Raw genomic sequence first — 56,355 nt, 5'->3', positions numbered from 1 at the left:
GCCTCGGCACCTCCTACGACGCCGACTTCGACGCCTGGCTGACCCGCTGCGCGAACGGCGCCTGCTTCGCCACCGGCCCGACCGCGCTGTTCGACCAGGCCGTGAACGGCGCCACCGTCACCCTCACCGACCGCTCCGTGGTCACCAACTCGCCGGCGCAGATCACCGCCTGGCACTGGACCTTCGGCGACGGCTCCTCCTCCGACGAGCGCAACCCCTCGCACACCTACGCCAAGGCGGGCACCTACACCGTCGCCCTGACCGTCACCGACGCCACCGGCCGCACCACCGCCACCCCGGCCTCGGTCACCACCACCGTCGACGGCACCGGCCCCGCCCTGCCGACCTGCACCGACCAGCGCACCGACGCGATGGGCCGGAACTGCCAGCGCACCGGCCGCGCCCGCACCGCGGGCGACGTCGACTACCTGTACGTCTACCTGCCCGCCGGAACCACCACCCTGAAGGTCACCACGAGCGGCGGCACCGGCACCGCGTACCTGTACTACAACGACACCACCTGGGCCTCCCCCGGCGCCTTCACCGCCTCCTCCACCAACCCGGGCACCACCCAGAGCATCACCGTCACCACCCCCACCGCCGGGTACCGCTACCTGAGCCTGTACGCGGTCACCGACTTCTCCGGCGTCACCGTCAGCACCCAGTTCTGACCCGCCCACCGACCCCCACCCGGGGCAGCCGCGGCCACCGGCCGCGGCTGCCCTCCGGCGTTCCTCGGCGCAGCCGCACGTGCAGGTTGCAGTCCGGCCCGGCCGGGACGTGGTCGTGCCGGTGCGGGGAGCGGCGGAAGCCGAGTGCGGCGAGCGGCGCGTCGAAGTCCCGCTCGGCGGCGTCCAGGTCGGCGTCGCCGATCTGCACGTCGTACACCGGCTCGGCGGCCGTCCCGGGGGCGGCGGTGCTGCCGACGTGCTCGACCCGCACCGCGGCCGCCCCGAGCACGGCCCGTAGCCCGGCGGTGAGTTCGGCCGCCCGCAACGGCCGGGCGGGGTCGTACGGGAGGACGAGGACGACGGGCTGCGGCGCGGTGGTCGTCCGGCCGGTTCCAGGGCCCGGCCGGTTCCAGGGTCCGGCCGATCCAGCCGCGGCGCGAGGGGCGGCGGGCGCCTCCCGCGGGTACACCCCACCGTGAACAGTGCGGGCCGGGCCGTCGGGGCGGGCCCGCTGACGGGGGGCGTCATGGGAACGGTCGGCGTGGTGTGCGCGGTGGTCGGACTGCTGGGGGCGTGGCTGCTGCGCCGGCTGCCCGTCCGGGGGCGGACGGAGGGCCTGTCGGCGGCCGGGGCCGCGGCGGTGCGGGGCGGGGCGCGGGCCGCGCTGGCCGCGGTCGCCGTGGAACTGCACCGGGCGGGGACGGTCGAGGCCGGGCGCTCCGGGCGGCTGCGGCGGCTGGTGCACCGCGCGCCGGGCCGCGGCGCGACTCCGCTGCACCGGGCGCTGTGGGCGGCGCTCGGCCGCGAACTGCCGCTGGCCGACGCCGCCGTCGCCCCGGCCGTGCGGCGGGCCCGGGCGGAGCTGCTGGCCGAACTGGCCGGGCGCGGCCTGCGCTGCGGGCGGGCCCGGCTGGCGGCGTCGACGCTGCTCGCCCTGGCCTCCGGCGGGACGGCGGTGGCCCTGGCGGTGCGGGGCGACCTCGCCACGGGCCTGCCGCTGGCGGCACTCGCCCTCGCCGTCCCGTGCACCCCGGCCCGGACCCTGGCCGGGCACCGGCTGCTGCGCGCCCTGCGCCGCCGCCACCCGCTGCCCGGGGCGGAGGCGGCCCAGGCCGCCGACCCGGCGGAGGCCGGGCTGCTGACCGCCCTGCACGGACGCCGGGCGCTGCGCCTGCTGGCCCCGCAGTTCGCCGCGCTGTCCGGCCTGTTGGGCCGCCGGACGGCCCGGGAGACCGTGGCCCGCTCCGAGGGCGACGCGTTCGGTTTCGGCACCGTCTCCGCCTCCGTCCTCAACTCCGGTGACAGTCACGGGATCTGAGCCGCCCGGCTCCACGCGCCCCGGCGGGACGGCCCCCCGGGCCCGGCACCGCAGTGGTCGCGCCCTCCCCGCAGAGGACGGTGGCGGTGCCGGTGGCGACGGGGAGGAGCAGGCCGAGGGCGCCGAGCGCCTCGATCGCCCCGGGCGGCTGCCCGGCGGCCTCCGGCGCCCGGCGTTCCGGCCGTCGTCCGGCGGGATCGCGCCCATCCGGTGCGGCGTACGGACGAGTGGCGTGACCGCCCCCGGGTTCGGTCGTTATCCCCGGACGTGAGTGCCGACCCCCGGGCCCCGATGGGTGTCCGTGACGAAACGATTCAGCAAGCCCCGATCTACGCAAGACTGGTGACGCTCTGGCACCAGTCCGGCCGCACCGTGCCCGGCCGCCGGGACCACGAGTGGTCCCGGCTGGTCGCCCCGCCCCGGTTCTCCCCCCACCCGGCCCCCGCACGGGAGCGGCTCTCCCCGCCGCCCCCGCCCGACCTCCGGCCGGACGGCACGGGGACGGAGACCGCGGACCCCGGACCGGCGGACCCCGCACCGACGAGCCTCGAACCGACGGGCCCCGCACCCGTGGAGACGCCACCCGTCCCGTCCGCCGTTCCGTCCGCCGTCCCGTCCGTCGTCCGCCCGAGGGAGGCGTCGTGAACCACCGCAACACCCCGCACGCGTGGCTGCGGCGCAGCGGCGAGCCGGACTGCGTGCTGCTGCTGGACGTGACGGTCGCGCCGTGCCCGGGGCTGCAGGTCTCGGTACCGGCCCGGCTGCGCTACCACCGGAGCGACCCGTACGCCGTGCACCTGGACTGCCACGTCGACCTGGACGAGCCGATCACCTGGCTGTTCGCCCGCGAGCTGCTGGTGGACGGGCTGGAGGGGTGGGCCGGGATCGGGGACGTGACGATCCGGCGGTCGACCTCGGACGGGGGGCTGCTGGCGATCGCACTGAGCACGCCGGGCCAGACCGCGGTGCTGCGGACCCCGGCCGAGCCGGTGCGCGGCTTCCTGGAGCTGACCCACCGGCTGGTGCCGGTCGGCACCGAGCACCGGCACCTGGACGCCGAGGGGATGATGCGCCGGATGCTGGAGGAGGCGGGTGGTGCGGAGCGGTAGGGGAACGGAAAGCGATCGTATTCCTGTCGGGTCATCGCATTCATCCGCGCCCGGCACCTCCGACCGGTCGGAATTCACTCCTTCGCCGTCGAACGGAAACAGGCGGTGCAGTTTCGCTTTCCGCTCCCGGGCGTTGAACAGGCGACGCTTGGCCGAAATCGGTATTCGGCGTCGGCGCCGCCCGTTATTCTGAGGCCAACCCCTTAGGGGGTCCGCACAAGGAGTTGTCGATGCAGCACACCCGTGGTCCGAATACCGCGCTGCGCGGTTGCATGGCGGAGGCCGGGTGGAACGGCCCGGCGCTGGCGGCCGCGCTGCAGAAGGTGGCCCGGGAGAGCGGCTTCAGCGTGGGCTACGACCGGACGACGGTGGCGCACTGGCTGTCCGGCACCCAGCCGCGGCCGCCCGGGCCGCAGTTGCTCGAGGAGGCGTTCGCCCGGCGGCTTGGCCGCCCGGTCTCGCGGAGCGAGCTCGGCCTCCAGTCCGGCGACCCGGTGCCCGCGGAGGGGTCCGAGCAGGAGTCGGCGGACGCCCTGACCGGGCTGCGCCGGCTGCATTCCTGGCCGAATTCCGGCGAGCCGCAGGACGAAACGTTTCAGCCTCCGCTGTTCCAGATCCGGGTGGTGCCCTCCCCGCGCCCGGCGGCGAGACCCGGCCCCGCCGGGGAGTCGGCCCCCCGCCCGCCGCTGATCCCGTCCGTCCGCCGCTCCGGGCCGGAGCGGATCGGGGCCCGGCAGGTGGAGGCGGTGCGGGAGATGACGGCGTTCGGCGCCCGGCACTACGACGGGTACGGCGGGGCGATCGCCCGCGGCCTGCTGCTGGGGTACCTGCGCGACCAGGTGCTGCCCTGGGCGAAGTCCCCGGCGGGGGGCCGGTGGCACGCCGAACTGCTGGTCGCGGCCTCGCAGTTGGTCCGCCTGGTCGGGCGGACGTACACCGACGACAACCGGCACGGCGAGGCGCAGCGGCACTACCGGCTGGCCTACCAGCTCGCGGCCGAGGCGCAGGACGGCCCGGCCCAGGCGATGGCGCTGCGCGACCAGAGCACCCAGGCCGGGGCGCTCGGGCACCAGGCGTACGCGGCCCGGCTGGCGGACGCGGCGGCCGAGCACCTGCCGCCGGACGCGGCACCGGGGGTGCGGGCCTTCGTGCTGGCCCAGCAGGCGGTGGCGGCGGCCCGGCTGCGGCAGTCCGCGCAGGCGCTCAAGCACCTGGAGGCGGCGCAGCACTGGGCGGCGCGGGCGACCGCGGAGGGCGGCCCGCACCGGTACCCGGAGCCCGCGCTGCTGTACCAGGCCGCCCAGGTGCACCGCTCGCTGCGGGCCACCGAGCTGTCGCTGTCGTACCTGCGGGCCTCGCTGCGGGCCCGGCCCCCGGGCGAGCACCGGACGATCGGGGTGTCGCTGCTGCAACTCGCGCACCTGGAGCTGGACGCGGGCAACATCCACCAGGCCCGGCGGGCGTACGCGAGCTTCCGGGAGCGGCAGGACGCGCTGCGCTCCCCGGCGACGACCCTCCAACTGTCGCGCCTGGAGGGCCGGTTCGCCCGGCTGGGCGGGTAGCCGGGCGGGCGGCGGGCGTGCCGGGGCGCGGCCCGGCGGTGGGGTGAGCCGTGCGGGCGGGGTGCTTGGCGGGCGGGGGCGGCGGTGATCCATTGACGCCATGAACGATCCCTCGTACTACCCGCTGGTGCGGCCCGCCCCTTCGCGGGCGATCGACCCGGCAGCCGCGGACCGCACGGCAGTTGACGCCGTTCCTCCGGGCACCGCTCCCCCTGGCGGCACCCTCCCGGGCGCCGCTCCCCCGGGCGGTGCCCCGTCGCCCCGGGTGCCGGACCGGGCCGGGCCCGGCGCCCGGCGGGTCGGCTGACGGACGCGGGCGGCGGCGCCCGACGAGGACGGGCCGGACGAGGACGGGCCGGTTCGGCAGGGGTTGGGCATGGGGTTCTTTCCGCTCGCGGGCGTGCTGCGCCGCCCGGACGACGTACCGGGGCACGGGTGACCGCCCCGGTGGGCGCGGTGCCGTCGCGCCGCCGGGTTCCCCGGTCTCCCGGCAGCAGTATGGGGGGTGGCGCGGCCCGGCGGGCGGGAGCGGACGGGGCGGTCCGGTTGAAGTCGTCGCGGTGTTGAAATCCCTGCTCCGCGCGGTGCGGTGGACCCCGCGCCGGGGCCGGACGGGCGGCCGCGGGGGGGCGCGGGGACGGGAGCGGCCCCGGGGCCGGGTGGGTGCCCGGGCCGGGGCCGTCCGTGTTCCTCCCCCGGGGCGGGGAGCGCCGTTCCCCGGTCGCGCCCGTACGGGTCAGGAGGCGCGTTCGTTGAGGGCGGGGACCCTGATCCGGCCGGTGGAGCGCACGGGGACGCGGCCGACGGGGGCGACGGGGCCGGTGGGGCGGACCCGGTAGCGGTTGAGGTGGCGGCGTTCGGCCTCGCGCAGCGGGCGGCTGCGCCGGGTCGCGGCGTCGGTCGGCACGGTGACCGTCCGGGCCTGGAACACCATCTGCCCGCGCCGGCGGGCCTCGCAGGTGGTGCTGATCGAGGACCGGCCGAGGCGCTCCACCCAGATCTGCACGGGCAGCGGGGTGGGGCAGTGGTAGAGCGGGGAGCGGTAGTCGATCTCGTGACGGGCGATCATGAACCCGTCCTCGAAGAGGTCCTGCCCCTCGGTGTCGTCGTACAGCAGGCAGTAGACCGCCTCCTGGACGTACTGGAGGACCTTGAGGTTGTTGACGTGGCCGAAGGCGTCCATGTCGCCCCAGCGGGTGCGGCACAAGTAGGTGTACAACGGTCAGCCGTCCGTTCGGTGTTCGGCGCGGAAGCCGAGGCTGCGGCGCAGGTACCCGTAGGCGTACGGGGAGCGGTGCAGGGCGGCGTCGTGACCCTGCTCGTAGACCTCGGCGGCGGTGTCCAGGACGGCGCGGCCGAGGATCCGTTCGGTGCGGTGGCAGAGCTTCTCGAGTGCGGCCAGCCGCTGGGCGGCGGGCAGTCCGGCGAGGGCGGCGCACTCCCTCTCCACGTGGTCGACCCCGTCGCGGTGTTCAGACATCGATTCCTCGTTTCCGGTCGGACTTGTTCGGACGTGTGTCACGTGAGGATCCAGGAAGGGGGTTCAGCAGTGAGTTTCATTCGTCGAGGGGAAGGAGCGGCGGCTCCGTTGACGCCGAATGTCCTTCCGCTGGTCAAACTCGATCAGGAACCAACCGGAAATGGCGAAGTGTGCGGTCTTTGGTTGAAGATGGCTGAACAGGCGTCAACTTTCAACACGGGTGTGGTGATCAGCCGACCAGGGTGAGGGCGAGCACCGAATCGGGCAGGGCGGCGACCACCAGGCCGTCGGGGGTGACCGCGAGGGTCCGGACGGCCGCGCCGAGCCGGAGGTCGGCGCCGTGGTGGCGCTCGCCCCAGCGGCGCAGGCGCAGCAGGCCGTCGGACCAGGCCGCGGCGAGCAGCAGCCCGGCGGGGGTGGTGCCGAGGGCGACGGCGGTGACCGGGTGGGGGCGCTGGTCGACGGGGGCGGGCAGCGGCGGGCGGCCGGGCATCCAGGTCCACACCCGGCCGTCCTCGCCGCCGCTGGCGACCAGGGCGCCGCCGTCGGCCGGGGCCACGTCGAGGGCGGTGACCGGGCCCTCGTGCAGGGGGTGTTCGGGCCGGTGGGCGGTGCCGGTGGAGACCTCGCTGTAGGTGGTGAGGCCGTCGGGGCGGCCGAACACCATGACGTCCTCGTGCGCGGCGACGGCGGTGCAGGCGTCGAGGGCGGCCAGCGCCCCGTCCGGGACGCCCTCGGCGCCGCGGACGGTGAGCGAGCGCAGCGCACCGGAGGCGCCCAGCAGCAGGGCGCCGCCGAACGGGGTCGCGGTCAGGGCGCGCGGGTGGGGTTCGTGCAGCGGTCCGGCCGGTGCGCCGGGCCGCTCGTCGAGGAGGCGGCCGGTGGCGGGGTCGGCCAGGTGCAGGCCGTCGCCGTCGACGAGCAGCAGGTGCCCGGCGGCCGGGCCCAGGCCCGCGGTGGCGGCGCAGGGGCCGTCGGCGGGGACGTGCTGCCAGACGGCGCGCCAGCGGGTGTCGGCCTGCCGGGCGAGTTCGGCGCAGTGCGCGGCGGCGGCGTCGTGGCGGCCGGTGAGGTGGGCGTGCAGGACGGCGGCGCGGTCGGCGGGGCGGGCGGTGGCGGCCCGGTCGGGGGCGGCCCGGCGCCAGGCTTCGGCGATCGGGGTGGGCGGCAGTCCGCCGTCCTCGGCGAGCTGGAACGCGGCGGTGACGGCGGCGGGTTCGGCGTGCAGCAGCAGGTCGATCTCGCCGAGCATCGGGCTGGCGGGGTCACCCGCGGAGGCGTGCCGGAGCAGCAGGGCGAGGCGTTCGGGGTCGCTGGCCGCGAGGTCGGGGCCGCCGTCGGACCGCACGGGTATGCCGCCCGCGACCTGCCACATCATGGCGCCGTGGTCGACCGGCGGGCTGTCGGCGGCGACCAGGTCGGCGAGCTGCTGGGGGCGCAGCCGCCAGCGGTCGGCGATCGGGGGCGGGGGCAGCAGGGCGGCGGCGGCCGCCACGGAGGCGGCGTCGGCGCCCGGCAGGGTCGCCCACAGGGCGGTGCTGATCGGCCCCTCGGCCCCGGCCAGGGCGGTGAGGGCGGCGCGTTCGGCGTCCGGGACGGCCGCCCACCAGGCCCCGGCGAGCGCGGCGGCGCGCCCGGCGGGCGGCAGGGCCGGGTCGGGGGCGGCGCCGGGGGTGCGGGCGGCGAGCTGGGCCAGGCCCGGGCTCGGGTGGGTGGCGGCCGGGTCGACGGGGTGGCCGGGCAGTCCCGCGCACCAGGCGGCGTACTTGGCGGGGTCGGTCCACTGCGGCTGGTCGAGGTCGAGGACGGCGCCGGTGGGGGCGGCGGCGGTGAGCGCCTCGGCGGCGGGGCCGTCGGCGGCCTCGACGACCAGCAGCAGCCAGGGGAGGGACAGCAGCGGGACGAGGAGCTCGCGGGCCAGCCGTTCGGGCTGGTCGGGCAGCCGGGGGCCGCCGGCCCGGTCGAGGTCGGTGACCACGACGGTGCGGGGGGTGCCGTCCTGGAGCGCTTCGAGCAGGTCGGCGGGCTCGCCCGCGGTGAGGCCGAGCAGGTCGGCGAGCCGGGCGGTGGCCGAGCGGACCGTCAGCCCCTCGGCGTCCAGCAGCGCGTGGACGCGGCGGCCGGGGCGCGGGTGGTCGGGCGGGCAGGCGGCGGCGAGCCAGGTCAGCAGGTGGGTGCGGCCGCTGCCGGAGGAGCCGGTGATCCGGCACAGCCGGGGCGCGCGGGCGTCCTCCAGCCAGGAGAGCAGGGCGCGTCCGGCGGGGCGGCGTCCGGCGCCGAGCGGCGGCAGGCCGAGGGCGGGGGCGTCGGCGGGTACGGGGGCGGGCCCGGGCAGCGGGCGGCCGTGGCGCGGGTTGGGGCGGTGGGCGCCGGGGGTGCCGGTGCGGTCGGCGGGCGGGATGCTGCCGCGCACGGCGTGCACGGGGATCCGTCCGGCGGGGTCGAGGCCGTCGTCCAGCAGGTACTGCCAGCACCCGGGCGTTCCGGCCGTCCCGGGCGTCCCCGTCCTCCCGGGCGTTGCGTCGGGGGCCGTCGGCCCGCCCTCCGCCCGGTCCGCGAGTCGAACGCCGGCGCCGTTGTCGCTGTCCACTTGTCGCCTGTCCTTCGTGTCCGTCCCCGTCGGCCGGCCCCCTCGGCGGGCGCCCGGACGGGGCCGGACGCTCCCGGCTCGTCGTGGCACCGTCATTTCCGGCCGCGGTCAGCCTACTTGAGGTGCACGGACGGCCGTTCGGGTCCGGCCCGACGGACCCGGGCCCGGGTGTGAGCCGGGTCACAGCGGGCGGTGTCGCGGCACGTTCCGCGGGCCGGTCCGGTTCCCTGTTCCGGACACGACCGACGGAGCGACGGAGCGACGGGACGAGGGAGCGGGCATGGAGCGGGCGACGGGGGCGGCCGGGACCGCGGGAGCGGCGGGGGCGGGGACGGAGGCGGCGGGGGAACGGGCCACCCGGGAGTACGCGGTCCACCGGGAGCTGCTGTTCTCCCTCGTCTACAACCTGCTGGGCAGCGTCGCCGACACCGAGGACGTCCTGCAGGACACCTGGCTGGCCTGGAACGCCCGCGCCACCGACCCGTCCGCCCCCGGGATCGAGCACCCCAAGGCGTACCTGGTGCGGATCGCGGTGAACCGGGCCCTCGCCCAGCAGGCCGCGGCCGGTCGGCGGCGCGAGACGTACGTCGGCCCGTGGCTGCCGGAGCCGCTGGTGGGACCGCTGCTCGGCGCGGACGGTGCGGACGGCGCGGCGGGCGACGTCGCGCTGGCCGCCGAGCGCGCCGAGTCGGTGTCGCTGGCGCTGCTGGTGGTGCTGGAGACGCTGTCGCCGCTGGAGCGCACCGCGTTCGTGCTGCACGAGGTGTTCGGGTACAGCGGGGCCGAGGTCGCCGCGGTGCTGGGCCGCAGCCCGGCGGCGGTGCGGCAGTTGGTCAAGCGGGCCCGCGCCCACGTCCAGGAGCGCCGTCCCCGCTACGAGGCCGCACCCGCCGTGCGGCGCCGGGTCACCGAGCGCTTCCTCGCCGCGGCCCTCGGCGGCGACCTGAAGGCCCTGCTGGAACTGCTCGCCCCGGACGTCACCCTGATCGGCGACGGCGGCGGCAAGGCCCCCGGCGGACGGCGCCCGCTCACCGGCCGCGCCCAGGTCGCCCGCCTGCTCGCCGCCCTGGCCGGGAAGTCCGGCGGCCGCGGCCTGGAGGTGACCTGGCGCAGCGTCAACGGCGCCCCCGCCGCCGCCCTCTCCGCCTTCGGACGCCCGTTCGCGGTCCTCGTCCTGGACCTGGCGCCGGAGGGCGACCTGGTCCGCGGCATCCACGCGGTCTCCAACCCCGACAAACTGCGCGGACTGGCCTGACCCGTCGGGCCCGAACGGGAGCGCCCCGCGGGGACCGGCCGGCGCTGGACCCTCCCACCGTGGGAGGGTCCAGCATGGTGGCGTGCACGACGAACTCCTCACCATCGGGCGCTTCGCCCGCCTGTGCCGCCTCAGCGTGAAGCAGCTGCGGCACTACGACGACCTGGGACTGCTGGCCCCCGTCCGCGTGGACGCCCGCTCCGGCTACCGCTACTACGCACCCGGGCAGGCGCGCGACGCCCTGACCATCGCCCTGCTGCGCGTGATGGACCTCCCGCTGGCCGTGATCGGCCGGGCGCTGGCCGCCGGACCCGAGCACCGGGCGGGCATCCTGCGCGCCGAACGGGACCGGCTGGCCGAGCGGATCAGCCGGGACCGGGCCCGGATGGAGATGCTGGAGCGGCTGGCCGCGGGCGGCCTGCCCGGCTACGAGGTGACGCTGGGCAGGGAGCCGGAGCGACGGCTGGCGGTGGTGCGCACGGTCTGCGCCCCGGCGGGGATCGGCGCCGGGGTCGCGCAGTGCGCGGGCCGGCTGCTGCCCGCGCTCGGCCGGGCGGGCACCGCGTGGCAGCCGCCGCTGTGGGGGCTGTACCCGCTGGACCTGGAGGAGCGGACGGAGATCGCCGTCGGGGCGCAACTCCCGCAGGGGGACGGCGTGCCCGGCCTGGAGCTCGAGGTGCTGCCCGGCGGGCTCGTCGCCGAGACCGTGCACACCGGGCCCTACGAGCAGCTCCCGCTGGCCTACAACGCGCTCTTCGCCGCCGTCCACGAGCGCGGACTGCACCCGCGGGCACCGGTGCGCGAGGCGTACCTCGTCGGCCCGGCCGAAGCACCGCCGGAGGAACTGGCCACCCGGCTGGTCGTCCTCGTCCGGGAACAGGAGGATGCGGCATGACCACGGTGACGGGCGTGGACACCCGCGGAGGCCGGCACTGCGAGACGACGACCCTGGGGGTGCTGCTGCGGCACCAGGGGCTCGACCTGTCCGAGCCCATGCTGTTCGGGCTCGGCTCCGGCCTGTCCTTCGTCTACTGGGACGGCAGGAACCTGGACTTCCCCTTCCTCGGAGGACGGGTGAAGCCCTTCGAGCTGACCAGGAACCTGGCCGCCACGCTCGGGCTGGACCTCCTGGTCCGGGAGACCACCTCCCCGCGCAAGGCGTGGGACGACGTGGCGGGCGCCGTCGACGCGGGCCGTCCCGTCGGGCTCCAGCTCGACAGCTACCACCTGGACTACTTCGGCACGAAGGTCCACTTCGGCGGGCACGTCGTCGCCCTGTACGGCTACGACGACCACCGGGCCCACCTGGTGGACACCGACCAGCAGGGCGGGGCCGTCTCCACCAGCCTGACCGGCCTCGCCCGGGCCCGGGCCGCCCGCGGCCCGATGACCGCCAGGCACCGGTCCTTCACCCTCACCGTCCCGGACGACCCGCCCGCCCTGCACGAACGCGTCGTCCCCGCCGTCACCGCCTGCGCCGAGGCCTTCCTCCACCCGCCGATCTCCAACCTGGGCCACCGCGGCGTCGCGAAGGCCGGCACGCTGGTGCGCGGCTGGCTCCGGCGCACCGACGACCCCCGGCGGGACCTGCCCCGGGTCGCCCTGCTGATGGAGAAGGGCGGCACCGGCGGTGCCCTGTTCCGCAACCTCTACCGCGACTTCCTCGCCGAGTGCACCGACCTGGTCGACAGCCGCCACCTGCGCACCGGCCACGCGCTGTACGCCGAGGCCGCGCCCCTGTGGACGGAGGCCGCGGCACTGATCAGGCAGGCCGGCGAATCGGGCGACGCGCAGTTCCTCGCCAGGGCCGGCGCGGTCCTCGACGAGCTCGCGCGCATCGAGCGCGAGGCCATGCAGGCGCTGTACCGCCTCGGGGACGGGGCCCCGGACCGCCGCGCTCCCCGGTGATCCCGTTCCCGGGAGGCCCCGGTCCGGAACGCGGGGTCAGGGGGTCAGGGGGTCAGGGGGTCAGGGGGTCAGGACGAGCTTGCCCGTCGCCCGGTTCGCCTCGCCCAGGGCGTGCGCCCCGGCCGCGTCCGCCAGCGGCAGGACCCGGTCGACGGCGGCCCGCAGGCTGCCGCGCTCCACCAGGGCCGCGATCCGCGCCAGGTCGGCGCCGGACGGGGTGAACCCGAACTCGGCGTAGCGCAGACCGCGTTGCCGCGCCAGGGCGCGGACTGCGGTGCGGTCGGGGCCGGTGCCGCGCACGTCGACCAGGATGCCGCCGGGGGCGAGGACCTCCAGCGAGCGGGGGCCGTAGTCGCCCGCGACCGGGTCGAGGACGACGTCGACGCCGCGGGCGAGCGCCGTGAAGTCGTCCGCGGTGTAGTCGATCGGCTCGTCGACGCCCAACCCGCGCAGGAAGGCGTGCTTGGCGGCCCGGGCGGTGCCCAGCACGTGGGCGCCGCGGGCCTTGGCGACCTGCACCGCGAGGTGGCCGACGCCGCCCGCCGCCGCGTGCACCAGCACCCGCTGCCCGGCCCGGACCTCCGCCACCCGCACCAGCGCCTGCCAGGCGGTGAGCGCCGAGACCGGCAGCGCCGCCGCGCCCGCCGCATCCGTCCCGGCCGGGGCGGCGGCCAGCGCCGACTGGGCGACCACCGCGTACTCGGCGTAAGCGCCGCGCGGCGGGAACGCGCAGCCGTACACCCGCTCGCCGGGCCGGAACCGGTCGGCGCCGGGGCCGAGCGCCACCACCGTGCCGCACAGGTCGATGCCGACGGTGAACCGCTCCGCGAACGGCGGGGTGCCGAACCGGGCCACCTCCCCCGAGCGGATCTTCCGGTCCGCCGGGTTCACCCCCGCCGCCAGGACCCGCACCAGCACCTCCCCGGGCCCGGGCTCCGGCCGCTCGACCTCCACCACCTCCAGGACCTCCGGACCGCCGTACCCCCGCTGGCTCACCGCACGCATCCGGGCGCCCATGCCGCTCCTCCCCCTCGTCCTCCCGGCGGCCGACCGGCCGCGTCCCCATCCTGGGCCGCAGCGGTACCCCCTGTGAAGTAGGCACCTGACCGACACCTAGGTACCTGGGAGAAACCACCCTCCGTCGGGGCGCTACTTGCCGAGGCGGGCGGCGTTGGCGGCGCGGCGGGTGAGGACCTCCTGCTGGCGGTCGGCCATCTCGCGCAGGGCGGACCTGCGGGCGCGGGCGGCGAGGCGGTCCAGGTAGAGGCGGCCGTCCAGGTGGTCGCTCTCGTGCTGGAGGCAGCGGGCGAAGTAGCCGCGGCCCTCGATGACGAGGGGGTTGCCGTGCTGGTCCCGGCCGCGGACGACGGCGTGGTCGGGACGGGCGAGCGGGCGGTAGGGGCCGGGGACGGAGAGGCAGCCCTCCGGTTCCTCCAGCAGGCGGCGCCCGGCGGCGGGGGTCTCGTCCAGGACGGGGTTGGCGATGTGGCCGACGTGGCGCACGCCCCAGTCGTCGGTGATGTCCCAGATGAACAGCCGCAGGTCGACGCCGACCTGGTTGGCGGCCAGGCCCGCGCCCTCGGCGACGTGGTTGGTGGCGAACATGTCGTCGATCAGCCGGGCGAGTTCGGGGGTGCCGAAGGCGGTGACGGGGCGGCAGGGGCGGTGCAGGACCTCCTCCCCGACGACGGTGATCCGGCGCACCGCGCCGCGCTCGGTCGCGGGGGCCAGCAGCGGGAACGCGTCGACGGGCTCGCCCTGGACGCGGACCCGGCGGTCGGACGGGGTGTCGGCCATGGCGCGGGCCGCCTTTCGATGGTGGGAGGGGTGACTGACGGCTTGTCATCGGCTTTGCAAAGTAGCATGCTCGGTGAGGTGACCGAAGAGACCGAGATCGAGATCGAGAGCGGGACCGGGACCGAGAGCAGGACCGGGAGCGGGGCGGGGACTGGGGACGGGGAGGCCGCCCGCACCCTGCCGGAGCACCCCGTCCGTCTCGCCCTGCTGGACCTGCTGGCCGAGACCGGCACCCTCACCGCGACCGAGGCCGCCGCCCGGCTCGGGCTCAGTTCCGGGCTGTGCTCCTTCCACCTGCGCCGCCTCGCCGAGCACGGCCTGGTGGAGGAGGCCCCCCGGGGCGGCCGGGGCGGCGGCCGGGCCAGGCCGTGGCGGCTGCGCTGGGGGCCCGTCCCCCCGGCGGGGGGCGCGCCCGAGGAGCAGCCGCAGGCCGTGGACTGGCCCGCCACCTACCGCCGGGACTGCCCCTCGCGGACCGTCGTCGAGCTGCTGGCCGACAAGTGGGTGCTGTACGCCCTGGCGGCGCTGCGCCGCTCCGAACGGCCGCTGCGCTTCAACGAGTTGCGGCGCCTGCTGGACGGCATCACCCAGAAGATGCTGGCCCGGACGCTGCGCGCCCTGGAGCGCGACGGCCTGGTCCGCCGCACCGTCTACCCGACCGTGCCGCCGAGCGTCGAGTACGCGCTGACCGAACTGGGCCTGGAGGCAGGCCGGTTGACAGCCGCGATCGGCGCCTGGTCGGTGCGGCACGCCCCGTCGGTGCACGCCGCCCGCGCCGCGTACGACGCCCGCGCGGCCGCCCCGCCGAAGCCGCTGGGCTGAAGGGCCTGTCAGTGGGCTGTCGGTGGGCGGGGCTACCGTGCCCGGCATGGGCTACGACACCACTTTCACCGGACGGGTCGCCGTCGCACCGCCCCTCAACGCGCACGAGGTCGCGTACCTGCGGAAGTTCGCCCGCACCCGGCGGATGGACCGTGACCGCGGCCCCTACTTCGTCGACGGCACCGGGTTCATGGGGCAGGGCCACGACCCGGACGTCCGGGGCCACAACACGCCCCCGGCGGGCCAGCCCGGCCTGTGGTGCAAGTGGGAGCCCACCGCGGACGGGACCGCGATCGCCTGGAACGGCGCCGAGAAGTTCTACGACGCGGCCGAGTGGATGGCGTACCTGGTGGAGCACTTCCTGCGGCCCGGCGCCCGGGCCGCGGGCGGGCCGGGGTTCGAGGGCTTCACCTTCGACCACGTGCTGGACGGCGTGATCGACGCCCAGGGCGAGGAGCCGGACGACACCTGGCAGTTGGTGGTGCGGGCCAACGAGGTGTCGGTGGCCGTGCCCGGGTAGCCCGCCCCGGCCCAGGACCGACCGGTCGGCCGGCCGACGGGCCGACGGGCCTACCAGGCGCGGCGCAGCGGGGCGGGGTCGCGGAGGTGGGCGACCAGGGCGCGGCGCAGGGCGCGGTCGTGGTCGGTCTCGACCGGGAGGTCGAGTTGGACGATGTCGACGCCCGCGGAGCGCAGCAGGTTGATCCGGGCGGCGACGGTGGCGGGCGAGCCGGTGTAGGCGCCCGCCAGGGAGCGGCGGATGTAGGCGGCGACCTGGGCGGCGGTGGCGCCGGTGTCAGTGGCGCCGGTGTCGGCGGTGCCGCGTTCGCGGTCGCGGTCGAGGGCGACGGCGTCGTGGTAGCGGGCGGCGTCGGGGCCGGTGGCCAGGCGCAGGGCGTCGCGGCGCAGGCGGCGCAGGTGCTGCTGGGCCGCGGTGTCGGTGTCGGCGAGGACGACGGTGACGTGCCGCCAGATCCGCAGGGTGCGGCCGTGCCGGGCGGCGGCGGCGCGGACCTCGGCGATCCGCAGCCGGGTGTCGGGCAGCGGGCGGGGCGGGACGGCGTAGACCTGGGCGTAGCGGGCGGCGAGGTCGACGCCGGCCGGGGAGGAGCCGCCGAAGGAGAGCAGTTCGCTGCCGGGGTGGGGGCGCAGGCCGCTGCGGGCGGCGCGGACGGTGTAGTACTCGCCGTGGTGGTCGAGGTCCTCCTCGGCGGCGAGGTAGCGGGTGAGCAGCGAGAGGTACTCGTCGGCGCGGCGGTAGCGTTCGGCCTTGGGGAGGGTGTCGCCGTCGCGGGCGACGTCGGCGTCGCTGGAGCCGATGATCAGGTGGGCGCTGATCCGTCCGCCGGAGAGCCGGTCGAGGGTGGCGAGGGTGCGGGCGGTGGTGGTGGGCGAGGTGGTGCCGATCCGGTGGGCGGCGGCGATCCGCAGCCGGGTGGTGGCGGCCAGCGCCCAGCCCGCGACGGCCCACGGGTCGGGCCAGGAGGAGGACTGGACGACGAGCGCGGAGTCGAGCCCGTCCTCTTCCAGCTCCCGTGCGGTGCGGGCGATGTGGGCGGGGTCGGCGGTGCGCTCGCGCGGGTCGGGGGCCCAGCGCAGGGCCTGGCGTTCGGCGGGGGTGCGGCCGGCCACGGGGGCGGCGCGGACGCCGCCGCGCAGTTCGAGCTCCATCGGGTCAACTCCGTCGGGGGCATGGGGTGGTGGGCGGGCCGCCGGGCAACGGCGGCCCGCCGCGGGACAGTCGGCCGGGCAGTTCATCGGGCGGCGGGCCCGAGCCGGGCGAGGGTGTCGAGCAGCCGGGTGCGGCTGGTGAACACCTCGGGCGGCAGCGAGACGTACAGCTGGATGGCGGTGACGCCGGGCTGCTGGTAGCGCAGGATCTGTTCGCGGCACTCCTCCGGGGAGCCGTGCAGGAACAGGGTGTCGACCACCTCGTCGGGCAGGGCGCGCTGGGCGCCCTCGTGGTCGCCGTCGGCCCAGCGCTTGTGCGTCTCGGCGAGCAACTCGCCGTTGCCGAGCCACTGGTGGAACTTGCGGTAGGGCTCGCGGTTGAGGATCCAGGCGAGGAAGGGGCGGCTGGCGCGGTGCGCGTACGCGGTGTCCTCGGTCGGGCAGACGAACACCTTGACGACGAGTTCCTTGCCGGGCGGCTGCGGGCCGACCGCGTCCAGCACCTTGGGCAGGTCCTGGGCGCGCAGCAGGTTGGTGATGGCGCCGTCGCCCTCGGTGAAGCCGAGCCGCAGCATGCCGGGGCGCAGCGCGCCGAGGATGACCTTGACCGGGTCGACGGGCGGGTGGGGCAGCCGGTAGCCGGTGATGGAGAAGGTGTCGAAGTCCCCGGCGACGTGTTCGCCGCGCAGCGCGGCGGTGAGGAAGCGCAGCACGTCGCGGGTGCGCTTGAAGGGCTCGTCGAACGGGATGCCGTTGATGTCGGTGACGTGCGCGGGCACGGAGGCGCCGATGCCCAGCAGCACGCCGCCGGAGGAGAGTTGGGCGAGGGTCGCGGCGGTCTGGGCGAGCACGGCGGGCCCGCGGGTGTGCACCGGGACGATGCCGGTGGCGATCCGCAGGTGCGGCGCCCAGGCGGCGGTGGCGGCCAGCGGGGTGAAGGCGTCGGTGCCGCCGCCCTCGGCGCTCCACACGTCGCCGTAGCCGAGGTCGGGGAGCCGTTCGACCAGGAAGCGGTGCCGGTCGATGGTCAGTCCGGGCAGCGGCAGGGTGATGCCCCAGGCGGGCGGCGCGGCGGGCTGGTGGGCGGCGGTCGGGCGGGCGGTGCTCATCGGGGGCCTTTCGGGTCGGCCTGCGGGCGGGGGGTCACTTGGCGACCGACACGGTGGTGAGGTCGAGGAACCAGGACTGCGGCTGGACGAGTCCGTGGACGCTGGGCGCGAGGGCGCGCGGGTTGCGGTCGTTGACCACGAACAGCCAGGGCGCGTCCTCGGTGACCTGCCGCAGCGCGGTGCGGTAGGCCGCCTGCCGGGCGGACCGGTCCGGGTTGGCGGCGGCGGTGGCGATCAGCTCGTCGACCTTGGGGTTGGCGTAGTGGCCGGTCCAGAACGGGCTCTTGGAGCCGACGAACAGCGGCAGCAGCGCCTCGGACTGGAACAGCGTGGTGGACTGGGCGATCGCGTCGGAGCCGAGCGCGACCTCGCCCTTGGCCTCGGCGCCGATCAGGGTGGTCCAGTCGGTGGTGCGGATGTCCACCTTGATGCCGACGGCCGCCAGGTCGCGCTGCAGGGCCTCGGTGATCGGCACCGGCAGCAGGTTGCCGGAGCCGCCGGTGGGCACCGTCACCGAGGTGGAGAACCCGTTCGGGTAACCGGCCTCGGCGAGCAGCTGCCTGGCCTTCGCCGGGTCGTGGCCGTACCGGTCCGCGCCCTGGTCGTACGCGGCGGTGGCGCGCGGCGCGGCCTGGTACGCGGGGTCGGCGGTGCCGTGCAGCAGGTTGCCCGCGATGGCCTGCCGGTCGATGGCGTAGTTGGCGGCCTGCCGGACCCGGACGTCCGCCCACGGGCCCTTGGTGGTGTCCAGGATCCAGTACCAGAGGTGGTCGTAGCTGTTGGAGACGATCTGCGCGCCGTCGGCCTTCAGGCTCTCCAGGTCGTCCGGGTTCGGGTACTCGATCCAGTTGACGCCGCCGGAGCGCAGCGCGGCGGTGCGGGCCGCCGGGTCGGGCAGCGCCTTGACCACGAGGCGCTCCAGCTTGGGGGCGCCGCGCCAGTAGTCCTTGTTGGCGACCAGGTCGACCTGCTGGCCCTCGGTCTGCGAGGCGAAGGCGAACGGGCCGGTGCCGACCGGGTGCTGGGAGAAGTTGGCGCTGCCGGAGGCGCGGACGGCGGTGGGGCTGGCGATCAGCACGTGCGCGAGGTCCTCCGGGAAGTGCCCGTTCGGGCTGGAGGTGACCAGTTCGACGTGGGTGTCGTCGGTCTTGCGGTACGAGGCGATGTCGCCCGCGTACTCCTTGGCGGCGGCGCCGAGCGCGTCGGTGTACTCGGGGCTGGACTTGTCGAGGTAGCGGTGCAGGTTGAACAGCACCGCGTCGGCGTCGAACGCCGTGCCGTCCTGGAACTTGACGCCCTTGCGCAGGGTGAACGTCCAGGTGACCTTGTCCGGGGCGACCTGCCAGGACTCGGCGAGCGCGCCCGTCACCTGCGGCGGCTTGTCGGTGTCCTTGAGCAGCTCGTAGCGGGTCAGACCCTCGTAGATCTGGAAGCTCAGCAGGCGCTTGCCCTCGAAGCCCGCGCCGCCGATCACGGTGTCCAGGTTCGGCAGCTTGCCGGTCGCGCCGATCACCAGCGTCCCGCCGTTGCCGCCACCGCCCGCGGCGTCGCCGCCCGTGGAGGTGGAGGCGCAGGCGGTGGCCGCCAGCAGGACGGCGGCGGTGGCGAGGGCCGCGGCGGGCCCGGCGGTTCTGGAACGGCGGGGGGCGTGCTCGGTCATGTCGGTTCCTCGGTCTTGTCGTTCGGTTCGGTGCTGCGTTCGGTGCTGCGTTCAGGAAGGCGGAGCGCGACGTGCGGGCCGGAGGCGTCCAGCAGGGCGCGGGTGTACGGGTGCGCCGGGGCGGTCCACAGGTGCTCGGTGCGGCCCTGCTCGACCACGCGGCCGGTGCGCAGCACCAGCGTGCGGTGGGCGAAGCGGGCGACCGCGGCGAGGTCGTGGGAGACGAACAGGTAGGCGGTGCCGGTGCGTTCGCGCAGTTCGACCAGCAGGTCGAGCAGCCGCTCCTGGGTGTCGCGGTCCAGCGCGGAGGTCGGCTCGTCGCACACCACCAGGGCCGGTCCGGTCGCCAACGCCCGTGCCACCGCGACGCGTTGCAGCTGTCCGCCGGAGAGCTCCCGGGGGAAGCGGCGGGCCAGCTCCGGGGCGAGGCCGACCTGGCGGAACAACTCGGCGATGCGGTCGGCGTGTTCGCGCCGCGGCACCCGGTGGGCGCGCAGTGCGAAGGCGACGGCCTCGCCCGAGCGCAGCGCCGGGTTCAGCGAGCCGCGGGGGTGCTGCGGCACGAACTGCAGCCGGGCCCGGACGGCCCGGTCGGCGCGGGCCCGCAGCCGGGAGGGGTCGCGGCCCTCGAACGTGACGCTCCCCGCGTCGGGGCGCACCAGGCCGAGCGCGAGCCGCGCCAGCGTCGACTTCCCGGAGCCGGACTCGCCGACCAGCGCGACGCTCTCGCCCGGGTGCACCTCCAGGGTGACGTCGGTGACGGCGGGGCGGTGGGCGTAGCTCTTGGAGACGGCGTCGAGCCGCAGCAGGGCGGTCACTTGGCCGCCTCCCTCTCGGAAGGAACCAGGGGCCCGGGGAACGGCGGGCTCGGGGTTGCGAGGGGTTCACTGCCGGTGCGTGCGGTGGCTTCGGGTTCTGTTCCCGGGCCCGGAGCAGCACGGACTTTCCGCTGGGCTCCGGCCGTCAGCAGCTCGGCCCCGCCGTTCCCCGGGCCCCTGAAGGGGCCACTGCGCAGCTCGGCCCCGCCGTTCCCCGGGCCCCTGACGGGGCTCAGCAGCTCCTCCGCCGGGCCGGTGGCCGTCAGGCGGCCGCCGTCGAGGACGGCGACGGTGTCGCCGATGCGGGCGGCGGCGGAGAGGTCGTGGGTGACCAGGAGGAGGGCGAGGTTGCAGCGGGTGCGGAGGGTGGTGAAGAGGTCGAGGATGCGGGCGCGGACGAGGGTGTCGAGGGCGGTGGTGGGTTCGTCGGCGATGAGGAGTTCGGGGTCGGCGGCGATGGCGAGGGCGATCGCGGCGCGCTGGCGCAGGCCGCCGGAGAGCTCGTGCGGGTAGGCGCCCGCGGCGCGTTCGGGGTCGGGCAGGTCGGCGGCGGCGAGCAGCGGCAGGGCGGCGGCGCGGGCGGCCCGCCGGGTGTCGGCGAGGCCGTGGACGCGGAGGACCTCGGCGAGCTGGGTGCCGATCCGGCGCAGCGGGTCGAGGGTGGCGGAGGGGTCCTGGGGGACGTAGCCGATGCGGCGGCCGCGGACGCGGGTGAGGGCGCGTTCGGGCAGGCCGAGCAGTTCGGTGTCGCCGAGGCGGACGGAGCCGCGGACGGTGGTGCCGCGTCCGGGCAGGTCGAGGACGGTGCGGGCGAGGGTGGTCTTGCCGCTGCCGGAGGCGCCGAGCAGGACGAGGGCGCGCCCGGCGTCGAGGGTGAGCGAGACGTCGTCGACGGCCCGGACGCCGCCGGGGTGGTGGACGGTGAGGTGGTCGATGGTGAGCAGGCTCATCGCGGTGCCTCCGTTCCTTCGCCGAGCCGTCCGCGCAGGGTCTCGCCGAGGGCGTTGAAGGCGACCGAGACGGCGAGGATGACGAGGGCGGGGAGGGCGGCGAGCCAGGGGTGGGTGAACAGGGCGGGGCGGAGTTCGTCGAGCATGGCGCCCCATTCGGGGGTGGGCGGGGGGACGCCGAGGCCGAGGAAGGAGAGTCCGGCGGCGTAGACGATGGCGAGGCCGACCAGGGAGCTGGCGTAGACCAGGACGACGGGGGCGACGACGGGCAGCACCTGGCGCAGGACCAGGGTGGTGCGGGTGGCGCCGCTGACGGTGGCGGCTTCGAGGTACTCGGCGGTGCGGATGCGCCGGGTCTCGGTGAAGGCGACGCGGGCGACGGCGGGGGTGAGGACGACGGACAGCGCGAGGACGGTGGCGCCGAGGCCGGGGGTGAGCAGGGTGGCGACGGCGATGGCGAGCAGGACGCCGGGGAAGGCGTAGAGGACGTCGAGGGTGCGCAGCAGGGCCTGTTCGGTGGCGCGGCCGGTGAGGGCGGCGGTGATGCCGATGAGGGCGCCGGCCAGGGCGGCGACGGCGACGGGCAGCAGGCCCGCGGTGAGGGAGGGGCGGGCGGCCCAGAGCAGGCGGCTGAGCAGGTCGCGTCCCTGGCCGTCGGTGCCGAGCGGGTGGCCGGGGGCGCCGGGGTCGAGGAGCCGGTCGGCGAGGTGTCCGGCGTCGGGGTCGGCGGGGGCGAGCAGGGGTGCGGCGAGGGCGAGCAGGACGGGCAGCAGGGCCGCGGTGGCGGCGAGCGCGGTGCGGGGGTGGCGGATCGTGACCATGGTTCAGCTCCGCACCCGGGGGTCGATGGCGGCGTGGGCGGCGTCGACGAGCAGGTTGACGCCGACGAAGGCGGTGGCGACGAGCAGCACGCCGCCCTGGACGAGCGGCAGGTCGCGGGCGGTGAGCGCGTCGTAGAGCAGGCGGCCGAGGCCGGGCCAGGCGTACAGGGTCTCGACGAAGACCACGCCTTCGAGCAGGTAGGCGAGTTGCAGTCCGCCGATGGTGAGCAGGGCGGGCGAGGCGTTGTGGGCGCAGTGCCGCAGCACGGCGGCGCGGCCGAGGCCGCGGGCGCGCAGTCCGTCGGCGAGCTCGGAGCCGAGGACGGTGGAGAGCGCGGCGCGGTGGACCTTGGCGGTGAGGCCGAGCGGGACGAGGGCGGCGGCGGTGGCGGGCAGCACGAGGTGGCGCAGCAGGTCGCCGGCGCCGCCGGCGCCGAAGGCGTCGTGGGTGCCGCCGGCGGGCAGCAGGCGCCAGTGGACGGCGAAGACGGCGGTGAGCAGCAGGGCGACGGAGTACTGGGGCGCGGAGACGGCGAGGGTGGCGGCGGCTCCGCTGAGGCGCTTGGTCCAGCCGTGCGGGCGCAGCGCGCCGAGGGTGCCGAGCAGGACGCCGCCGAGCAGGACGAGGGCGAAGGCGGCGGCGGTGAGGGTGAGGGTCTGGCCGAGCGCGGGCAGCAGCAGGGCGGCGACCGGGCGCTGGGTGGAGGTGGAGGTGCCGAGGTCGCCGGTGAGGGCGTGGCCGAGCCAGTCGAGGTAGCGGACGGGCAGCGGGCGGTCCAGGCCGATGCGTTCGGCGAGGGCCTGCCGGGCTTCGGCGGGCGCGCCGGGGCCGAGGAACGCGGTGACGGGGTCGCCGGGGACGAGGGCGACGGTGGCGAACACGACGGCGCTCACGCCGAGCAGCGTGGGGACGGCGAGCAGCAGGCGGCGCAGCAGGAAGCGGGTCACGGGGCGGCCGGGTCGGCGGTGGCGGCGGGCATGGTGCGGTGGGTCCTCCGGTTCGGACGGCAGGGGGCGTGGCCGGTGCCGTCGGGGTCGTCCGGACCGAGGCTCGCGGACGGTGCGCGGCGTCAGCCAGCCAGGCGTTCATGCTGTTACCCGTGGTCATAGGAGTGGACGGGGCGGGTAGGGCGGTGGGGGCAACGGGCGGGCGGGGGACCGTCCTTGACCGCCCCTCATCGGCGCAAATAGGATTTCCGTATGGCATATCGGCGGCGCGACTTCACCCTCTGGGGGATCGGCGGCTCGTGGCACCGCAGGTGCTTCGACGAGACCTGTCGCCCCGGCACGGTGCGCCGCCCCCGGTCCTGACCCGACCGGCCCGCGGCGTCCCCCGCCCGTCCTCCGCGGGTCGGCGCCGTCGACGGCGTCGATCCCCCTTTCCCGCGCCCGGGCCCAGGCCCGGACCGCCGCCACCGAGGGGACCGAGATCCGCCATGCACCCGCACCCCGCCGCGCCCTCCCGCCGGGAGGTCCCGTGCCCGCGCTGACCAGCGGCCCCGCCCGGGTGCTGCGCCACCGCGCGCACCCGCAGGACGCCCTGCACACCGAGATCGACAACCCGCTGGACCTGCTGGCCGGGCACCAGCTGCTGGTCGACGCGGCCCGTCCCGCCCCCGAGGCGGCCTGCACCTGCCACCACCCGCTGTGCCCGACCGGCGCCGCGCACCGGCCGGTCGCCACCCGGGTGTTCCTGGTCGAGCGGCACCCGGTGGTCAGCGCGGGGCTGCGCAGCGTCCTGGCGGGCGCCGCCGACCTCGCGGTGGTCGGCTCCTCCGCCGACCCGGCGCACGCCGTCCGCTCGGTCCACCGCACCAGACCGGACCTGGTGCTGCTGGGCCGCGGCGCGACCCTGGACGGCGACCTGGCCACCGTCGCGGCGCTGCGCCGCCCGGACGGGGCGCCGGACGCCCGGGTGCTGCTGCTGCGCCGGGCCGAGACCACCACCGAGGCCAGCCGGATCCTGATGGCGGGCGGCAGCGGCTGCTTCCCGCTCGACCTGCCGCCGGAGCGGATCGTGGACGCCGTCCGGCTGGTCGCGGCCGGGGGCACGCTGTTCCTGCCCGCCCCCGTCCCGGTCCGCCCGCAGCCCGTCGTCCCGGTCGAACTCCCACTGGACCAGACCGGGTTGACCGACCGCGAACGCGAGGTGCTGGCGCAGCTGGCGCTCGGCCTGAGCAACGCCGAGATCGGCCGCCGGCTCGCCCTGGCCGAGGCCACCGTCAAGAAGCACCTCACCCAGGCGATGCGCAAGACCGGCCAGTCCGACCGGCTGCGGGCCGCCCTGTACGCCGTCCGCCACGGCCTGGCCGGCTGAGCCGCGCCCCCGCCGTCCCCGAGGAGCCCGTCCACCCCCGCGGTGGGCGGGCTCCCGGCGTTCCCGGGTGCTCGCGCCGGTCCCGGGGTCGCCCTCCGGGGGCGACGAAGGTCGCCCTCCGCGTAGCCGTTAGGAGCTTCTGGCGGCGGACGGCCGGTCCCTAGCGTGGCAACGACAAGGAGCTGCGGACCGTTGCGGAGGGAGAACACCTGATGGGCGTCGACGGAACGGGACCGGGCCGACCGGTGGTGGTGCTGCCGGTGGAGGCGGCGGACGGCGGGCCCGAGTGGGGGCGTTCGCCCTACCGGTCGATGTCGGAGGCCGAGCGCTCCGCCCTGTGGCGCCAGCGCCTGCACGAGGCCGAGGCGGGGCTGACCCGCTACCTGGTCTCGCTGGACGACCAGCCGCAGCTGGCCGAGTGGTTCGCGCTGCAGGGCGAGATCTTCGCCGACCTGCCGGAGGAGTCCGCGCCGTCCGCGCAGTGGCAGCGGCTGTTCTTCCGCGGCCAGGCGCTGATGGAGCGCTTCCTGGTGCGCCGCTACGGCGAGCAGGTGCTGGCGGCGTGGGCGGCGTCCAACGCCGAGGTGCACCGCACCGTCGAGCCGGACCACGGCCGGGGCGCCGCCGACCCGATCCACCGGATCGCCCGGCAGGCCGAACTGTACGGCTCCGAGTACGAGTTCGACGACGAGCGGCCGCCCGGCCGGGAGCACGCCGAACTGACGATCACGCACTGCGCGATCTGGGACTACCGGGAGCAGGCCCGGCGCAGCGGCGTGACCATCACGCTGGCCTCGCCGTGCACGTACTGCACCCACGCGCTGTCGGCGAACATCCGCGCCAAGGGCTTCCGTCCGGCGTACCGGCTGCAGTCCGGTCCGACCGGCCACGGCTGCCACTGGGAGGCGAGCGCCGTGACCGAAGGCACCGAGGAAGGGACGGGGACGCGCTGATGTGCGGAGTGACGGGATGGCTGGACTGGGCGGACGACCTGCGGCTGCGCGCCGAAACGGTCCGCCGGATGACCGGGACGCTCACCTGCCGCGGCCCGGACGCCGACGGGGTGTGGCTGTCGCGGCACGCGGCGCTCGGCCACACCCGGCTCGCGGTGATCGACCTGGACGGCGGCCTGCAGCCGTTCGCCGACGCCGATCCCGCCGGGGCGGTGCTGGCCTACAACGGCGAGCTGTACAACCACCGCGAGCTGCGCGCCGAACTGGAGGCGCACGGGCACGTGTTCCGGACCCGCTCCGACACCGAGGTGGTGCTCCGCGCCCACCTGCAGTGGGGGCACCGGGCCCCGGCCCGGTTCAACGGGATCTACGCGTACGCGCTGTGGGACGCCCGGCGGGAGGAACTCCTGCTGGTGCGCGACCACCTGGGCATCAAGCCGCTGTACTGGCACCGGCACGCCAACGGGGTGCTGTTCGGCTCCGAGCCCAAGGCCGTGCTGGCGAACCCGCTGCTGCCCGCCGAGTTGGACGCCGAGGGGGTCGCCGAACTGTTCGCGCTGCCCGCCGCGCCCAGCGCCGGGCACGGCCTGTTCCGCGGCCTGCACGAGGTCCGCCCCGGCCACCTGGTGCTCGCCACCCGGCACGCGGTGCGCGAACTGCGGTACTGGCAGCTGGAGTCGGCCCCGCACACCGACGACGAGGCCACCACCCGGGCCACCGTGCGGGCGCTGCTCGCCGACGCGGTGGAGCGCCAACTGGTCAGCGACGTCCCGCTGTGCACCCTGCTCTCCGGCGGCGTCGACTCCTCCGCGATCACCGCGCTGGCCGCCGCCGCCCGGGAGCGCCAGGGCCAGGGCAAGATCACCAGCTTCTCGGTGGACTTCCCCGGCAGCGCCGACCGCGCCCCCGACGCCTGGCGCACCAGCCAGGACGCCCCGTACGTGCGGGCCGCCGCCGAGCACATCGGCACCCTGCACACCAGCGTGCTGATCCCCGACGACGACCTGCTGGAGGCCCGCGACGCGGTGCTGCGGGCCCGCGACCGGCCCGGCTGGGGCGAGATGGACGCCTCGCTGCACCTGCTCTTCCGCGAGGTGCGCCGCCGCTCCACCGTCGCGCTCTCCGGCGAGGCCGCCGACGAGGTCTTCGGCGGCTACCCCTACTTCCACGACGCCCCGGCGCTCGCCTCCGGCACCTTCCCCTGGCTGCACGGGCGGACCACCCCGGCCGCGCTGCTGCGCCCGGAGGTGCGCGCCGCGGCCCGGCCCGCCGAGTACACCGAGGCCGCGTACCGCTCCTCGCTGGCCTCGGTGCCCCGGCTGGACGGGGAGGGCGCGGCCGACGCGAAGGTCCGCGAGACCTTCCACCTGGCGCTGACCCGCTGGCTGCCGCCGCTGCTGGACCGGGTCGACCGGGTGTCGATGTCGGTCGGCCTGGAGGTGCGCGTGCCGTTCTGCGACCACCGCCTGGTGGAGTACCTGTGGAACGTGCCGTGGGCCCTGAAGTCGCCCGGCGGCCGCGCCAAGGGCCTGCTGCGCGACGCGGTGCGCGACCTGCTGCCGCCGCAGGTCGCCGAGCGCCCGAAGTCCGGCTACCCGTCCACGCCCGCCGTCCGCTACACCGAGGTCCTCACCGCCCGGGCCCACGAGCTGCTCGCCGACCCGGCCGCCCCGGTCTTCGACCTGGTCGACCGGGAGCTGGTCCGCGCCCACCTCGCCGAGGGCCGCCCGCTGCCGAGCCCGCGCACCGCGCCCAACCCGGTCGGCGGCCTGGACCACCTGGTGCAGGTCGACGAGTGGCTGCGCGCCTACCGGGTGGCGCTGCGGTGAGCGCGCCCGTGCGCAGCGCGGTCACCGCGGACGCGCTGCGGGCCGCCGCCCGGCACTGGCCGACCGGGGTGGCGGTGCTGAGCGCCCGGTGGGGCGGGGAGGAGCACGCCAAGACCGTCTCCTCCTTCAGCACCCTCTCCCTCGACCCGCCGCTGATCGGCGTCGCGCTCTCCCCGCGCAGCCCGCTGGCGGCGGCCGTGCACGGCTCCGGCCGGTTCGCCGTCACCGTCCTGACGGACCGTCAGGAAACGCTGGCCCGCCGCTTCGCGACCCCGGGCGCGGGCCGCAGCACCGGGGCGTTCACCGACCTGCCGGTGCACCCGGAGCCGGTCGGCGGGCCCGTCCCGGCCGGTTCGGCGGCCTGGTTCGAAGCCGAGCTGCACGCCGAACTGCCGGTCGGCGACCACGTGTTGCTGGTCGGCCGGGTGACGGCGGTCGGCGCGGACGGCGGCCGCCCGCTGCTGCACCACGCCGCCCGCTACCGGCTGCTCGGCCCGGAGACCCCGTCCGGTACCCCAACGTCCTTCCCTACCAGAGGAGTCGGCGCATGACCCTGCTGTCCCCGGAGCCCCGCGGCCTGCTCACCGGCGACCGCTACCGGGCCGAACTCGACGACGGCCGCGAGCTGTACCTGGACGGGCAGCGCGTCGCCGACCCGGCCTCCCACCCCGCGTTCCGGCCCGCCGCCGACGAGTTGGCCCGGCTGCTGGACCTCCAGCACGATCCCGAGCACCGCGAGCTGCTGACCTGGAAGGACCCGGACACCGGCCTGCGGCTGGCCCGCGCCTACCAACCGCCCACCAACCTGGAGGAGTTGCGCGTCCAGCGGCGCAGCGCCGAGTTCTGGCACGCCCAGGCGCTCGGCCAGCAGGGGCGCTCCCCGGCGTTCATGGCCTCGATCGCGGTGGGCGTGCACGACTTCCGGCACCGGCTGGCCACCGCCGACCCGCGCTTCGGCGCCAATGCCGAGGCCTGGTACCGGTACTGCGCGCAGAACGACCTGGTGCTGTCGCACGCGCTGGGCGATCCGCAGATCGACCGCTCGGCGAGCCCGCTGGACGACCCGGACCTGGCGCTGCGGGTGCTGGAGGAGAACGAGCGCGGCATCGTGGTGCGCGGCGCCAAGCAGTTGACCACGCTGGCGCCGCTGGCCCACGAGGTGCTGGTGTACCTGTCGGCGTCGTTCACCGACAACCGGGCCGAGAAGTTCGTGGTCTGGTTCGCGCTGCCGCTGAACGCCCCCGGCCTGATCACGCTGGCCCGCGAGCCGCTCGGCGCCGCCCCCTGGGGCCACCGGCACCCGGTCGGCGCCCGGTACGACGAGCAGGACGCGATGCTGTTCTTCGACGACGTCCTGGTGCCGTGGGAGCGGGTGTTCCTGCTGCGCGACGCCGCACTGGCCCGCGAGGGCCTGGGCCGGATCAACGCCTGGAGCGCGTACGTCGGCCACATCCGCTACCGGGAGCGGCTGCGCACCCTGCTGGCCACCGCGACGCTGCTGGCCGAGTCGATCGGCGTCGACGGCTTCCGCAACGTCCAGGAGGACCTGGGCCGGCTCGCCGGGTACGCCGAACTGACCGGCTACTTCCTGGACGCGGCCGAGAACCGCGGCGCGCTCACCGACTCCGGCCTGTTCGCGCCCGGCGACACCTTCGCCTCCCGGGTGTGGTCGGCCGAGGTCGCGGGCGACGCGGTGGAGATCGTCCGCCGGATCGGCGCCTCCGGCCTGCTGATGCAGCCCTCCCCCGGCGACCTCGCCCACCCGAAGCTGCGCCCGCACCTGGAGCGCTACATGCGCGGCCGCGGCACCGACGTGGAGCGCAAGTCCCGGCTGTTCCGCCTCGCCTGGGAGCTGACCGGCGACGGCTTCGGCCAGCGCCAGGACCTGTACGAGTACGTCCACCGCGGCGACCTGGCCCGCAACCGGATCACCGTCTACCACCGCCACGACCAGTCCGAGGCCCGGGCCCGGCTGCTCGCCCTGCTCGACACCCCCGACACCCCCGCCAGCACCGATGACCAGGAGGCCCGCGCGTGAGCCCGTCCACCGTCGAGATCCAGGCCCGCACCCTCGCCGGGTACGCCGACGCCAGCCGCCTGCGCCAGGTCCAGGACCGCGACTGGGTGCTGGACCGCGTCAGCGGCGCCCCCGAGGTGCTGATCGACCTCGGCAGCGGCATCGGCCAGCTGCTGGAGAGCGCCCTGGAGCGCTTCCCCTCGCTGCGGCTGGCCGTCGGCCTGGAGCGCTCCGAGCACCGGATCGCCGAGGCGGGCCACCGACTGGCCCCGTACGGGGAGCGCGCCGAGCTGCACCGGGCCGACCTGACCGCGCCCGAACCGCTGCCGCACCGCGCCCAGGTGATCACCCAGACCTCGGTGCTGCACTGGCTGTACCCGGTCGAGGACCGGGTCTTCGCCTGGGTCGCCGCCCACCTCGCCCCCGGCGGGCGCTTCCTGCTCACCACCTACCACCCGGCCCGCGACGCCCACGGCCTGGGCGGCGAGGACGAGTTGGTGCGCGAGGCGCTCGGCGCGCTCGGCGTCCCGGCCGAGCAGGTGCCCGGGCTGCTCGCCGAGCACGGCGTGCTGCCGATCGCCACCCGCACCCGCACCGTCGACGAGCTGCTCGACGTCCTCGCCCCGCACCTGGCCGTCGCCGGGCACGCCGAGCGGGACGCGGTGGTCACCGTCGACTCCGCCGAGCAGTACGAGCACTTCCACGCCGCGACCTTCGGCGACTACTACGCGCAGGTCCTCCCCGAGGAGCGCCGCGCCGACTTCTACCGGGCCGTCGGCGCGGCCGCCTGGCGGCGGCAGGCCGAACGCGGGCACGTGAGCCACATGCCCGTTCGGCTCTGGGAGTTGGCGCAACGTGAGGAGTTTGTTGCAGGATCCGGAACCGGCCCGCTCCCGGCCTAACCTGGAACCGACGTACCCGAGCACCACCGCGACGAGGAGCGAGCACCGTGTCCACCCCCGCCACCGGCCAGGAACTCGGCGCGTTCCTGCGCGCCCACCGCGAACTCCTCCAGCCCGCCGACGTCGGACTCACCGCCACCGCCCGGCGGCGCACCCCCGGGCTGCGCCGCGAGGAGGTCGCCTCGCTGTCCGGCGTCGGCCTCGCCTGGTACACCTGGCTCGAACAGGGCCGCGTCACCGCCTCCCGGCAGGTCCTGGAGGCGGTGGCCCGCGCCCTGCGGCTGGACGCGGCGGGCCTGCGGCACGCGATGCGGCTGGCCGGCTACCACGAGCCGGTGCCCGCCGACGCCGACCGCAGCGCCGCCGGGCGGCTGGCCGCCTCCGTCCGCCCGATCCTCGACTCCTGGCCCGCCAGCCCCGCCGCCCTGCTCGACCGGCACTTCGACCTGCTGGCCTGGAACGCCGCCTGGAGCGCGCTGTGGGGCGCGCCCGAGCAGGTGCCCGCCGACCGCCGCAACCTGATGTGGCTGCTGGCCGTCGACCGCCGCCTGCGCGAGGTCCTGCACGACTGGGAGCCGCTGGCGATGAACGTCTTCCAGCACTTCCGCGCCCAGGCCGGGCCCGCCCTCGCCGACCCGCGCACCGACGAGCTCTACCGCCGCCTGGACACCGACGCGCCCGAGCTGCGGCACTGGTGGGGCTGCCACTCGGTGGCCGAACTCACCGCCCGCAGCGTCCTGGTGGACCCGCCCGGCCTCGGCCCCGTCCGGCTCACCCTCAGCTCCTTCCACCCGGTCGACGACCCCTCGGCGCTGGTGGTCCTGTTCACCCCGGCCTCCCCCGCCGACGCGGCCCGGATGACCGAGCTGACGGCGGCGGGGGCCGCGGGCGGCGCCGAACTGCTGGCGGCCGGGGCCGGGCGCTGAGCCTCAGCCCGCCAGCGCCGCGGCCAGCGTGGACGCCTTCAGCCCGAAGGTCCCGCGCAGGTCGCCGTCGTCCACCACGAACGGCCGCTCCGCCATGTAGCCCAGCTCGGCGAACTCCCGCCACAGCGGGTCGCCGAACGCCAGCAGCGCCAACTCCCGCTCGGTGAGCTGCTCCAGGCGCGGCTCGGGCGCCCCGTGCAGCTCGGCCAGCGCGGTCGCGGCCTCCCGCACCGTGCCGGTGATCACCGGGGCGTGCCAGGCCCGCCCCCAGGCCCGGTCGTCGCCGGCGACCGCGACCAGCGCCGCCGCGACGTCCTCGGTGTACGAGAAGGAGTGCGCCGCGTCGGGATTGCCGTGCACCAGGGCGAGTTCGCCGTCCAGCACCCGGGGCGCCACCACCAGCGTGAACGGCGAGACCGCGCCCGGGCCCAGGAACTGCGCGGCCCGCACCTCGGTGGCCCGCAGCCGCCCCTCGGCGTGCGCCCGCTCGGCCCGCCGCCACAGCTCGGCGCGCACCCGCCCCTTGCGGGTGCGGGCCCGCAGCGGGGTCCGCTCGGTCAGCGGCCCGGCGACCGGCCCGTAGCCGTACAGGTTGCCGAGCATCACGTAGTCGGCCCCGGCCCGCTCGGTCGCCGCCAGGATCGAGTCGAACAGCGGCGGCAGGGTCTGCGGCCAGGTGTGGTACGCGGTCATGGCGGCGTTGAAGACGGTGTCCGCCCCGGCCAGCACCTCGGCCAACTCCTCGGTGCGGCCCGCGTCCAGGGCGATCCGCTCGATGCCCGGGTGCTCGGGCCCGCTGCCGCTGCGGGTCACCAGACGGACCCGTTCGCCGCGCTCGGCCAGCTGCCTGACGGTCGCGGCCCCGGTCGCGCCCGCTCCGACGACGACTGCTCCGGCCATGGTGGTGCCTCCTTGCTCTGCTGGGGAACGTGGTCGCGGGGGCCCTCCGCCCGGCCAACTCTGCCCTGCCGCAAGGAGGTAGGGTCAGTGGCCCGACAGCCACGGAGTCCAAGGATCCAGCCATGCACCGCGTCGCCGTCCTGGCCGTCCCGCCCGTCAAGCCCTTCGACCTGTCCATGCCCTCGGTGCTGTTCGACGCCGCGGTCGCGGACGGACGCCCCTGCTACGCCGTCACGGTCTGCACGCCCGTGCCCGGGGTGCTGCCCGGCCACGGCGGCATCGACGTCGTCGTCCGGCACGGCCTGGAGGCCGTCGCCGCCGCCGACACCGTGGTCGTCCCCTCCACCGCCAGCCGCCACGACGCCGACCCGGCCGCGCTGGAGGCCCTGCGGGAGGCCGCCGCCGCGGGCAAGCGGATCGCCTCGATCTGCACCGGCGCCTTCGTCCTCGCCCAGGCCGGACTGCTCGACGGCCGCACCGCCACCACCCACTGGGCGCTCGCCGACGAACTGCGCCGCGCCTTCCCCGCCGTCCGGGTGGACGCCGACCGGCTGTTCGCCGAGGACGGCCGGATCGTCACCGGCGCGGGCTCGGCCGCCGGCCTCGACCTGTGCCTCCACCTGATCGCCACCGACCACGGCGCGGCCGTCGCCAACCGGGCCGCCCGCGCCGCCGTCGTCACCCCCGTCCGCCAGGGCGGCCAGGCCCAGTTCGTCGACACCCCGCTGCCCGCCCGCACCGACTCCCCGCTCGACGCCGCCCGCGTCTGGGCCCTGCAGCACCTCGACCGGCCGATCTCCCTCGCCGACCTCGCCGCCCGGGCCCGCACCAGCGTGCGGACCCTGACCCGCCGCTTCGCCGCCGAGACCGGCGTGACCCCCTTCCAGTGGCTGCTCCAGCAACGCCTGCTGCGCGCCCGCGAACTCCTGGAGACCACCGACCTCACCGTCGACCAGGTCGCCGACCGCAGCGGCCTCGGCTCCGGCGAGTCCCTCCGCCAGCACCTCAACCGCCACCTCGGCATGACCCCGGCCGCCTACCGCAACGCGTTCACCACCCGCAGGGGCGCGTGATCAGGCGCCCCGTCAGGGGCCCGGGGAACGGCGGGCTCGGGGCTGCTCACGGTTCACTGCCGGTGCGTGCCATGGGCTTCGGGTTCTGTTCCTACGGCCCGAAGCAGCACGGACCTCCGATGGGCTCCGGCCGTCAGCAGCACGGACTCGCCGTTCCCCGAGCCCCTGAAGGGGCCACCGCCGTTCCCCGGCCCCCTGACGGGGCTCACCTTCACGCCTCCTGCCGCAGGCCGCGCGAGACCAGCCAGGCGCCCGCCGCCGCGACCAGGGCCAGGCCGGTGCCGATCAGCAGGGCGCCGCGGGTGACGTCGGAGAACGCGCCGACCGCCCACGCGCCCAGGCCGGTGCCCGCGTACATGGTGGAGGTCAGCCAGGCGCTGGAGGTGGCCCGGTGGGCGGGGGCGACGCTGCCGGCCAGGGTCTGCTGGTCGGTGACGAAGGCCCCGCTGGCGGTGAACCAGACCAGCACGCCCAGCAGGGACAGCGGCAGGCCCGGGGCGCTGGTGGCGAGGGCGATGCCCGCGGCCAGCAGCAGGCCCCAGAGGGCGAGCAGCGGCAGGTCGGTGCGGCCCGCGCCGCGGGCCTTGTCGCCGAGGCGCCCGCCGACCAGCGAACCGGCCACGCTGCCCGCGCCGACCAGCACGCCGACCAGGCCCAGGGCTTGCACCGACAGGTCGAAGCGGCGGTCGAGGACGGCGCCGAGGAAGGTGTACGCGCCCAGGTTGGCCGCGTTGAAGACGGTGTTGACCAGCAGCGCCCGCCGCAGCACCGGGTCGCGCCAGCCGCCCAGGATCGCCCGGACGGCCCCGCCCGCCGCCGCGCCGCCCGGCGCGGGGGCGACCTGCCGGGTGAGCAGCGCGATCGCCGCGAGGGTGCCGATCGCGAGCGCCCAGAACGCGGCCCGCCAGCCCGCCGCCCCGGCCAGCACGCCACCCAGCGGGACGCCGACCACCTGGCCGGTGGAGAACAGCGCCATGCCGAGCCCGAGGGCGCGGCCGCGCACCGCCTCGGGGGCGGTCTCGGCGATGTGCGCCCAGATCGCCGGTCCGGCGGCCGCGGCGGCCAGCCCGGCCAGCGCGCGGGAGAGCACCAGCAGGGTGAGGTCGGTGGAGAGCGCGGCCGCCGCGTTGGACAGCACGAACAGCAGCCCGCCCGCGAGCAGGGTGCGGCGGCGGCCGAACCGGTCGCTGAGCAGGCCGAGGAACGGGGCGAAGACCGCGTACACCAGCACGTACGCGGTGACGGTGGAGGCGGCGGCAGCCTCGGTGGAGCCGATCGACTCGGCGATGGTCGGCAGCAGCGGGGAGACCAGGAAGGTCTCGGTGCCGAACAGGAACAGCAGTGCGAACACCCCGGCGTAGCGCAGGGGCCGCAGGGCTTCGGGGGCGGGCACCACCTCGGTGCGCCCGCGCTCGGTCAGGTCGGAGACGTCGCTCACGGCGACCACCACCTCGTCCGGTCCTCGGATCGCGCGGCGCGTCCTCGGACCGCGGACGCGTTCGGCCGCGCGGGGGGCATGGGCGTCCGATGCCGCCATCCTCGGCAGCGGGCCGGGGGTCAGCCAGACAGGCGTTCATCCTGTGACCGCAGCTCACAGCCTGACGCCACGTCAGCGTGTGCACGGTGTGATCGGGCCCCGGCAGGGATAGAAGGGCAGCATGCGTTTCGTTCCGGAGCCGGTGGCGGTGGTACTGCGTCGCGGGGCCAAGGACCCGTTCGTCGTGCAGACGGTGCGGGCCACGGTCGCCGCGACGCTGTCGTACGTGGTGGCGACCTGGCTGAGCCGGGAGCCGGTGCCGCTGACCGCGCCGCTGACCGCGCTGCTGGTCGTGCAGGTGACGGTGTACTCGACCCTGACCACCAGCATCCGGCGGGTCAACTCGGTGGTCGTCGGGGTGCTGATCGCGATCGGGTTCTCCGCCGTGGTGGGGCTCTCCTGGTGGAGCCTGGGGCTGATCATCCTGGCCTCGCTGGTGATCGGGCGGTTCGTGCGGGTCGACGAGTTCGTCCAGGAGGTCGCGATCAGCGCGATGCTGATCCTGGGCGTCTCGCAGGTCACCACGCAGGCCTGGGACCGGGTGCTGGAGACGGTGATCGGCGCCAGCGTCGGCCTGCTGTTCAACCTGGTGATAGCGCCCCCGGTGTGGGTCGACACGGCGGGCGAGTCCATCGAGGACCTGGCCCGCCGGGCCCGGTCCCTGCTGCTCGGCCTCGCCGAGGAGCTCGGCCGCCCGGTGCCGGTCGAACGGGCCGCCGAACGGCTGCACGAGGCCCGGCGGCTGGACCAGGCGATCGCCGAGGTGGACGGGGCGCTGCGCCAGGCCGAGGACAGCCTGCGGCTGAACCCGCGGATCAGCGAGGGCCTGCTCTCCCGGCTGGTCCTGCGCACCGGCCTGGACACCCTGGAGATCTGCGTGGTCGTCATCCGGGTGATCGCCCGCTCGCTCACCGACCTGGCCAAGCGCCGCGGCCCGGGCGAGCGGCTCTTCCCGGACGACGTGGCGGTGGCCCTGGAGGAGCTGTTCGAGCACGTCGGCGGCGCCCTGGTCAGCTTCGCGGTGCTGGTCACCACCCAGGTCAGCCGCAACGCGGAGGAGGCCGAGCAGCGCATGGCCGCCGAGCTCTCCGCCGCCTGGGCCTGCCGCGAGAACGTCGCCCAGCTCCTGCTGCGCCGCGTCCAGGAGAGCCCCGAGGCCTGGCAGTTGCACGGCTCGCTGCTCGCCGAGGTCGACCGCATCCTCGACGAACTCGACCTGGAGCACCGCGGCCGCCGCCTGATGGAGGAACTCGACCGCGCCGCCGTCGCCAACCGCGACCGCTTCTCCCGCCTCCCCCGCCTCCGCCGCTTCGCCCGCGGCGAACGCCTCCGCCCACCCCGCATCCGCCGCCGCCGCACCCCCGCCTGACACCCCGCCCGCCCCGACCACCACCCCTCGCCCCGCCGCAGGCCGTCCCGCCCCCGGCGCAGGCCGCCCCTCCCCTCCGCCCCTCGCCCGGCCGCAGGCCGTTCCAACTCCGGCGCAGACCATCCCTCCCCTCCACCCCCCGCCCGGCCGCAGGCCGTTCCAACTCCGGCGCAGACCATCCCTCCCCTCCACCCCCCGCCCGGCCGCAGGCCGTTCCAACTCCGGCGCAGGCCCCGGCGGGTGGTCAGGGTGCTGGTGGTGGTGGCCAGGAGGAGGGTGGTGAGGACCGCGGCGGTGACGGTGAGCGGGTCGAGGTGGGGGGTGACGGGGGTGCCGGTGGCCTGGGAGAGGCCGGAGGCGAGGGCGGCGAGGGGCGGGAGGGCGGCGAGGAGGCCGAGGGCGGCCCCGACGGCGGTGGTGAGGACGGTTTCGGTGGCGGCGAGGACGAGGAGCTGGCGGCGGGTGCCGCCGAGGGTGCCGAGGACGGCGTGCTCGCGGCGGCGGGCGTGCGCGGCGGCCGCCGCGCTGTTCGCGGCGGCGAGCGCGCTGTAGCCGACGGCGACGGCGGTGAGCAGGGCGGCGAGGGCGTCGGTGAGCCGGGCGTCGGTGGCGTAGTCGTCGAGCGCGTAGCGCATCGCGTCGTGGACGGCGCTGCCGGGCACGGCGGCGCTCGCGGTGGCTCCGGCGGGGACGAAGAGGTCGTCGCCGAGGGCGGCCGGGTCGTGGGCGCGGACTTCGGCGCGGGCCATGGTGAACGCGCCGCGGGCGGGGTCGTCGGGCAGGACCCGGGCGATCCGGACGGGGACGCTCACCCCGTCGGCGAAGCGGACCTCGTACGCCTGGCCGGGGCCGACGCCGAGGCGGTCGGCGAGGGTGCGGCCGAGGACGGCTTCGCCGGGGCGGGCCAGGGCGGGGTCGCGGGTGCCGAGGAGGTCGACGGCGAGGGTGGTGCCGTGCGCGTCGCGGACGAAGGCGCGGACGGGGAGGGCGGCGCGGCCGTCCGGGTTGGCGGCGGCGGTCTCGTCGGTGGTGCCGGTGAGGCCGGGGGTGCCGTCGTCGGTGACGATCCGCTGTCCGGCCAGCTGCCGGGCCTGGCCGGCGGGGTAGGCGGCGCGCATGGTGTCGACGGTGCCGCTGAGCAGGACGGCGAAGCCGACGGCGGCGATGACGGGTGCGGCGAGGGCGGCGGCGCGGCGCGGGGCGGTGGTGAGTTCGCCGCGCAGCAGGACGGGGGTGGGGCCGGGCAGGTGCCGGAGCGGGCGGGTGAGGGCGCGGGCGGCGGGGCCGACGAGGAGCGGGGCGAGCAGTGCGGCCGCGGTGACCAGGGTGGCGGTGGCGGCGAGCGCGGCGGCGATCCGGTCGTCGGCGGTGGTGGCGGCGGTGGCCAGGACGGCGGCGGCGCCGAGGGCGAGGGCGGCGAGTCCGGCGGCGAGGCGGGCCCGGCCGAGCGGGCGGTCGCCGTGGCGGTCGGGGTGGAGGGCGTCGAGCGGGGCGGGGCGGGTGGTGGTGCGGGCGGCGCTCCAGGCGCCGAGCAGGGCGGTGCCGGTGCCGGTCGCGGCGGCGGCGAGCAGGGGTGCGGCGGCGGTGCGGACGGTGAGGTCGGGCGGGGCGGCCTCCAGGTGGAGCAGGAGGCGGCCGAGCAGCGGGGCGAGGGCGGTGCCGAGGGCGCAGCCCGCGGCGGAGCCGAGCAGGCCGAGGACGGCGGCCTCGCCGAGCAGCAGGCGGCGGAGCTGGCGGGGGGCGGCGCCGAGGAGCCGGAGCAGGCCGAGTTCGCGGCGGCGCAGGGCGGTGTGCAGGGCGAGGGTGGAGGCGACCACCAGGACGGTGGTGAACAGGGCCAGTCCGGCGGTGGCGGCGAGGAGTTGGTCGGCGAGGAAGCGCCGGTGGCCGGTCCAGCCGGGTTGCAGCTCGGCCCGGGCGTCGCCGGTGAGGACGCTGCCGTGTCCGCCGAGCAGGTCGCGGGCGGCCTGCGCGGTGGCGGCCGGGTCGGTGCTGCGGACGGCGACGGCCCGGACGCCGGGGGCGCGGGCGGCGGCGACCGCGTCGGTGAACCAGTAGCCGGGGCCGTCGAGGGTGCCGGTGACGGTGAACTCGGCGCGTCCGGCGGTGAGGTTGACGGTGATCCGGCTGCCGGTGGGGGCGCCGAGCGCGGCGGGGGCGACGACCTCGTCGGGCTGCTGCGGGGGCCGTCCGTCGAGCAGCCGGTAGGGGGCGGTGGCGGTGCTGGACCAGCCGTGTCCGGCTTCGCCCGCGCCCGGGTCGGCGACCGGGTGCCCGTCGCGGACGGCCTGGGCGTAGAAGGCGCGGTCGGCGGCGGCGCCGGTGACGCCGGGCAGGGTGCGCAGGCGGGCGATCAGCGCGTCCGCGTCGTCCTCGCTCCAGGGGACGCGGTCGGCGGGGCTGCCGTCGGGGTCGCGGGCCTGCGCGGGCAGGACCAGCAGTTGGGCCCCGGCGAGCCGGGGTTGGACGGTGGGGGCGGCCGAGGCGCGGACGGTGAGGGCGGCGGCGATCAGGGCCGTCCCGGCGAGGACGGCCAGCCAGGCGGCGAGGAACCCGGCCCAGCGGGTGCGGAGGTTGGCGAGGGCGATCACCGGGTCTCCTGACGGGTGAGGCGGGCGGCGACGGCGGCGGCCCGCTCGGCGGGGGGCGCGGCCGGGTCGGGGGTGAAGCGGTCGGCGACGCGGCCGTCGGTGAGCAGGACGACGGTGTCGGCGATCGCGGCGGCGGCCGGGTCGTGTGTGACCATGACGGTGGTCTGGCCGTGCTCGTCGACGAGGGCGCGCAGCAGGCGCAGCACGTGCTGTCCGGCGGCGCGGTCGAGGGCGCCGGTGGGCTCGTCGGCGAACAGCACCCGGGGGCGGGTGACCAGCGCCCGGGCGAGGGCGACGCGCTGCTGCTGGCCGCCGGAGAGCTGGGCGGGGCGGTGGTGGGCGCGGTCGGCGAGGCCGACGGCGTCGAGCGCGGCGGCGATCCGCTCGGGGGCGGTGCGGCGGCGGGCGAAGCGGGCGGGCAGGGCGACGTTCTGGGCCGCGGTGAGCGATTCGACCAGGTTGGAGGCCTGGAAGACGAAGCCGAGGTGGTCGCGGCGCAGGACGGTGCGACGGCGTTCGTCGAGGGCGGCGAGGTCGTGCCCGGCGAGTTCGACCCGGCCGGAGGTGGGGGGTTCGAGTCCGGCGGCGACGTGCAGCAGGGTGGACTTGCCGGAGCCGGAGGGGCCCATGACCGCGGTGAGGGTGCCGGCCGGAAAGGCGAGGGTGAGGTCGTCGAGGGCGGTGACGGCGCGCTCGCCGCTGCCGTGCACCTTGCGGACGCGCTCCAGCCGGACGGGCGCCGTGGTGTCCTGAGTGGTCGTCATGGGGCCATCCCACCTGCGGACCGGTGGCCCGGGCACTGGCCCGCGCCCTACTTCGAAGGTAGTGCGGGCACTACCGCGCCGGGCCGGGCGGGCGGCTAGAGTCGCCCGCATGCGCACCGAACCCCGTCCGAGCACCGCCTGGCAGGCGATGGCCCGGCGCCCCTGGGCGTTCCTCGCCTCGGGGTGGCCGTGGCGCGCGGCGGCGTACCTGCTCAGCGGGGTGCTGGTGGGCGCGGCGGCGGTGCTGGTGCTGGTGGCGGGCCTGGTCGCGGGGCTGGTGCTGCTGGTGGTGCTGGTGGGGGTGGCGCCGCTGGCGGGCGTGGTGCTGGCGGCGACGGCGGTGGCCGCGGTGGAGCGGTGGCGGCTGCGGCTGGTGGACGACGACCCGGCGCCCGACCCGCACCGGCCCCCGTCCGGCCCGGGTCCGCGGGCCTGGGTGGCGTCCCGGCTGACCGAGCGGGCGACCTGGCGGGAGCTGGGCTTCACCCTGGTCTCGGCGTGCGCGCTGTGGTGGCTGGACGTGCTGGTGCTGGCCTTCGCGTTCGGGCTGCCCGCGCTGTGCTTCGCCGCGACGGACGGCTCGACCTGGCCGTGGACGGTGTTCGGCGCCCTGGTGCTGCTGGCCTCGCCGTGGACGGTGACCTCCTGGGCGGGCGCCCGGGCGGCCCTGGCCCGGACGCTGCTGGCCCCGCGGGACGAGGAGCTGGGCGCGCAGCTGCAGGAGGTGCGGGCCGCGCGCAGCCGCCTGCTGGACGCCTTCGACGCCGAGCGCGTCCGGATCGAGCGGGACCTGCACGACGGCGCGCAGCAGCACCTGGTGGCGCTCGGCCTGACCCTCGGCCTGCTCGACCTCGACCTGCCCGCCGACTCCCCGGCCCGCCCCCAGCTCGCCCGGGCGCAGCGCCAACTGGGCGACGCCCACCGCGAGTTGCGCGACCTGCTGCGCGGCCTGAACCCGCCCGTGCTGGCCGACCACGGCCTGGCCGCGGCGGTCCGCGAACGGGCCGGGCGCCTCCCGCTGCCGGTCGCGGTCGACCTCGACCTGCCGGGCCGGCTGCCCCCGCAGCTGGAGACCCACCTGTACTACCTGGTCAGCGAGGCGCTGACGAACGTCGCCCGGCACAGCGGCGCGAGCCGGGCCGCCGTGCACGGCCGCTACCGCGCCGACCTGCTGGTGCTGGAGATCACCGACGACGGCGCGGGCGGCGCCGACCCGGCCCTCGGCACCGGCCTGACCGGTCTGGCCGACCGGCTCGCCGCCGTCGACGGCCGCCTGCGGGTCTCCAGCCCGCCGGGCGGTCCGACCCTGCTCCACGTGGAGGTCCCGTGCCACTTCGGGTGATCGTCGCGGAGGACGCCGTCCTGCTGCGCGAGGGCCTGGTCGGCCTGCTGCAGCGCTTCGGCCACACCGTCACGGCCGCCGTCGGCGACGCGGACGCCCTGCGCGCCGCCGTCGCCGCCGACCGCCCCGACCTGGTCGTCACCGACGTCCGGATGCCGCCCGCCGACCGTGACGACGGCCTGCGCGCCGCCGTCGACCTGCGCGCCGCGCACCCCGGCCTGCCGGTGGTGGTGCTCAGCCAGTACGTCGAGCAGTCGTACGCGACGCGGCTGCTGGCGTCCGAGCAGGGCCGCGCCGTCGGCTACCTGCTCAAGGAACGGGTCGGCGCGGTCGCCGACTTCATGGCCGCCCTGGACCGCGTCGCCGCCGGGGCCACCGTGGTCGACCCGGAGGTCGTGCAGCAGCTGGTCCGCCAGCGCCACGACCCGCTGGAGCGGCTCAGCGCCCGCGAGCGGGAGGTGCTGGGCCTGATGGCGCAGGGGCGCTCCAACGCCAACCTGGCCGCCGAGCTGTTCATCAGCGACGCCGCCGTCAACAAGCACGTCGGCAACATCTTCGCCAAGCTCGACCTCCCCGCCGACACCGACGGCCACCGCCGCGTCCTGGCCGTCCTGCGCTACCTCGGCGCCTGAGCCCACCGCCCGGGGCCCGCGTCGGCCCGGACACGCCGGGGCCCGGACACGCCGGGGGCTGGGCCGTCGGGGGGAACCGTCGTACCGGTCCGGGTGTGTTGTGACGGGGCGTCAGGGGCGGGCGAGGACCCTCGGGGGATGTCGGCGCCGTGCCGGCAGCCCCCGCCCCTCCCCCGGAGCTCCGATGACCCCGACCCTTCCCCCGCCCCCGACCGGACGACGCCTGCGGCCGCTGCGCGCGGCCGCGCTCGCCGGCGCGGCCGTCCTGCCGCTAACCGTGTTCGCCGCCCCCGCCCACGCCGCGGGCGACAACGGCGACGTGAAGATCCACGACAGCGCCACCGCCGCGGACAGCCAGAACGACGACCCGAAGGTCTGCAAGTTCTACCTCGACGGCCTCAACTTCGACCTCGGACAGAGCGTCACCTGGCACATCGACCAGCAGCCGCCGACCGGCAACGCCCAGGTGCTGGCCGGGAACCTGGTCATGCCCACCGGCAACGCCCGGACCGGTGACCTGACGCTGCCCGACGGGCACTACAAGCTGTTCTGGAACTTCACCGGCGAGAACGGCGACGCCAAGCAGAAGGTGTTCACGGTCGACTGCGCCGGTGTCGGCAGCAGCCCGCCGCCCAGCGGCTCGCCCTCGCCCGTCGGCAACGGCGGCGGCTCCCCGTCGCCCGGCGCCTCGCCCAGCGGCAAGGGCGGCGTGGGCGGCGGCTCGTCGCCCACGCCCGGCGGACCGGGCCAGGGCGGACCGGGCCGGCCGCCGCACGGCGGGGTCGCGGCCGGTGCGGGCGGCTCCTCGCAGGACCTGAACCCGGCGGAGGTCACCGTCGGCGCCGCCCTGATCGCCGGGGCGAGCTACCTGGTCGTGCGCCGGCGCCGCCGCTCCCGCCGTTGACCCCTCCGGCCCACCGACGCTCCCGCGGTGCCGACCGGCTACGGTTCGGCACCGCGGTCGTCGCGCTGCTGTGCGGCGCCTGGCTGGTCGACGACGGGCTGACCACCTCCCAGCCGCCCCCGCCGCCGCCCGCCCCGGCGCCGTCCGCGGCCCCCGCCCGGACGGCACCCGCCCAGGCGGCGCCCTCCCCCGCCCGCACGCCGACCACCGCCCCGGGCGTCCCGGCGCTGGGCCCCTCCGACCCCACCCGGCTGCGCATCCCGTCCATCTCGGTGGACGCCGCGTTCACCCCGCTCGGCCTGGAGGCCGACGGAACCCTGAGCACCCCGCCGCTCGGCCGCCCCAACCTGGTCGGCTGGTACCGGGACGCCCCCGCGCCCGGCGCGGACGGCACCGCCGTGGTCGTCGGCCACGTCGACGACCGCCACGGCCCCGGCGTGCTGTACCGACTCGGGCTGCTGCGCCCCGGACTGACCATCACCGTCACCCGGCAGGACCGCCGCACCGCCACCTTCACCGTCGACGCGGTGCGCTCCTACCCGAAGAGCGCCTTCCCCGCCGCGGAGGTGTACGCCCCCACCGGCCGCGCCGAACTGCGCGTCATCACCTGCGGCGGGCACTACGACCGGCGCACCGGCTACGACTCCAACACCGTGGTGTACGCCCACCTGACCTCCACCGCCTGACGCCCGGCGGCCGTGGGGGCCGCGCGACGTCCGTGGGGACCGCGGGATCTGAGCCCGCGTACTCATTCCGCTCCGGCCGCGGGTCGGGCAGGGTGCACCCATGACGGTTCCCCGGTCCGCAGAGCCGCGCCCGCAGGGCCGGCGCCGCTCACGTCCGCTGCTGCTCCTCGCGGACTTCGGCGTCGCCCTGGCGCTGGCCGCCGCCGAGCTCGTCCTGTTCGTGCGGCTGGTTCTCGTCCGGCACCCGCAGGGCCCCTGGGACCTGCTCGACCTGACCTCGCGCACGCCCGTCCTCGGTGCGGGCCTGCTGTTCCTCGCCGCCCTCGCCCTGCTGCTGGTCGCGCTCCGCCTCCGGGCGGTGCTGACGGCCTCCGGGCAGGTCGTCGCCGTCCTCGCCCTGGGCGCCGCCTTCCTGTTCGGCGCGAGCCACTACACCCCGACGCCCCCGACGCCCGATCCGCTGTCCGGGTCCACCCCCTGCCGTTCCGGCAGCTCCTGCAATTGAGCCGTGCGGACGAAGGTCGCTACGGATACGAACGGGTGATTTCCGGCCCCCTGGGGCGGCCCGGGAACGCGGGGCGGAGCCTTGCCCGGCAAGGGGGACGACGGCGTGTCCGGCGGGCCGGGGCGGGCGACACGGGGAGTGACGCCTGAACACCCTCCGTGTCCGAAGTGTGGTGATGTGGGCCCGCCCCCGGGCACTCCCGCCCGGACCGAACTGGAGGAACCATGTCCCGAACCGCCAAGGCCAAGGGGATCGTCGCGCTCGCGGTCGGCGCCGCCGCCGTCGTCGCCGGTGTCCCCGCGCTCGCCGGTGCCGCCACCACCGACTCCCACCGGGCCGCCCCGCCCACCGTCACGATCGACTTCACCGGCACCAACTCGGCGTCCGGCGCGGCGAACGCGATCGGCGCGGGCTTCGGCGGCACCGCCACGGCCAAGGACGCCACGGGGGCGCAGGTCGCCACCGTGTACGACCAGTGCACCAAGGACGTGATCTCGGTCGACTCGGTCACCGCCTTCTGCACCGCCGACCTGGTCTTCACCGGCGGCGACCAGGTCACCTTCACGGCAGTCGTCCCGATCGACAACCCGCTGACCGCGAAGTACCCGAAGAAGTTCGACGGCGTCGTCACCGGCGGCACCGGCGCCTACCAGGGCCTCACCGGCGCCGTCCACATCACCAACACCGCCGCCGCGGTCTACGAGCTGAGCTGGGACGCCTGACCGGCCCCGCCCCGCAGCGAGGGGAGCCGCCGATCCCACCGGCGGCTCCCCTCCGCCGTCCCCGGCCGGGGACTCCGGACCTCCGGACCTCCGGACCTCCGGGGCTCCGGACCTCCGAGCCTCAGTGACTCGGGCCTCGGTGGCTCGGGCCTCAGAGCTGCGGGCGGCTCATCGCCCGGATCCCGTCGCCCGCGCCCCGGGTCCGGTCACCGAGGGCGCGCATCCGGTCCACGGTGTCCGCCTCGTTGGCCGCGTGGTTGTCGGCCATCCGCTGCACCTTCTGCCCGACCTCGCCGAGCCGCTTCGCCAGCGAGTCCATCGACTCCTTCATGCCGTCGCGCAGGCCCTCGTACACGACCCCGAACTTCTCCCCGAGGTCGTCGTCGCCCCACGGCGGGTCGCCCTCCGGCTCCAGCGCCGCCAGCCGGGCCTTCAGCTCCTCGACCACCTGCTGGAACGACTCCCCGATCGACTCCAGGTTCCTCCCCTGCCCACGCAGGTTCGCCTCGTCGACGACGATCTGCTGCGACACCCGAACTCCCTTCCCTTGCCTTCCCGTTCCGCCCCGGCCACCCGGCCGCCTCCGGGTACGCGCACAGGGCGTCCCGCTTCCGCACTCGATTCCGGTCGTGCCCCGGGGCCCGCCGGTGCGGTCGGCCCCGAGCCCGTCCGCCGTCAGGAAGAGGGCTCGCCGTCCGCCCCGAGGGGGCGGCCGCCGGGGGCGAGCACGGTGACCCGGACCCCGCGATCGACGAACCAGCGCTGCAGTTCCGCCCCGGCCAGTTCGGTCTCCGTGCCCTCCCCGACCAGCGTGACCGGTCCGAAGACCGAGCCCGTCAGGCCCGTCAGCACGGTGCTCCCGTCCAGCCGGACCCGGAACGGGTTCTCCCGGACCACCGCGCCCGTCAGGTCGGCCCCCCGGATGTCGACTTCCAGCAGGGACGCCCCCAGGAACTCGGTCCTCCGGAAGCTCGCGCCCCTCGCGTCGACCCCGTACAGCGAAGCCTTGACCAGGTCCGCCCCGTCCAGCTTCGCCCCCGCCAGCACCGCTTCGTCCAGGTTGGCCCGCACCAGGCACGCCCCGCCCAGGTCCGCGCCCGTCAGGTCGGCGCCCTCCAGGTCCGCCCGGTACAGGTCCGCCCCCGCCAGCGCCACCCCGGTCAGGTTCGCCCCCACCAGCCCGGCCTCGGAGAGGTCTCCGCCGGAGAGGTCCGCACCCCTGAAATCGAGTCCGTTCCCCCCGAGGGGCCCGCCCCCCGAAGCGGTCCACTCCTCGAGGGCCCGCGCCGCCTCCTCCGCAGCGGGGGCCACGGCCGGCTTCCAACCGTCACGGGTACCAGATGACACGACTCTCCCAGTTGTTGTCGCTGACGATCTTGCGCAGGTCGTCGATCGCCGCCTGGTTCGCGTTCCGCACGTCGATGATCACAATGCGGCGCTTGTCCACGATCTGTTCCGACAGTTTGGCGACCCATTTGCCGTTCCTCGCCGGATTGTAGGCACCGGGGAAAGGCTTCGACTTGTCCCGCTGGTTGTTGAACGGCGGCCAATCGGAGTGAACGCCCTTGATGTCGTAGTGCTCCCCGGTGCTCGGGGAGAAGAACTCACCGTTGTCCCGCTCCTCGGGCCGCCGGATGTCCGCGGGTAGCCTCCCCTGCTCGCGGAGGTCGAGGCCGACCCGTGCCTCGTCCTTCGACGGCTCCGAGATGCCACCGCTCTTGTCCGGATCCCGCTGGAGCTCGTCGAAGTCCTCGGCGTTGCGCTCCTCCACCTCCCCGAGGTGGACGTTGTGTTCCTCCCGCTCCTCCTGCGTCATCTCTCCGGGCGGTTCGTTCCCCCTCCGTCCGTCCGGCTCTCCGGGCGGGCCCTCGCCGTCCTTGTCCGCATCGTCCTTCGGGGCGCCGGTGCCGGCGATCTCCTCCGGGGCGCGGCGGTCCCGGGACGGGTCGTGGTGCGGGTCGGCGGACGGGACGGGGGCGGCGGGGCGGCGGTCGGGGGCGAGGGAGACGGCGAAGACGCCGTTGTCGCCGTTGTGCAGGGGCCGGTCGGAGCGACGGCCGGTCTGCGCGTCGATGTAGGTGATCCTGCCCCGGTGGTTGACGGCGTTCCAGGCGTGGGCGCGGCCGTCGGCGTCGCGGGTGACGATCACGGCCTGCGAGCCGTGCCCCTCGCGGCGGAGGGTGTCCTCCAACCGCCGGTACGCGGCCGGGCCGTCGCCCAGGTCGGAGAACCTCGCCCCGAGGGCGTTCTCCATCCGGTCGCGGCCGCCCCGCTCGCCGCGGTCGGAGGGGTTGCCGTCCGCGTCGTGGTCCGGCGTCCGGGCCGCGGCCGGGGTCGGGTGCCCCGAGTAGGTGTCGACGGTCGCGAGCGCGACGTCCACGCAGTTGTTGCGGCGCCCCGGCTCGTCCGGATCGCCGTTGACGGCCCGCGGCCAGTCTCCCTCCGGGTCCGGGTGCCGGAGCGGGCGTCCCTCGACGTCCCGCGGCACCGCGTCCTCCACCCGCCGCTGCTCCCGCTCCCCCGGCTCGACCAGCCCGCCCGGCTCCCCGTACGGCCGGTCGGCGGTGACGGGCCGGGTCGGATCCACGTCCGGGTGGGCAGGGGTGCCGGGGGTCGGGTGGTCGGAGGACGGGTGGTCGGAGGACGGGTGGTCGGAGGACGGGCGCTGCTCCGGTACGGTCCGGCCCGGGTCGGTGTCGGCGGGGCGGGCCGCCGTACGCGGGTCCGTCGGCGGCGCGGGGCGGGCGTCCGGGCGCGGGGTGGCGCCGTCGGACGGCTGCGGGGTGCGCCAGGGGGCGGTGCGGGGGTCGGGGCGGCCGCCGGTGGGCTGCTGGCCGAGGGCGACCGGACGCTCGGGGCGGGGCCGGTCCGGGTGCTGCCGCTGGACGGGGGTGGGCGTCGGCACGGCCGCGGCCGGACGCTCGGTGCGGGGCGCACCCGAACCAGCCGTTCCCTGGAAGCCGTTGGCGGTCGGCACGGCACCCGCGACCGGAGCAGGCTGCCCGGCGTACGGAGCGGCGGCCGGGGCGGACTGGGGCGCCGTGGAGTCCGCGACGGCCGGGCCGGGGGCACGGGTGGACGGCGCGTCCGCGACGGCGGTCCCCGCGGTGCGGACGGTGGCCTGCTGCGTCCCGTCCTCGACCCGGCGCCCCTCGTCGGACGGCTGGGCGTGGGGGGCCTCGTGCCGCGGCGACGACGCCTCGGCGGCCGGACGCCCCTGCGAGGGGACCGACGCCGGACGGCCCTCCTCGCCGGAGGGCTGGGCGTGCGGGACGCGATGGCCGTCACCGGCGGGCGAGTTGGCGTCGGCGCGCGGAGCGGACGCCGCGTCGACACGGGGGTCGGGGTGGCGGTCGCCCTGCGAGGCGGGCGCGTCGGCGTGCGAGGCGGGAGACCCGTCCGGACGGGGACCGTATCCGTACCCGTCGACACGAGGGTCCGGACGGTGGTCGCCCTGCGGCGAAGAAGCAGCCCCGGCAACCGAGTTCGCCTCGGACCGCGGGCCGGGGCCGCGGTCGCCCTGCGAGGCGGGAGGCCCGTCCGGGCGGGGGCCGACGGGGCTGTCGTGGGTGGACGGCGAAGGAGCAGCGGCGGCGGTCGAGTCCGCTCCGGGAGCGGCGTGGGTGTCGGCCGGGCGGGCCGCGTCCGGGGCCACGTGCGCCGCCGGGGTGGATGGTTGGTCATGCGGGGTCGTCCGGGTGACATCCGCCGGAACGTCGGTCGGGCGGACCGCGTCCGGGGCTGCGTCCGGAGCCGGGTGCGCGGCAGGGGCGGGCGACTGGGCATCGGGCGCCGGACGGGTCGCCTCCGTGGTCGCCTGCGCAGTCGGGGCCGACCGGCCGGCGTCCGACGGGCTGTCGGCCGGGGCTGGGGGCGGGCTGTCGGTGTTCAGCCGGGTGCCGAAGGGGTCGAGCGAGGTGGTGTCACGTCGGTCGGGCGAGGGGGAAGACGCGGGGGCGGGGGCGGAGGACCGCGCCGAGTCGTCCGCCGAAGAGCCGTGCGTGGAGGGTGAGTTGGCAGAGGAGGGACCGCCGGGTTCGGGTGAGCGAGCGGCGGTGGCGGGGCTGGCGGTGGACGGGCCGGTGTCACCACCCCCGGCGCCGGAGCTCCCGTCACCGGAAGGCCCGTTGCCAGAAGACCCCGCACCGGAACTCCCGGTGCCGGAAGGCCCGTTGCCGGTGGACCCCGCACCGGAACTCCCACTCCCCGAAGACCCGGCGCCGGAACCAACGCCACCGGAACTCCCCAGGCCAGCACCCCCGTTGCCGGAACTCCCGCTGCCGGAAGGCCCGTTGCCGGAGCCCTCGCCGCCGGAGTTCCCGCCGCTGCCTGCCCCCGTGCCGCCGCCGTCGCCGCCGTCGCCGCCGTCGGCGGAGCCGCTCTCGCCGCGGCCGATGGCCGCGGAGGCCTCCATGCGGCCGCGGGCGTGGGAGCCGGCGCGGGAGCCGAGGCCGTCGCGGAGGCTCTCGCCGAAGGTGCTCTTCCAGTTCTGGGCGGCCTTGGCGCCCTCCTCCACGCCCTTCTTGGCGGTGCGGCCGAGGTCGTAGCCGTCCTGGGCGCCGAAGCCCTGGTTGACGGTCTGGGTGATCAGGTCGCTGATCATGGCCTGGACGGCGGAGACGATCGGGTCCTTGATGGTTTCGAGGACGGCTTCGACGAGTGCGTCGCGGAGTTCCTTGAGCAGGCGGCGCACGATCATCTTGGTGGCCTGGGTGGCGCCGAGGGCGGCGACTTCGGAGAGGCCGAAGGTGAACAGGGCGGCGCCCTGGGCGGCGATGATCTCGGTGGCGAGGATGGCGAGTTGGGCGATGACGGCGATCTTGCAGGTGACGACGATCATCGCGGCGGCGTCGAAGGCGGTGGCGATCAGCCGGGCGGCGTAGGCAGCGTCGGAGAGGTAGCCGTCGCCGCCGGTGGAGAACTTGTCGAAGGTCCGACCGAAGGCGTCGACGTCGTCGCCCGCGTTGGTGGAGCGGATGCTGTTCGCGGCGGTCAGGGCCTGCTGGTTGACCTCGTCGACGCGGTCGGCGAAGTCGCGCCAGACCTGGGCGCACTCGCGGAGCTTGTCCTCGTCTGCCTTGGGCCAGTCGAAGCCGAGCATCTCCAGGACCCATTCCAGGGGTCCGGGCAGCATCATGGACAAAGGTCAGCCCCCCAACTGACGGAACCACCACACCCGGTGACGTGTCACCGGCCCCCTGGTGGACGGATGCTGCAGAACGTTGCCCCATATTCAACGTACAGTCAAATGATCGCACCCATAGGACAAAAGCACGGCAAACAAAGGGAATTCGAAGGGTGATATCGGACATCCGTTCGTGACCGGCAGGACCTCCCGCTAATCTCACGTCGAAGCCCGGAGCCCGGAGCCCGGAGCCCGGAGTCCGAAGCCCGGAGCCCGGAGTCCGGGGCCCCACGGAGGAGGAGTCGTCGTGATCACCCAGGAGCAGGCCCTCGCCACGGCCGACCGCTGGCTGAACGGCGGCGCGCCCGCCGAGCGGCGGCGCGAGGTGCGGTACCGCGAGTTCGGCCTGGGGTGGGTGGTGTGGGCCGCGCCCGCGCCGCTGGAGCGGGACCCGGTGACCGGGGAGCGGCGGCCGCCCGCGGACGTCGGGGACGCCTGCGGGGTGGTGGACCGGGAGACCGGGGAGCTGAGCGTGTGGTCGTCGGTGCCGGTGGAGGAGGTGGCACGGGCGTACGAGGCGCGGCACGCGGAGCGGGTGCGGCGGGAGGACCCGCCGGCCACCGGGCCGGGGAACACGGTGGTGGCGACGTACGTGGACCCGTCGAACGGGCAGGAGACCTCGCTGTTCCGGCTGTCGGCGCCGGGCACGCCGCCCGCGGAGTACCAGGTGGCGGCCGAGCTGCGGCGGATCGGCGTCCCGGCCGGGAACGTGGTGGCGCTGCACACGGACCTGCGCCCGGCGTCGCTGCCGGGCGGGTACACGGCGGTGCTGGTGGAGCAGGCGTTCCCGAACGCGCGGTTCTCCTGCTCGTTCCCGTACGGGATCTTCCCGGACGAGCGGGCCGAGGGCGTCGCGGGGCTGGCCGACCACGCGGAGCGGACGGCGCGGCTGGCGGGTCAGCCGCTGCCGCCGCGGCCGCGGCGGGTGCCGGTGCCGCGGCCGGGGGAGGTGGCGGCGGCTCCGGCGGTGCGGGACGTGGCGCTGGGGCGGCGGGTCGCGGAGGCGTTCGGCGAGGTGGTCCGGTACGACGCGGACGACGTGGCGGAGAGCGCGCTGCCGGAGTCGGCCCGGGCGACGCTGGTGTGGGCGGGGCTGCCCGCGGAGGTGCCGCTGTTCTTCGTCGCGGACCGCCCGGAGCAGCCGCCCGCGGGCGGGCTGTTCGCCGACCTGCGCACCCACCTGTCGGCGGCCGCGGCGGCCGCGGGGTCCGGGGCGGAGCTGCCGGAGCCGCAGGTGCTGGAGGTCCTGGCGGGCTGGAGCAGGCTGGGTTCGGACGGGCTGTGCGCGGTGGCGGTGCAGTGCACCGGGCACGACGGCCGGTCCGGCTCGGTGTGGGCGGTGCACCCGCGCACCGGCAGCGGCCGGTACGTGAACGCCTCGGTGGCGGCGTTCCTGCGCAGCCTGGACGAGCTGGTGGCCGCCCGGGCCGCGCTGCCGGGGCTGGACCCGTACGCGGCGGGGGCGGTGGTGGCGGCGTTGCAGGGGAAGCTGGCGGCGATCGACCCGGACGCCTTCCACCGGGAGTCGACCTGGTGGAGCGTCGTCGTCGAGCAGATGTGGCACGGCCTGTTCTGACCACTCATGGTCGCGGTGTCACCACTTCCGGCAACTTCCGGTCCGGCCTGCGGTGACAACCGACCACCCGCTTACAGTCGTCCAATAAAAAAGATGGTGCGATGTCCGGTCATGCCGGCGCAGTCGCGCGGCGACACGGCGGAGCGGGACGAGGGACAGCGGGACAGTGAAGAACCACAGGCGCAGGGAGAGACCGGGCCACCGGAGCCGGAACGTCAAGGTGGCCTTGGGCGTGCTGGCGGGCTGCGCGGTCACCGCGCTCGCGCTGACGCTGGTGCTGGACGACGGCGCGGACCCGGGCCACCGCTCGTCCGACGCCGCGGCGGCCGGTGCCGGGGCCTCGGCGTCGGCCTGGGACGGCAAGGTGAAGGTGCTGGGCGACGGCTCGATGTCCGACACCGGGCCGCAGCCCCACCAGCTCAAGATCGAGAAGTTGAAGCCCGGCGAGAAGCCCCCGCAGTTCGTGGTCTTCTCCTGGGACGGCGCGCTGGAGAACGACGACCACCTGTTCTCCCGCTTCCGCGAGCTGGCCAAGGCCAACAACGCCACGATGACGTTCTTCCTGAGCGGCATCTACCTCGTCCCGAACGAGAAGCGCAGCCTCTACCAGGCCCCCCAGCACTCCCCCGGCAGCTCCGCCATCTCCTTCCCCACCAGCCAGCACGTCCGGGACACCCTGGCCCAGCTGCGGCTGGCCTGGCAGGACGGCAACGAGATCGGCACCCACTTCAACGGCCACTTCTGCACCGACGCGGGCGACGCCGGGGGCGGCTCCACCTGGAGCGTGGACGACTGGAAGAAGGAGATCGACCAGGCGTACTCGTTCGTCGCCCACTGGAGGACGAACACCGGCTTCACCGACGAGGCCCCGCTGCCGTTCGACTACACCAAGGAGCTGGTGGGCGGTCGGGCCCCCTGCCTGGAGGGCCAGAAGAACCTGCTGCAGGCCGCGAAGACCTACGGGTGGCGCTACGACGCCAGCTCCCCGGGCGAGTTCCAGGTCTGGCCGACGAAGTCGGACGGCATCTGGAACTTCCCGCTGCAGCTGCTGCCGTTCGGCAACACCCAGGTGCTGTCGATGGACTTCAACTTCCTGGCCAACCAGTCGGGCGCCAGCACCGAGGGCGACCCGAAGAAGTACGCGGCCTGGGAGAAGCAGACCCGCGAGGGCTACCTGGACGGCTTCGAGCGGGTCTACAACGGCAGCCGGGCGCCGCTGTTCATCGGGAACCACTTCGAGACCTGGAACGGCGGCATCTACATGCAGGCCATCCAGGACGTGATGGAGGCCGTCTGCAAGAGGGACGGCGTGCACTGCGTCTCCTTCAAGGAGCTCGCGGACTGGATGGACGCCCAGGACCCGAAGGTGCTGGACCAGCTGCGCCGCCTGGACCCGGCCCAGTCCCCGGACTGGCCGACCTACCTGAAGTGACCCGGGGCGCCGGGAGGCGGGAGGGGCGCCGCGTCCGCAACCGGACGCGGCGCCCCTCCCCCTTGCGGCCGGCGGGTCAGTGCGCGGCGGCCTTCGCGTAGGCGGCCCATATCCCGGCCGGGATCGCCGAGTCGGGGGCGCTCTGGGCGGCGCCGCCGACGCCGGTCAGCGGGAGCAGCTCCAGGGTCTTCAGGTCGAGCCGGAAGACGGTGACCGCGGTGGCCACGTCGCCCCGGTAGCCGACGTACCAGCCCGCCTGGTGGTCCTGGGTGGTGCCGGGCTTCCCCGCGGAGTCGGGGGCGGCCGGGCGGACGTCCTTGGCGGCGCCGTCCTTGACCGCGCCGCGCAGCGCGGCGTCGACCTGGGCGGCCACCTCGGGGCTGACCGCCTGGACGGCCTTGGGCTTCTCCACCGGGATGTCGACGGCGTTGCGGCTGACGCTGGTGACCGAGTACGGGTCGGTGCGGCTGCCCTTGGCGTCGAAGGCGGTGTACGCGTCGGCGAGCCGGATCGCGCTCGGGGTGGAGTTGCCGAGCGTGTAGGCGGGGGTCAGGTCGCCCATGCTCTCGGGCAGCAGCCCGAGGCCGATCGCGGTCTTGCGGACGTTGCCCAGGCCGACGTCCATGCCGAGCTGCTGCACGGGGCCGTTGACGGACTGCTCGATCGCCGTCCGCAGCGAGACGGTGCCCCAGTTCTTGCCGCCGTCGTTGGTGGTCTTGGCCTTCTTGCCGTCCCGTCCCCAGTAGGGCCCCTCGGGGGTCCGCAGTTCGACCCCGTTGTCGCCGTTGTACGTGGTGGTGGGCTGGACGGGCGTCCGGGGGGCGTCGCGCTCGCGCTGGACGCCCTGGCTCAGGCCCGCCGCGTACACCAGCGGTGCGAAGGCCGAACCGGCGGGCACGTTCACCGTGTTGGCGTTGTTGAAGCCCTGCTTCAGGTAGTCGGGGCCGCCGTAGACCGCCAGGATCCGGCCGTCGGTGGCCACCGAGGCGGCACCGAGGTGGACGTTCTGGTCGGCGGGGCGGTGCTCGGGGTCGAGCTTCTTCTCGGCGGCCTGCACGGCCTCGGTGAGGGCGTCCTCGCGCGGCTTCTCGAAGGTGGTGTAGATCTGGTAGCCGCCGAGGTCGAACTGGGCCGGGGAGATGTCGGCGTGGCTCTGCGCGTAGCCCTTGGCGAGGTCCACCAGGTAGCCGGTCTGGCCGTTCAGGCCGACCAGCGGCGGCACCGGCTGCGGCTCCGGGAACTCGGTGTACTTGGCCCGCTCGGACGCCGAGAGCTTGCCGATCTTGACCATCCGGTCCAGGATCCACGACCAGCGCTCCACCGCCCGGGCGTGGTTCTCCGGGCCGGTCGCCGGGTCGTAGAGCGAGGCGCCCTTGAGCAGCGAGGCCAGGAACGCGCCCTCGCTGACGTTCAGCTCGGAGACGTCCTTGCCGTAGTACGCCTGGGCGGCCCGCTCGATGCCGTAGCTGCCGCGGCCGAACCAGCTGATGTTCAGGTAGCCGCTGAGGATCTCCTGCTTGCTGACCTGCTGGTCCAGCTTGAGCGCGATGAACATCTCGTCGAGCTTGCGGGAGAAGTCCTGGCGCTGGTTGAGGTAGGCGTTCTTCACGTACTGCTGGGTGATGGTCGAGCCGCCCTGGGTGTCGCCGCCCGAACCCATCCGGTAGACCGCGCGGGCGATGCCCTGGAAGGAGATGCCCGGGTCGGAGTAGAAGGTCTCGTTCTCGGCGGCCAGCACCGCCCACTGCACCTGGGTGGGCACCTGCTCCAGCGGCACGTCCTGCCGGTTGACCAGGCCGGTGCGGGCCATCTCGCTGCCGTCCGCCCAATAGAAGACGTTGTTCTGCTGGGTGGCGAACGCGTTGAGGTCGGTGGGGATGTCGGTGGCCACGTACATCGTGCCCGCGGTCACGAGGAGCAGCCCGAAGCCGCCGCCCGCCAGCAGCAGCCACTGGCGCCAGGACGGCAGCCAGCGCAGCACGCCGCTGCGGCCGGTGCGCGGGTAGTCGATCCGGTGCCGCCAGTCCGGCACCCAGCGGCGCCAGCCCTCGCGGTCGGCCCGCGGGTAGTTCAGCCGCCGCGTCGACCACTGCAGCCACCCCGGCGCCTCGCGCGGCCGTCGCCGGGAGCCGCCCGCGGCGGTGTCGGGGGCGGCGGGGACGGCGTCGGGAACGGCGGGGGCGGTGGGGACGGGGTCGGGGACGGCGGGGGCGGTGGGGACGGGGTCGTCGTAGCCGCTGGGAGGGCCGTAGGTGCCGTAGGTGCCGGAGGGGCCGTAGTGACCGGGTGCGTCGTAGGTGCCGGACGGGCCGTAGTGACCGGGGGCGTCGTAGGTGCCGTGGCCGCCGGGGGCGCCGGGGGCGCCGGGGGCGCCGAAGGCGTCGGAGCCGGGGCCCCGGCCCGCAGCGCCCGTGCCGCCCGCGCCGCGGCCCGGAATCGGTTCCGGTGGCTCTCCCCCGGCCGCGTGTCCCGGCTGGCCAGACACCATCAGTACTCCGATCCCTCGCGGGGCTTGCCCTGTCCACTGCTCAGACGCACCAACCTCATCACACGTTTCACCGGGCCCGTAGTGATCGGCGTCACTCGGAGGGCGCCGTTCCGGCCCCGGTTCGTCATGTCCACCGGCTCCGCGGGAGGGCAACCGGCCGCATGAGGTGGGCAGTTCACCGGGCGGTTCTTGACGGGGTGGCCCGCACCGGGGCGCGGGAGGGCCGGGAAGGAGGAATCAGATCGTGATGATGGCAGGCGAAGTGCCCAGCACTCGGACGGGCAGGTGCTCCGTGCGCCGACCGGTCGCGCACGGAGCACCCCGGGAGGGGCCTCAGCGCGCGGCGGCCATCGCCCGGGCGTGGGCGGCGAACAGCTGGGCGGTGCTGCGGGTCGGGTTGGCCGGGTCGTTGTTCCACGTCACCCGGTGGCCGTCGTAGTCGGGGTAGAACGAGCCGTCGTCGACCCGGGAGGTGAGCAGCCAGAACTGGTCGCCCGCCGCCCCCGCGGCGAGCGCGGCGTCCGTCCAGGCCCGGTACGCGGCGTCCCGGGCGGCGGTGTCGGGGACGTCCCGGCCCGCGTCGATCTGCAGGCCGAACTCCTCGACCACCACGGGCTTGCCGAGCTTGCGGCCGTCGGCGACGTGGTCGGTGATCCAGCGGGTGCCCCAGGAGGTGGCGTCGGTGCCGGGCTTGCCTCCGCTGGTCTCGCCCCAGTTCTGCGGGTAGACGTGCACGGTGCCGTAGTCGACGGCGGGCAGCGCGGTGAGCTTCAGCCAGTCGTTGCCCTCGTAGTCGGAGTACGGGTAGTCGGCCTCGTTCGCCCGCCCGTAGAAGCCCTCGTCACCGATCGCGAGCAGCTGGCGCGGGGCCAGCGACTTCACGTACCCGCTCATCTCGCGGGCCCAACCCAACAGCGTGGCACCGGACTTGTCGCTGCGGCAGCGCGGCTCGTTGGCCAGCTCCCAGGCCATGATCGTGGGGTCGTCGGCGTAGCGCAGGCCGGTGTGGCGGTTGCGGCGCTGGATCACGTGCTTGGCCCAGGCCCGGTACGCCCTGCGGCAGTCGGCGTCGGTGTAGAACCTGTCGTGGTGGACGCCGTCGCCGTAGGAGTCGTCGGCGAGGCCGAGGAACCAGGACACGTACTGCTGCATGCCGCCGTAGTCGGGCCAGTTGTTGACCAGCGGGAGGACGAGCCGCAGGCCGAGCTGTCCGGCCTTGTGCACCGCGTAGTCGAGGCTGTCGAACGCGGCCTCGTCGTAGCTGAACGGCTCGGGCTGCAGGGCCCGGTAGGAGCGGCCGCCGCCGTCGGCGAACGCCCAGGCGCGGACGACGGTCAGGCCCATCGCGGCGGCGTCGTTCAGCACCGCGTCGATCATGTAGTGCGACTGCTGGTGCAGGTAGTAGCAGTTGGTGCCGCCGAACCGGAACGTCCGTCCGTCCAGGCGCAGTTCGCCGCCGCGCGCGGTCACGAAGGAACCGCGGCCGCGGCCGGGGGCGCCCTGGCCGTCGGCGCTCCGGCCGTCGGGGTCGTCCGCGGCGGACGCGGTGCCGCCGAGCAGCGGGGCGGCGGCGAGTCCGAGGGCGGCCGCGCCGAGCAGGGTGCGGCGGCGGGTGGGGCGGGGCTGGTCGTTCAAGGGGTCCTCCGGACACGCGGGTGGAGTGGGGTGACGCCTGGGGGTGGATCGCGAAGTCCCGGGCGCGGCGCGGTCGGTGGGGTCCGCTCGCGCCGCGCCGTGCTGCTGGGTCGGCTGGGCCGTGCTGGTCAGCCGTTGACGGTCTTCTGGGCCTGGGACCACTTCTTGTTGAGTTCGGCGAAGTAGCCGTCGCGGTCGCCGGGGGCGGCGCCGCGGGCGATGTCGACGAGCTTCTGCCGGTAGTCGGGGGCGTCGAGGTTGATCTCCGCGCCCTTGTCGATCTTCTTGACGGTGGCGGAGGCGTCCTGCTTCTGCCCGATCAGCTGCACGCCCTGGTCGGTGAACGGCTTGAGGGTGGCGGGCAGTTCGGCGCCCTTGACCGAGGAGATGCCCTGCTCGGCTTGGGCCGCACCGGACTTGGTGATGTACCAGTCCAGCCACGCCCGCGCGGCCTCCTGGTTCTTGGAGTGCTTGTTGATGCCGTACTTGTAGTCCGGCTGCAGGACGGTGCACGCCTTGCCCGAGGTGG

Annotated in this window: 48 protein-coding genes and 2 pseudogenes (1 of these 50 only partly in view); 27 read left to right on the top strand and 23 right to left on the bottom strand. The window is 76.0% G+C overall.

Going from position 1 to position 56,355, the window contains the following annotated elements; all coding sequences use genetic code 11:
• Window positions 1-671, top strand: partial view of a collagenase gene (locus QSK52_RS00255; protein ID WP_285732112.1) — the final stretch only. The gene continues 1,987 nt to the left of window position 1, outside the view; 671 of the gene's 2,658 nt are visible here — the last part of the coding sequence; its start codon lies off the left edge, out of view; the stop codon is at window positions 669-671.
• Here QSK52_RS00255 and QSK52_RS00250 read toward each other — a convergent pair.
• A complete protein-coding gene (locus QSK52_RS00250) occupies window positions 655-1,140 on the bottom strand; it encodes a GrpB family protein (protein ID WP_285732110.1) in 486 nt (161 codons plus the stop codon). The two genes, QSK52_RS00255 and QSK52_RS00250, sit on opposite strands and share 17 nt — an antisense overlap.
• 57 nt (window positions 1,141-1,197) lie before the next feature.
• On the opposite strand from QSK52_RS00250, the gene QSK52_RS00245 reads away from it, so the two are divergent.
• From QSK52_RS00245 to QSK52_RS00230, 4 genes are all read left to right on the top strand, one after another.
• Complete coding sequence (locus QSK52_RS00245) at window positions 1,198-1,989, top strand: hypothetical protein (RefSeq protein ID WP_285732108.1); 792 nt, start codon at window positions 1,198-1,200, stop codon at window positions 1,987-1,989.
• Window positions 1,990-2,331: 342 nt separating this feature from the next.
• Window positions 2,332-2,634: a hypothetical protein gene (locus QSK52_RS00240; protein WP_285732106.1), complete on the top strand. Its 303-nt coding sequence runs from the start codon at window positions 2,332-2,334 to the stop codon at window positions 2,632-2,634.
• On the top strand, window positions 2,631-3,098 hold the full coding sequence (locus QSK52_RS00235; protein WP_285732104.1) for an SsgA family sporulation/cell division regulator: 468 nt from the start codon (window positions 2,631-2,633) through the stop codon (window positions 3,096-3,098). Before QSK52_RS00240 ends, QSK52_RS00235 begins: the two co-directional genes overlap by 4 nt.
• A 272-nt stretch (window positions 3,099-3,370) precedes the next feature.
• Window positions 3,371-4,660 (top strand): hypothetical protein, encoded by a 1,290-nt coding sequence (locus QSK52_RS00230; RefSeq protein ID WP_285732102.1) that lies wholly within the window; start codon window positions 3,371-3,373, stop codon window positions 4,658-4,660.
• Between the two features lie 736 nt (window positions 4,661-5,396).
• Here QSK52_RS00230 and QSK52_RS00225 read toward each other — a convergent pair.
• The 3 genes from QSK52_RS00225 to QSK52_RS00215 form a co-directional block, all read right to left on the bottom strand.
• Complete coding sequence (locus QSK52_RS00225; protein ID WP_051777960.1) at window positions 5,397-5,879, bottom strand: acyl-CoA thioesterase; 483 nt, start codon at window positions 5,877-5,879, stop codon at window positions 5,397-5,399.
• A gap of 3 nt (window positions 5,880-5,882) precedes the next feature.
• Complete coding sequence (locus QSK52_RS00220; RefSeq protein ID WP_285732100.1) at window positions 5,883-6,140, bottom strand: hypothetical protein; 258 nt, start codon at window positions 6,138-6,140, stop codon at window positions 5,883-5,885.
• Window positions 6,141-6,369: 229 nt separating this feature from the next.
• Complete coding sequence (locus QSK52_RS00215; RefSeq protein WP_285732098.1) at window positions 6,370-8,730, bottom strand: hypothetical protein; 2,361 nt, start codon at window positions 8,728-8,730, stop codon at window positions 6,370-6,372.
• Between the two features lie 280 nt (window positions 8,731-9,010).
• Here QSK52_RS00215 and sigJ point away from each other — a divergent pair, with 280 nt between their 5' ends.
• The 3 genes from sigJ to QSK52_RS00200 all read left to right on the top strand — a co-directional run bounded on the left by sigJ (window position 9,011) and on the right by QSK52_RS00200 (window position 11,893).
• Window positions 9,011-9,985 carry an RNA polymerase sigma factor SigJ gene (gene sigJ, locus QSK52_RS00210; RefSeq protein ID WP_285732095.1) on the top strand — a complete coding sequence of 325 codons (975 nt, stop codon included), beginning with the start codon at window positions 9,011-9,013 and terminating at the stop codon, window positions 9,983-9,985.
• Window positions 9,986-10,067: 82 nt separating this feature from the next.
• Entirely contained in the window at window positions 10,068-10,880 is an 813-nt protein-coding gene (locus QSK52_RS00205) for a MerR family transcriptional regulator (RefSeq protein WP_285732094.1), read from the top strand.
• Window positions 10,877-11,893 (top strand): BtrH N-terminal domain-containing protein, encoded by a 1,017-nt coding sequence (locus tag QSK52_RS00200; RefSeq protein WP_285732092.1) that lies wholly within the window; start codon window positions 10,877-10,879, stop codon window positions 11,891-11,893. The genes QSK52_RS00205 and QSK52_RS00200 overlap by 4 nt, the downstream gene beginning before the upstream one ends.
• Before the next feature lie 60 nt (window positions 11,894-11,953).
• On the opposite strand, the gene QSK52_RS00195 is transcribed toward QSK52_RS00200, so the two are convergent.
• Both QSK52_RS00195 and def read right to left on the bottom strand, forming a co-directional pair.
• The gene (locus QSK52_RS00195) at window positions 11,954-12,898 is read right to left on the bottom strand and encodes an NADP-dependent oxidoreductase (RefSeq protein ID WP_285733381.1); all 945 of its coding nucleotides are present in this window, start codon (window positions 12,896-12,898) and stop codon (window positions 11,954-11,956) included.
• Between the two features lie 144 nt (window positions 12,899-13,042).
• A complete protein-coding gene (def, locus tag QSK52_RS00190) occupies window positions 13,043-13,690 on the bottom strand; it encodes a peptide deformylase (protein WP_285732090.1) in 648 nt (215 codons plus the stop codon).
• 177 nt (window positions 13,691-13,867) lie between these two features.
• On the opposite strand from def, the gene QSK52_RS39415 reads away from it, so the two are divergent.
• Entirely contained in the window at window positions 13,868-14,512 is a 645-nt protein-coding gene (locus tag QSK52_RS39415; RefSeq protein ID WP_352230261.1) for a winged helix-turn-helix transcriptional regulator, read from the top strand.
• A gap of 46 nt (window positions 14,513-14,558) precedes the next feature.
• Window positions 14,559-15,032 (top strand): hypothetical protein, encoded by a 474-nt coding sequence (locus tag QSK52_RS00175; protein ID WP_285732088.1) that lies wholly within the window; start codon window positions 14,559-14,561, stop codon window positions 15,030-15,032.
• Between the two features lie 50 nt (window positions 15,033-15,082).
• Here QSK52_RS00175 and QSK52_RS00170 read toward each other — a convergent pair whose 3' ends face one another.
• From QSK52_RS00170 to QSK52_RS00140, 7 genes are all read right to left on the bottom strand, one after another.
• On the bottom strand, window positions 15,083-16,183 hold the full coding sequence (locus tag QSK52_RS00170) for an LLM class flavin-dependent oxidoreductase (RefSeq protein WP_285732086.1): 1,101 nt from the start codon (window positions 16,181-16,183) through the stop codon (window positions 15,083-15,085).
• 83 nt (window positions 16,184-16,266) lie between these two features.
• Window positions 16,267-17,292, bottom strand: a complete 1,026-nt coding sequence (locus tag QSK52_RS00165) for an LLM class F420-dependent oxidoreductase (RefSeq protein ID WP_285732083.1) — start codon at window positions 17,290-17,292, stop codon at window positions 16,267-16,269.
• A 34-nt stretch (window positions 17,293-17,326) separates the two neighbouring features.
• Entirely contained in the window at window positions 17,327-18,952 is a 1,626-nt protein-coding gene (locus tag QSK52_RS00160; RefSeq protein ID WP_285732081.1) for an ABC transporter substrate-binding protein, read from the bottom strand.
• Window positions 18,949-19,770: an ABC transporter ATP-binding protein gene (locus QSK52_RS00155; protein WP_285732079.1), complete on the bottom strand. Its 822-nt coding sequence runs from the start codon at window positions 19,768-19,770 to the stop codon at window positions 18,949-18,951. The genes QSK52_RS00160 and QSK52_RS00155 overlap by 4 nt, the downstream gene beginning before the upstream one ends.
• Window positions 19,767-20,720, bottom strand: coding sequence for an ABC transporter ATP-binding protein (locus QSK52_RS00150; protein ID WP_285732077.1), 954 nt, complete (start codon window positions 20,718-20,720; stop codon window positions 19,767-19,769). Before QSK52_RS00150 ends, QSK52_RS00155 begins: the two co-directional genes overlap by 4 nt.
• Window positions 20,717-21,541 carry an ABC transporter permease gene (locus tag QSK52_RS00145; protein ID WP_285732075.1) on the bottom strand — a complete coding sequence of 275 codons (825 nt, stop codon included), beginning with the start codon at window positions 21,539-21,541 and terminating at the stop codon, window positions 20,717-20,719. The genes QSK52_RS00150 and QSK52_RS00145 overlap by 4 nt, the downstream gene beginning before the upstream one ends.
• A 3-nt stretch (window positions 21,542-21,544) precedes the next feature.
• Entirely contained in the window at window positions 21,545-22,489 is a 945-nt protein-coding gene (locus QSK52_RS00140; protein ID WP_285732073.1) for an ABC transporter permease, read from the bottom strand.
• Window positions 22,490-23,018: 529 nt separating this feature from the next.
• Here QSK52_RS00140 and QSK52_RS00135 point away from each other — a divergent pair.
• The 7 genes from QSK52_RS00135 (at window position 23,019) to QSK52_RS00105 (ending at window position 30,485) form a co-directional block, all read left to right on the top strand.
• Window positions 23,019-23,858: a response regulator transcription factor gene (locus QSK52_RS00135; protein ID WP_285732071.1), complete on the top strand. Its 840-nt coding sequence runs from the start codon at window positions 23,019-23,021 to the stop codon at window positions 23,856-23,858.
• 212 nt (window positions 23,859-24,070) lie between these two features.
• Entirely contained in the window at window positions 24,071-24,811 is a 741-nt protein-coding gene (locus QSK52_RS00130) for a hypothetical protein (protein WP_285732068.1), read from the top strand.
• Window positions 24,811-26,640, top strand: a complete 1,830-nt coding sequence (asnB, locus tag QSK52_RS00125; protein WP_285732065.1) for an asparagine synthase (glutamine-hydrolyzing) — start codon at window positions 24,811-24,813, stop codon at window positions 26,638-26,640. Before QSK52_RS00130 ends, asnB begins: the two co-directional genes overlap by 1 nt.
• Window positions 26,637-27,191 (top strand): flavin reductase family protein, encoded by a 555-nt coding sequence (locus QSK52_RS00120; RefSeq protein ID WP_285732063.1) that lies wholly within the window; start codon window positions 26,637-26,639, stop codon window positions 27,189-27,191. The genes asnB and QSK52_RS00120 overlap by 4 nt, the downstream gene beginning before the upstream one ends.
• Window positions 27,188-28,678, top strand: coding sequence for a 4-hydroxyphenylacetate 3-hydroxylase N-terminal domain-containing protein (locus QSK52_RS00115; RefSeq protein WP_285732061.1), 1,491 nt, complete (start codon window positions 27,188-27,190; stop codon window positions 28,676-28,678). Before QSK52_RS00120 ends, QSK52_RS00115 begins: the two co-directional genes overlap by 4 nt.
• The gene (locus QSK52_RS00110) at window positions 28,675-29,559 is read left to right on the top strand and encodes a methyltransferase (protein WP_285732059.1); all 885 of its coding nucleotides are present in this window, start codon (window positions 28,675-28,677) and stop codon (window positions 29,557-29,559) included. The genes QSK52_RS00115 and QSK52_RS00110 overlap by 4 nt, the downstream gene beginning before the upstream one ends.
• Before the next feature lie 47 nt (window positions 29,560-29,606).
• Complete coding sequence (locus QSK52_RS00105; RefSeq protein ID WP_285732057.1) at window positions 29,607-30,485, top strand: helix-turn-helix domain-containing protein; 879 nt, start codon at window positions 29,607-29,609, stop codon at window positions 30,483-30,485.
• A gap of 3 nt (window positions 30,486-30,488) precedes the next feature.
• Here QSK52_RS00105 and QSK52_RS00100 read toward each other — a convergent pair whose 3' ends face one another.
• A complete protein-coding gene (locus QSK52_RS00100; RefSeq protein WP_285732053.1) occupies window positions 30,489-31,385 on the bottom strand; it encodes an NAD-dependent epimerase/dehydratase family protein in 897 nt (298 codons plus the stop codon).
• 122 nt (window positions 31,386-31,507) lie between these two features.
• On the opposite strand from QSK52_RS00100, the gene QSK52_RS00095 reads away from it, so the two are divergent.
• A complete protein-coding gene (locus tag QSK52_RS00095; RefSeq protein ID WP_285732051.1) occupies window positions 31,508-32,458 on the top strand; it encodes a GlxA family transcriptional regulator in 951 nt (316 codons plus the stop codon).
• Between the two features lie 211 nt (window positions 32,459-32,669).
• Here the strand turns inward: QSK52_RS00095 and QSK52_RS00090 are convergent, their stop codons facing one another.
• Window positions 32,670-33,896, bottom strand: coding sequence for an MFS transporter (locus tag QSK52_RS00090; RefSeq protein WP_285732048.1), 1,227 nt, complete (start codon window positions 33,894-33,896; stop codon window positions 32,670-32,672).
• A 220-nt stretch (window positions 33,897-34,116) separates the two neighbouring features.
• On the opposite strand from QSK52_RS00090, the gene QSK52_RS00085 reads away from it, so the two are divergent.
• Complete coding sequence (locus QSK52_RS00085; protein ID WP_285733377.1) at window positions 34,117-35,364, top strand: FUSC family protein; 1,248 nt, start codon at window positions 34,117-34,119, stop codon at window positions 35,362-35,364.
• 236 nt (window positions 35,365-35,600) lie between these two features.
• Here the strand turns inward: QSK52_RS00085 and QSK52_RS00080 are convergent.
• A pseudogene (locus QSK52_RS00080) lies at window positions 35,601-37,955 on the bottom strand (FtsX-like permease family protein); the annotation flags it as partial.
• Window positions 37,952-38,719 carry an ABC transporter ATP-binding protein gene (locus tag QSK52_RS00075; protein WP_285732046.1) on the bottom strand — a complete coding sequence of 256 codons (768 nt, stop codon included), beginning with the start codon at window positions 38,717-38,719 and terminating at the stop codon, window positions 37,952-37,954. The pseudogene QSK52_RS00080 and the gene QSK52_RS00075, both read right to left, overlap by 4 nt.
• A 109-nt stretch (window positions 38,720-38,828) precedes the next feature.
• Here QSK52_RS00075 and QSK52_RS00070 point away from each other — a divergent pair, with 109 nt between their 5' ends.
• The 6 genes from QSK52_RS00070 (at window position 38,829) to QSK52_RS00045 (ending at window position 43,510) form a co-directional block, all read left to right on the top strand.
• Window positions 38,829-40,061 (top strand): sensor histidine kinase, encoded by a 1,233-nt coding sequence (locus QSK52_RS00070; protein WP_285732044.1) that lies wholly within the window; start codon window positions 38,829-38,831, stop codon window positions 40,059-40,061.
• Complete coding sequence (locus tag QSK52_RS00065) at window positions 40,046-40,693, top strand: response regulator (RefSeq protein WP_285732042.1); 648 nt, start codon at window positions 40,046-40,048, stop codon at window positions 40,691-40,693. Before QSK52_RS00070 ends, QSK52_RS00065 begins: the two co-directional genes overlap by 16 nt.
• A gap of 184 nt (window positions 40,694-40,877) precedes the next feature.
• Window positions 40,878-41,597 carry a hypothetical protein gene (locus tag QSK52_RS00060; protein ID WP_285732040.1) on the top strand — a complete coding sequence of 240 codons (720 nt, stop codon included), beginning with the start codon at window positions 40,878-40,880 and terminating at the stop codon, window positions 41,595-41,597.
• Window positions 41,594-42,283, top strand: a complete 690-nt coding sequence (locus QSK52_RS00055) for a class F sortase (RefSeq protein ID WP_285732038.1) — start codon at window positions 41,594-41,596, stop codon at window positions 42,281-42,283. Before QSK52_RS00060 ends, QSK52_RS00055 begins: the two co-directional genes overlap by 4 nt.
• A 100-nt stretch (window positions 42,284-42,383) precedes the next feature.
• On the top strand, window positions 42,384-42,788 hold the full coding sequence (locus QSK52_RS00050) for a DUF6234 family protein (RefSeq protein ID WP_285732036.1): 405 nt from the start codon (window positions 42,384-42,386) through the stop codon (window positions 42,786-42,788).
• 224 nt (window positions 42,789-43,012) lie between these two features.
• Window positions 43,013-43,510 carry a hypothetical protein gene (locus QSK52_RS00045; protein WP_285732034.1) on the top strand — a complete coding sequence of 166 codons (498 nt, stop codon included), beginning with the start codon at window positions 43,013-43,015 and terminating at the stop codon, window positions 43,508-43,510.
• A 151-nt stretch (window positions 43,511-43,661) separates the two neighbouring features.
• On the opposite strand, the gene QSK52_RS00040 is transcribed toward QSK52_RS00045, so the two are convergent.
• From QSK52_RS00040 to QSK52_RS00030, 3 genes are all read right to left on the bottom strand, one after another.
• Window positions 43,662-44,042 carry a hypothetical protein gene (locus QSK52_RS00040; protein WP_285732032.1) on the bottom strand — a complete coding sequence of 127 codons (381 nt, stop codon included), beginning with the start codon at window positions 44,040-44,042 and terminating at the stop codon, window positions 43,662-43,664.
• Between the two features lie 143 nt (window positions 44,043-44,185).
• Window positions 44,186-44,821 carry a pentapeptide repeat-containing protein gene (locus QSK52_RS00035; protein WP_285732030.1) on the bottom strand — a complete coding sequence of 212 codons (636 nt, stop codon included), beginning with the start codon at window positions 44,819-44,821 and terminating at the stop codon, window positions 44,186-44,188.
• A 16-nt stretch (window positions 44,822-44,837) separates the two neighbouring features.
• On the bottom strand, window positions 44,838-48,647 hold the full coding sequence (locus QSK52_RS00030; RefSeq protein ID WP_285732028.1) for a toxin glutamine deamidase domain-containing protein: 3,810 nt from the start codon (window positions 48,645-48,647) through the stop codon (window positions 44,838-44,840).
• A gap of 295 nt (window positions 48,648-48,942) precedes the next feature.
• Between QSK52_RS00030 and QSK52_RS00025 the strand changes: the two genes are divergently transcribed.
• Both QSK52_RS00025 and QSK52_RS00020 read left to right on the top strand, forming a co-directional pair.
• The gene (locus QSK52_RS00025) at window positions 48,943-50,271 is read left to right on the top strand and encodes an SUKH-4 family immunity protein (RefSeq protein WP_285732026.1); all 1,329 of its coding nucleotides are present in this window, start codon (window positions 48,943-48,945) and stop codon (window positions 50,269-50,271) included.
• A 220-nt stretch (window positions 50,272-50,491) separates the two neighbouring features.
• Entirely contained in the window at window positions 50,492-51,703 is a 1,212-nt protein-coding gene (locus QSK52_RS00020) for a hypothetical protein (protein WP_435053136.1), read from the top strand.
• 76 nt (window positions 51,704-51,779) lie between these two features.
• Here the strand turns inward: QSK52_RS00020 and QSK52_RS00015 are convergent, their stop codons facing one another.
• The 3 genes and pseudogenes from QSK52_RS00015 to QSK52_RS00005 all read right to left on the bottom strand — a co-directional run.
• Window positions 51,780-54,191, bottom strand: a complete 2,412-nt coding sequence (locus QSK52_RS00015; RefSeq protein WP_285732023.1) for a transglycosylase domain-containing protein — start codon at window positions 54,189-54,191, stop codon at window positions 51,780-51,782.
• Between the two features lie 333 nt (window positions 54,192-54,524).
• Window positions 54,525-55,826 (bottom strand): glycoside hydrolase 5 family protein, encoded by a 1,302-nt coding sequence (locus QSK52_RS00010; protein WP_285732022.1) that lies wholly within the window; start codon window positions 55,824-55,826, stop codon window positions 54,525-54,527.
• A gap of 128 nt (window positions 55,827-55,954) precedes the next feature.
• Window positions 55,955-56,355 (bottom strand): annotated as a pseudogene (locus QSK52_RS00005) (extracellular solute-binding protein); the annotation flags it as partial.

Origin of the sequence: Kitasatospora phosalacinea, assembly GCF_030268885.1 — a bacterium.
Lineage (GTDB): Bacteria > Actinomycetota > Actinomycetes > Streptomycetales > Streptomycetaceae > Kitasatospora > Kitasatospora phosalacinea_C.
The sequence above is the reverse complement of the archived record's forward strand: the minus strand, read 5'-3'. Positions and strand labels throughout refer to the sequence as shown.

Excerpts from the sequence above, each read along its gene's own strand:
- QSK52_RS00160 (WP_285732081.1), bottom strand. The coding sequence starts at position 18,952 with ATGACCGAGCACGCCCCCCGCCGTTCCAGAACCGCCGGGCCCGCCGCG.
- QSK52_RS00220 (WP_285732100.1), bottom strand. The coding sequence starts at position 6,140 with ATGTCTGAACACCGCGACGGGGTCGACCACGTGGAGAGGGAGTGCGCC.
- QSK52_RS00050 (WP_285732036.1), top strand. The coding sequence starts at position 42,384 with ATGACGGTTCCCCGGTCCGCAGAGCCGCGCCCGCAGGGCCGGCGCCGC.
- sigJ (WP_285732095.1), top strand. The coding sequence starts at position 9,011 with ATGGAGCGGGCGACGGGGGCGGCCGGGACCGCGGGAGCGGCGGGGGCG.
- QSK52_RS00245 (WP_285732108.1), top strand. The coding sequence starts at position 1,198 with ATGGGAACGGTCGGCGTGGTGTGCGCGGTGGTCGGACTGCTGGGGGCG.
- QSK52_RS00095 (WP_285732051.1), top strand. The coding sequence starts at position 31,508 with ATGCACCGCGTCGCCGTCCTGGCCGTCCCGCCCGTCAAGCCCTTCGAC.
- asnB (WP_285732065.1), top strand. The coding sequence starts at position 24,811 with ATGTGCGGAGTGACGGGATGGCTGGACTGGGCGGACGACCTGCGGCTG.
- QSK52_RS00175 (WP_285732088.1), top strand. The coding sequence starts at position 14,559 with ATGGGCTACGACACCACTTTCACCGGACGGGTCGCCGTCGCACCGCCC.
- def (WP_285732090.1), bottom strand. The coding sequence starts at position 13,690 with ATGGCCGACACCCCGTCCGACCGCCGGGTCCGCGTCCAGGGCGAGCCC.
- QSK52_RS00170 (WP_285732086.1), bottom strand. The coding sequence starts at position 16,183 with ATGGAGCTCGAACTGCGCGGCGGCGTCCGCGCCGCCCCCGTGGCCGGC.
- QSK52_RS00200 (WP_285732092.1), top strand. The coding sequence starts at position 10,877 with ATGACCACGGTGACGGGCGTGGACACCCGCGGAGGCCGGCACTGCGAG.
- QSK52_RS00060 (WP_285732040.1), top strand. The coding sequence starts at position 40,878 with ATGACCCCGACCCTTCCCCCGCCCCCGACCGGACGACGCCTGCGGCCG.
- QSK52_RS00130 (WP_285732068.1), top strand. The coding sequence starts at position 24,071 with ATGGGCGTCGACGGAACGGGACCGGGCCGACCGGTGGTGGTGCTGCCG.
- QSK52_RS00075 (WP_285732046.1), bottom strand. The coding sequence starts at position 38,719 with ATGACGACCACTCAGGACACCACGGCGCCCGTCCGGCTGGAGCGCGTC.
- QSK52_RS00085 (WP_285733377.1), top strand. The coding sequence starts at position 34,117 with ATGCGTTTCGTTCCGGAGCCGGTGGCGGTGGTACTGCGTCGCGGGGCC.
- QSK52_RS00015 (WP_285732023.1), bottom strand. The coding sequence starts at position 54,191 with ATGGTGTCTGGCCAGCCGGGACACGCGGCCGGGGGAGAGCCACCGGAA.
- QSK52_RS00150 (WP_285732077.1), bottom strand. The coding sequence starts at position 20,720 with ATGAGCCTGCTCACCATCGACCACCTCACCGTCCACCACCCCGGCGGC.
- QSK52_RS00100 (WP_285732053.1), bottom strand. The coding sequence starts at position 31,385 with ATGGCCGGAGCAGTCGTCGTCGGAGCGGGCGCGACCGGGGCCGCGACC.
- QSK52_RS00230 (WP_285732102.1), top strand. The coding sequence starts at position 3,371 with ATGGCGGAGGCCGGGTGGAACGGCCCGGCGCTGGCGGCCGCGCTGCAG.
- QSK52_RS00145 (WP_285732075.1), bottom strand. The coding sequence starts at position 21,541 with ATGGTCACGATCCGCCACCCCCGCACCGCGCTCGCCGCCACCGCGGCC.
- QSK52_RS00045 (WP_285732034.1), top strand. The coding sequence starts at position 43,013 with ATGTCCCGAACCGCCAAGGCCAAGGGGATCGTCGCGCTCGCGGTCGGC.
- QSK52_RS00030 (WP_285732028.1), bottom strand. The coding sequence starts at position 48,647 with ATGATGCTGCCCGGACCCCTGGAATGGGTCCTGGAGATGCTCGGCTTC.
- QSK52_RS00165 (WP_285732083.1), bottom strand. The coding sequence starts at position 17,292 with ATGAGCACCGCCCGCCCGACCGCCGCCCACCAGCCCGCCGCGCCGCCC.
- QSK52_RS00195 (WP_285733381.1), bottom strand. The coding sequence starts at position 12,898 with ATGCGTGCGGTGAGCCAGCGGGGGTACGGCGGTCCGGAGGTCCTGGAG.
- QSK52_RS00115 (WP_285732061.1), top strand. The coding sequence starts at position 27,188 with ATGACCCTGCTGTCCCCGGAGCCCCGCGGCCTGCTCACCGGCGACCGC.
- QSK52_RS00070 (WP_285732044.1), top strand. The coding sequence starts at position 38,829 with ATGCGCACCGAACCCCGTCCGAGCACCGCCTGGCAGGCGATGGCCCGG.